Raw genomic sequence first — 55,145 nt, 5'->3', positions numbered from 1 at the left:
GCGGTATTACGAAAGAAGAATGATCTATTCAATTATCAATGTTCAACGATAGCTTGATAGCTTTCCCTTAAGCTATTGAACAATCATGAATGCACTCTTCTTCCACCGCGCTGTACGCACACTTGATTCGCACATTCATGTTTTTATGAAATACGATGAGCACCTGCTGATGCGTTGTAAGAACGGTCGCCCATTCCTTTTCCGCGTTCAGCTTACGGTTCTGGTGCAATCCCGGGAGGTCCCCGCCGAACAATCCGAACACCTCCACCTCGTCAGCTTGATTGTGCCGTTTCGTTATCACATCGATTCGTCATAACGATTTCCCCGCGCATTTTTCAAGCTCTGGCGCTTATGAAGCTTATGGTCTACCTCACAACCCTCTCTTTCCATTCTTGAATGACATTCTATATTATATTCACCCGAATAGGGTTTGGCAACTTTAGTGGCTAGCCTTCTCTTTCGAGCTCCACCAAGAATCGGCCTTCCAGACTACTTGAATCCATGCATCAGGAATGCGGAGCCTATACCTGCAGCATATGCAGTCATAGCAAGGCTTGCTTCCGCTTTCATGCGCTGCATCATACCAGGAATATGCGGGCCAGTTATCAGCTGTTCTAGTTCACTGGCCCTTACATAAACTGGTGTTCCACCCTTGAAAAATCCAACTTTAGCCTTAGGCTAATTCCCGCTTCACGACATCGGCAATCTGGGTTACATAGCGATCCAGCTCGTCTTTATCCGGACCTTCGGCCATAACCCGAATGAGGGATTCCGTACCGGAAGGGCGAACCAGTACCCGGCCGTTATCTCCCAAAATCTGCTCTACCTCGGAAATCGCAGACTCGATTGCCTTATTTCCTTGGTACTTCGTTTTATCGCCAACGCGCACGTTAACAAGCACTTGAGGATACTTGCGCATGCTGTTCTTCAGTTCATGCAGCGGTTTGCCGGAAGCTACGATGGTGTCCACCAGCTGAATGCCTGTCAGAATTCCGTCACCGGTTGTGTTATAGTCCAGGAAAATAACATGACCGGACTGCTCGCCGCCGAGGTTAAATCCGCCGCGACGCATCTCTTCCATCACGTAGCGGTCGCCAACGGCCGTCTTGGCCGTTTTCAGCTTCAAGCTGTCGCAAGCTTTGTAGAAGCCGATGTTGCTCATGACCGTGGACACAATCGTTCCTGCTTTCAGCTTGCCAGCACGATTCATTGCATCTCCGCAGATGCACAGGATGAAGTCGCCATCAACCTCCTCGCCTTTCCCGTCAATGGCGATCAGACGATCCGCATCTCCGTCAAAAGCAAGTCCCAGATCCGCGCCGTGGGCAAGGACGGCTTCAACCAGCTTCTCCGGATGTGTCGATCCGCAGCCATCATTGATGTTTAGACCGTTAGGCTCAGCGCCGATCGTAATAATCTCCGCACCAAGCTCGCGGAACAGCTTCGGAGCGAGCTCGTAAGCTGCGCCGTTCGCGCAGTCCAGCACGATTTTCAGGCCGTCGAAACGGTTGCTGATAGTTGTCTTCAAATACTCCAAGTATTTAAATTTCGATTCATTATCTACGCGAAGCTCGCCCAGTTCGGCTCCGATCGGACGCGGAAGCTCGTCCTTCTCCGCATCCATGAGCTCTTCAATCTTGAGCTCCGTTTCATCGGACAGCTTGAAGCCGTCTCCGCCAAAGAACTTAATTCCGTTATCTTCAACCGGATTGTGCGAGGCCGAGATCATAACGCCGGCATCGGCTTTCAACAATCTTGTAATGTACGCTACCGCAGGGGTGCTAACAACCCCTAGACGAATAACATGCGCACCGATCGACAGTAGTCCTGCCACCAATGCAGATTCCAGCATAGCTCCGGATACGCGCGTATCCATGCCAATCACGACAGTCGGCTTCTCCTTATCCCCCGTTAGTACATAGCCGCCGCAGCGGCCGATGCTGTAAGCCATTTCGGCAGTCAGCTCTTGATTGGCAATCCCTCTTACCCCATCTGTTCCAAAATATTTCCCCATGTGTTCTCTTCCCCTTTATCTACATTTCTTTATGTTTCACTCATTCGGTGTTTCTGTACCCGTATCCCCATCGTCAGCACTTCCATCTGCCGGTGGATGGGCCGGTTCCTCTTCGTTTCCGCTGGCATCCGTTCCCGAATTTACGGGCGGCGCTACGCTTTGATTCCCCTGCTCATTGCCTGTTCCGGTACTCGGCGGATCGGTCTGGTCTTTATCCTTGCCGTCATCCTTCGGCGTGGTTCCCGGGTTGGTTGTAACCGGCGTAGAGTTGTCCTTCAGCTCGATCTTCACAACCAGTCGATTCCTGTCGGCTCGATTAATGAAATCCGGAAGCGTAATTTGAAGCGGAATTTCATGCATACCCGCCTTCAACCCGGCTAGATTGGCCTGAGCCCCGATATCTTCGGGAGTCAGACTATTCAGCAGGTCGGGCGCTCCGGTAAGCGTAAGTGATATCGACTTCTCCTCGGGCTCAAGGATAACAGCTTCCAGGCCCGAAGCTACTCCCTTTAAGGTTATCGGGATTCCGCTAATGACCCGTTCGCCATGCGATACGGCCGTAACCTCAACTTCGACAGAGCTCGGCTCGATTTTCTCAAAACCTTCAGGCGGCGTCAAGTCGGCCGTAAGTACTGTTGTTCCTGATTTGTTAATTTCAGACAAATCCACAATCGCTTCGATATAGGTCTCTGCTCCTGCAAGCGCCTCTTTGCTCCCGAACAACTTGACTTCCTTGACCTTTTGATCCACCTTGGAAAGCACAAGCCCTTCGGCCAATCTTCCCGTATATTTCAGCTCCAGCGGCACCGTCACAAAGGCAGGCTCAATCGGCACTTCGGCCGCTACGCTGCTCGGCTCGATGACCGCATCCTCCATCACAACGCCTTCCTTATCATATGCCGTCAGCTTGACGCGTTTCTCCGTAATGTTCTCCTTGGCTCCGTCCAGCTCAATATTCCCCTTCACCTGACCGAGCTTCTCCATCCTGGATTCCGGCAGCGTCACCGTGACTTGGCGTGGGTCGATCAGCACGGGTGTCCCGGCCCGGTAATCTTTGGCTGGCTCGCCCTTCGTGCCAATACTTACCGTCACCGACTTGGAGACCCGCTTCTCTACGGTCACCGTAACCATGCTGGGATCCATCGATACGACCTCCACTCCGTTCGGCACGGAAGCAGTTAAAGGAAGGGTATGGGTACCGGGCTCCTTCACATTGCTAAGGTCAAGCTTTACTTTGTACTCATCCGTAAACAGGGTGATGTTGGACCGTTTGCCCCTCACTTCCAGCGTCACGCGGTCTTTGTCGATACCCGTTAAAGCATATTCGCCATCATCGAACCCGTAGGTTTGAATTTTGACCCCTTCAATCACACGGGTATCGTAGAAGGTTGTCGGGGGAGGAGGCGAGCCGCTGTCCATATGAACCATCGCCCACAACAAGATGCTGACAGCCAATGCAATCAGCTTGCTGACTGTATTGTTCTTAATCCATTTATCCATTACGGCCCTCCTTCCGTTTCCAGAAGAACGTGCGTTTCTCCTTCGTGGATGCGGCAGGACGCATCTCCTCATACAGCTTGGAGATGAGGGATTCTTCCTTGATATCCCGAACCACTTGCCCATTCAATGCTAACGATACTTGACCGGTCTCCTCCGATACGACCACCGAGATCGCATCCCCCACTTCACTGATTCCTATGGCTGCGCGGTGTCTGGTACCAAGCTCTTTGCTTATAAAAGGATTCTCCGATAAGGGTAAGTAACAGCCCGCCGCGGCAATCTGTCCGTTCTGGATAATAACCGCTCCATCATGAAGCGGCGTGTTCGGTATGAAAATGTTAATGAACAATTCCGAGCTGATCACCGATCGCATCGGAATGCCGGATTCGACATACTCATTGAGACCGGTTGTCCGCTCAAATACGATGAGGGCACCGATTTTTCGCTTCGACAAATAATTAACGGCCTTAATGGTTTCGCTAATTAATTTATGGGTCTCTTCATCGGCGTCCGCCGTTCGTCCGAAGAACTTACCGCGGCCAAGCTGCTCCAGTCCACGTCTAAGCTCTGGCTGGAAAATAATAAAGATGGCCAGCACCCCGAACGTGAAGATCTGATTCATCAGCCATTTGAGCGTGTACAGATCGAACCAGGTGCTGAGCGCCCAAATAACGACCAGTACCAAGATTCCTTTCAACAGCTGCACAGCTCTTGTGCCCCGAACGAGCAGAATCATTTGATATATAATATAGGTAACGATAAGAATATCGATTATATCCTTGATGGTTTCTCCCCAGGTCATATCCGTGAAATACTCCATACAGCAACCCCCGTCAATTCCATTAAGTGCGGGTTCAAAAAATCTGCCCCTCACTGGGAACTTTTTGAACGTCCTCATGCATAACGCTTGAGACTATATATGTAGTATGTACTCTACACTCTCTAGGTTATAACGTTAATCTTTCCGATGCAAGCGAATGCCTCGTCCATAACCTGCTTTCTGCAGATTTTTGTAATAAAAGAAGCGCCGTCTTTTCACTGAAAAGAGGCGCTTGTATTCAGTAAGGTGCAGGCGATTCTTATCGGTAAGCGACATCTGTGAACAGATTGGAGATTTTGTACCATATCCAATCCATTGCCTTATCAATATCTTTAACTTGACCTGCTATATGAGCGGTGGAGGCCTGGAACAACTCCCCGTCAATGACCGTGAGATTGCCATTCACTTGGCCATAGACCTTAGTCTTCCCATTCTCAACGGTTATATCTCCCGCAATGACCTGATCGGCAGGAATGATGACCGTGTCACCTTCAATCACCAGCTTCTCGAATTCATCACTCTTAACAACCAGCTGGTTCTCTTGGTTCCAGAAGCTGATGGTGCTAAAGAGCATGACCACGACAAACATGGCTGCCGCCGTAAGCGCAGGATGATTCCTAACCCAGGTAACCCATGCCTTCTGCTTCTTCGGCTTAGGCAGCATGCCCATAATGCGGTCTGCTAGATCATCTGATGGCTTCGTCGCATGATGAGTTAAGGAAAATAGAAGCATATCGGTATGCTCCAGCTTCTCGAAATTGACTCGGCACTCGGAGCATTCCTGCAAATGCTGCTGCAATTCAAGCTGCTTCGGCTCGGACAAGTCATTATCCAGATAATCATGCATCAAAGAGACGGCTAATTTGCAATCCATTTGTGAGCCAATCCTTTCGTTCAATCTCTTTGCTGGGTCCATTCCCCGACCGGGGACATAAGACTTGCTTATTGTTCATACGTGCAGGAGTCACGGATGTTTCAAATATTTTCGGATAAAAAACAATTTTGTCTGCAGAGTCCGCTGAATCGTGGGAATCAGCCCTTACCGATTCTTGGCCCGCATCATAAGCGACAACGTCAACTAAGGCGCCGTCTTGAGGTCAGCAAGAAAAAACCACCCTCCGGTGGCCCGGCTTTTTCTTACAATTTATGCTCCAGCTTTTTCCTAAGGAACTCACGTCCACGGTGGACTCGCGTTTTGATCGTTGTTACAGGCAAGTCCAATATCTCGCTAATCTCTTGCAGCGATAAATCCTGTATATATCTCAGGATCATGATCGTTTTGTACTTGGCCGGAAGCCCCTCGATCGCCTGGTGGATGATCCGCTGCGTTTCCGACAGAAGCGTTTCACTCTCCGGTGTGCGATTGTCACTCGGGATGAGGGAATAACCGTCCATACCGTCACTGTCGTTCAGTTCCGCATCCAGCGAGAAAGAAGGCTTGCGTTTTCGCAGCCGGTCTATACCAAGATTCGTCCCGATCCGGTAGATCCAGGTCGAGAATTTCTGGTTTTCGTCATAACGATCCAGGTTTTTATAGACACGCAAGAACGTCTCCTGTACGACGTCCTCCGCCTCATGGCGGTTGCTTAGCATTCGGTATGCTAAATGAAAGATCTTATCCTTGTACAGTTCCACAATTTCGGCAAAAGCTCGCTGATCGCCTTTGCGGGCTAGCTTTGCCAGTCTTACATCCAAATTTTCCACCATAACTCCCCCAGAATGGTCTGATGGGTAACGTTTTAAAAGCATCATTCAAATGGTAATTCAACTGTTTCTAAAAATCAACAACTATTAGAAATCCAACCGAAAATTTCGAATGGATCAAAGTCTATCATGCCCCATTCTCCCCAAGATGAATAAGGAGCGATCCATCCGGTATAAAAAAAGGCGAGGCTCGAGTGAGCCTCGCCTTGTTCATCGAGATCTTTGTCTTGCTGTGCTATAACGATCGATCCCAGCCAGGGCCCGCATCAGCCCGTATTCCGAAGCCCTGCGGCAATGCCGTTAATCGTGAGCAGCACTTCGCGAAGCAGCTCCGCGTCATCCTGCCCCTGCTCTCTTAAGCTGCGGAGCTCGTTGAGCAACTGTACCTGCAGGTAGCTAAGCGGATCGACGTAAGGATTGCGGAGTCGAATCGATTCCTGCAGGACCGGTTGATTATCCAGGATGTCCTGCTGTCCGGTAATTTTGAGGACGAGGTCCTTCGTCAGGTTGAACTCTTCCTGGATCATTCCAAAGATGCGCTCGCGTGACGTATCGTCCTTCGTCATTAAGGAGTACTCCTTAGCGATGATAAGATCCGCCTTGGCAAGTGCCATCTGAAGGGTATCAATCAGCGACGTGAAGAACGGATAGTCCGTGTACATCTTCTGGAGCACCTTCAGATTCTCTTCCTTGCCTTGGTAGAAGCTCTGTAAGCCCGTACCAGCCGCATACCATGCCGGGAGGAGGTAACGGCTCTGGGTCCATGCAAACACCCAAGGAATGGCTCTCAGGTCCTCGAAACGGTCGCTGTTCTTGCGCTTCGATGGGCGGGAACCGATATTCAGCTCGCCCACTTCCGGAAGCGGCGTCGATTCTTTGAAAAAGCTAAGGAAATCCGGGTCGCGGAAGATCAGGTCCTGATACTTCTTCTGCGCTGCCTCCGAGATCCGGGAGGCGATTTCCTCCCATTCTTTATCGACAGATTGGGTTTCAGGATATCGTGCATTGATCGATGCCGTAATGAGCGCGGAGGTGGCTTGCTCCAGGCTTCGATAAGCAATCCCTTTCAGGGAATAGCGCGACGAGATGACCTCGCCCTGCTCCGTAATCTTGATGCCGCCGGCAATCGTGGACGCCGGCTGTGCCAGAATACTGCGGTTCAGCGGCATGCCGCCGCGTCCCAAGGATCCGCCCCGCCCATGGAAATACTTCACCTTGATGCCAAATTCGTTGGCAACCGCGGTGATTTCCTTAAGCGCTACTTGAAGCTCCCAGTTGGCCGTAATGGCTCCGCCATCCTTGTTGCTGTCAGAGTAGCCGAGCATGATCTCCTGCAAGTCATTCATTGCGCTTACGGCTTCGCGGTAGATCGGAAGGCTAAAGAGCTTACGCATGATCTCAGGCGCAGCGTGAAGGTCCTCGATCGTCTCGAACAACGGTGCTGCCTGCAAGGTGGCAACTACCGTACCGTCCGTATCCTTCCGGAACAATCCGGCTTCTTTCGCAAACACCATCACTTCCAGAATATCGCTTGCACCCTCCGACATACTGATCAGATAGCTCGAAATGCACTTCACGCCAAATTCCTTCTGAGCACGGAATACGGTACGGTACACTTCCAAGCATTCCTCCGTACTGTCGCTGTACTCCTGATAAGGGGTCGTCAGCGGACGCGGGTCGTTCAGCAGGTCGTTCAGCAGCGCAATCTTCTCATCTTCGCTTAATTGCACGTAATCACTGGTAACGTTCATTTTGTGCAAAATCTCAGCCATCGCATTCTCATGCTCTTTGCTGTGCTGTCTGATATCCAGGGTTGCGGTATGGAAGCCAAACAACTCGACCTGGCGAATCAGCTTCTGGATGTACGTATCGGCGACATAGTCAGCAAAGTGGAAGCGCAGGCTGCGGTCAATGATCTTCAAATCCTCAATGAATTCTTCCGGTGACTCGTAGCGCTCGCTGCCGGTCATTTCGTCTTCGAGAATATGACTGATTTTGGCCAGCATATAAACGAGCTTAATACGATACGGCTCTTTCTCATTGTGCCAAATTTCCATCTTCTTCAGCGTGACGTTTTGGCGGTCCTTCTCAATGGACGCAATCAACTCGTCGGATACGTTGACAATGGTCGAGCTGAAGCTGAGATACTTCATGAAATCACGCAGGATCCGCTGGTATTCACGGATTGCCAATTTACGCTGCATCTCAAGGGTTTTCCAGGTCACGTCCGCCGTCACCGAAGGATTACCGTCCCGGTCTCCACCGATCCACGATCCGAAACGCAGATACGTCGGAACATGCCAATGATGGCCCGGATAATACTTATTCAGGCAACGCTCCAGTTCTTGATAAACCTCTGGCAGAATGTGAAACAGCGTCTCATGGAAATAATACATTCCGTTTCGGACCTCATCCAGAACGGTCGGCTTACGGTCGCGAAGCTCATCGGTTTGCCACAGTGTAATCACTTCATTCAGAAGCTTCTCCCGAAGCTGTTCTCTTTCGCGGAATGTTAATGTTGGGTTGTCCAGCAGCATCACATCCTCGGCGATCCGTTTATGGATATCGAGAATGGCTCTGCGCATCGCTTCAGTAGGGTGAGCTGTCATGACCAGCTCAAGGGATAGATTTTCGAGAATTTCTTGAACTTCTTCAAAAGGAATGTTGCGTTCTTTCAGATCCTGGACCGCACTTTCAATGGATCCCGGCTGAACGCCTTCACCAGCGGAGCGCTCATAATCGCGTTTCCGGCGGATTCGGTGATTCTGCTCGGCGATGTTAACCAATTGGAAGTAAATCGCAAATGCGCGGATCACTTGATGGCGGATGTCCGGTTCCAGCGTGCTGATGATTCTCTTAAAATCTGCGAACAATTCAGGAAGAAATACGGATCGCAACGATTTGCTCGTTTCGCGAATTTTCTCAACTATATCTAAAAGCTCGTTGCCTCCTTGGTGGACAAGAACTTCTCCAAGAATATTGCCAAGGAACCGTACATCTCGCCGCAGCAGATTGTTGGAATTACTCTTTGCGGTTACTGTAAGTTCAGTCATGCTACTCCTCCCATCTCAAAGCCCTTTTTACGCGGTTTATCTCTAGAACATAACGCCTTCCTAACATAATACAATAAATGCGGGCGAAAATCTTCACTTTTCAACCGAAAAAATTAGCCAGATCGACAAAATTCATTCCCTTGAAAAGCGCCAACATCCCATATACGACAAGCCCTGAAGCCATTGGCAAGTCTCCTCTTTAATACATTAACACTTCGCAGAAACATCGTGCGGATATGTAAAAAAACATCACACATGGTGATGTCCTGCTATATTATGGAGCGGGTGATGGGAATCGAACCCACGCTACCAGCTTGGAAGGCTGGTTTGAGGACCTGTCACTGTCTGTCTATAGTATCAAAAAGCCCATGAAATAAGCAACTGTTTTAAATGCGGATTGTCTGTGCATGCCTATGATATCCAAATAAACATAATTAGATTGCCCCATTTTTGCCCCATTATGAAACCAAGTTAAAAGGCAACGAGCTGGATTGGAATGTACAATAATCAGCTCGTTGCCCTTTTTCTCTAAGATACACGATCCCACTCCTTCCGCATTGGATTGGCGAGATTATCCCAACTTATGACCATAACGCCGTTTCTTACATTACTTGCTTCTATATAATATGACGTTGAAGTCCCTCCATATATAATAGTAATTTTGCAAGGCAGCTTATATAAATGAATCTTCTCCTCCAAATATCTCCTGAGAAGCGATCTATCCATAGGCTCATTGGTGGCTAGAGTGTACTCCCATTTCATACCCAATCCCTCCTTAGATGTATATTAATGGTACTACGAACAAACGTTCTTATCAAGACTTGTCTTCCCTTTTGTGCAGATGTATCATGGAACGTATGATCGTATATGGAGGCGTGTTAAATGAGCATAGCCGAGGCAATTACAAACGAGGACCGTCACTATGTTAAGCGATATATTATATTACCTATGATTATTACCGCATTTGAGCGCGATAGCCGGTACATACAGGAGCAACTAAAGACACCAGGGCCTTACGTTGATGTTATCAAAGGAGCTGTCGAAAAAGCTCATAAAGATCTTATGGAGGTAAAAAAACACTTTTGGCTGAAAGGTATCAAAGTATACGACGAGCAGACAACCAGGATCGGGAGAAAAGCAAAGTTTATGTGTCGCGGTTACACATCGCAGATCGAGCTCCGATGGGAATATATCTCTGCTGAAGCATCGGTTATGATGCGTAAGTATATGGGGTTGGACATCTCATCCTTCCAAGATCCGACCCTTCCGGAGCAGCTGAAAGAACGATATTAGTAAAGAAGGATTTTGAATATAGCCGCCGAAATGACGATTTAACAGTTGTGATTGAAGGAGGCTAACGAACGTGTGGCACAGAGAATTGAAAGCGGCCATTAATAAGAAGCAGCCGGTGACGATTCGGCTAAAAGATGGTGAAGTAAGGCAAGGTATTCCTGAGCAATGTACCGACTATGTAAAGCTGAGGATGGATAACGGGGTTGTTTGGATACCTGCAGCTGAGATTGAACATGTGAGCCGGTTAATACAATTTCAACCGAAAAAAGACCCTTCCAGCACATAGCCGGTAGGGTCTTATAACGCCTTGAAACATTTTATTGAGTCCTAAGATACACTTTCCTGCTTTTTTGCTATATTGGAACCGTTTCTATCACGTACCCATTTTTCATTTAACTCTAGGATCTTTTCAAACATTTCAGGGAATTCACTCGCTAAATCTCCTATTTCGGAATCAATTTTCATATGCTTGCAGTGATTCCAAGTAGTTTTATGAGTTCTTATATAGCTGGTTTTGTCTAATCCCAAACCATTTTGAGTCGTCGACGGAATTAAAAGGTCAAAATCTGGGTCAGGTTGAATATTATTTAAGCTAGATATCGGTAGAAGTTCATAATCAATATTCAAATAAGATGGAGCATGCCTCTCATAACCGATAACCAGTACAGGGCGGCTCTTCACCTTTATTCTTCCTGCCTTAGGATCAAAGTACTTCTCTAACGACTTAAATATTTTACCCACATTACATTTTGGATCAGTCAAATTCCGACACCTCACTGCAGTACACTATCTTCATCAATATCCAACATGTCCATGATCATGTTTTCTTTAGCTATAATTACGTTGCCCTGATCATAATCACTCAATCCTAGTCGAGAAATCTTATAACATTCATCATTATGAGATAATTCCCTCAGAGTCCATGCAGGGAGAGACCCTAACTCATGAATTATTTCTCTAATTGTGTATTCTTCCTCGTCACTAGTAACTACGTTTTCATCCAGAAAATGAAAATTATTACGTACCTTTTTATTTACAGGTCCGTGTACCCAACCTTCAAAGTCGTCGGCAAAAAGCCAGATCCCGAAATTCTCATAATGCCTCTTTTGACAAAAATAAAGCAGCTTATGCATTTTCATCTCTGTCAGATCATTTTCTAATTCGGTCATTTTGAATATTGATAGGTACAGTTTTTTTACTGCTGCAGCGATTTCTAATATATCGCGCGGCATAAAAAACACCTCCTCGATGTATCTATCGCAATTATTGCACACTGATACCATGATGTAAACCACATTTTTCCATGGATTAGCTTATGAGAACAAAGATTCCGCTAGCAGTCGGTAGGGTATTGTTCTTATTTCTTTTTTTCCATCCGCATGATGAGAACAGCCGCTTCCTCACGGGTAATCGGCGCGCCTGGGCGCGTCCCATCAAAATACCCTTTCTTTGTAGCTGCTTCCCAACTGGATGCCGCCCACGGGCTGACGATATTAATGTCTCGGGTTTGATTGCTCACTGGCTCCCCCTCCTTTCTGGATACCCCTTGGATCAGTTCAGCCATCCGGAAATATTGACCTGGGCAAGAGGTTGACGCTAGTTCCTTGTGGCCGACAACCTTGGCGGACGGGTACTTTTCCATTAACCAGATATTTAAAGCAATCCCTGATGCAAGCTGCGCATCGGTCATCTTCTGCTGAGTAAAATCACCTTGGTACCCAACATGGAGTGAATCGTGGTTGTGGCCTTCTACCCCTGCCCCATAATGGAAGCCACGGCCTTCATAAATGGTTCCATCAAACCCAATCCACCAGTTATATCCTATCCCATTCCAACCCCGATTTTTATGGAAATCATGGACCTCGTGAATCCCCCACGTTTTATGAGCCATATGGTGCTGCACCAGATAAACCACCTTAGAAGGTGGCGGATCTAGGGCATATTTAAATTTCAAGCCAGGGTAAACGATGTTTACCTTTGTCACTCTGCTGCTCCCCCTTTCCGCTGCTCGGCACGTTGGATCTTCTTGTCCAGCTCCGACTTCACCCATTCAATGATCGCGTTAAGGACCGGCAACGGCAGATGGTCACCCCATCCCGCCCGGATCGAGTTAGCCGTCATACTTTGCACGACATGGTATAGAGTACCGATGGCCAGCGCGCCGAAGATGATACCCGGCAGCTTAAAGACGACGTCAAGAAGATGGCCACCAGCTGGCAGGAGCAAAATAAAGAACGTCCTGGCCACGCCATCGAGGCCGTACCGGCTGCCATACGTATTATCACGCTTAGCGGCGCGGACGCCAGACAGCCAATCCATAATGATGAAAAAGAGCAAGGCGGTCATAATGGCAATTACGGCTTCCCCCTCACCATACATAAAATCAAAAACCGGCACCAAAACGGCTCCGGCTGAGCTGAAAATTGCTTTCCATTTATCCAAGTGATTTCCCCCTAAATTATAAGATGAAAGCCCCTGGACCACTCCAAGGGCATAAAAAATACGCCTTCCGGCGCTGCTGATGAATCTATTCTTCGATTAGGAATTCCAGTCCACTATCAACCAGGATATCACGTACGCCTGGCTGCAGGGATGTTGGTACTTCGCTGAACTTCGTCTTGTTCAGGATTACACGTTGTGCAAAAAACATCGCCATCATCTCACCGTCACCTCCTTTCGAGAGTATCCAGTAAAAGAAGCGGCGAATCACTGGTAAACCTGCTGGGCCATCTCGGCGATGACATCCTCGATAAATTCCGTTCTTTCAGTCAATGCATTGTTTTGCGCTTTAAGCAAGGTGTTTTCCTGCTTCAGCATAGCCACTTGTTCCGTGAGTGGCGGCTGTGGTGTTGGCGGAACTTCTGGATTGTTAGGATCCGGGTAGGTGAATAGTATCTTCTTTGTTTCTGGGTCTACCTGAAAAGAAGAGGCGAGCATAAAGTCTTCCTGATGCTCGCCGTATTCCAATTGAATCACGCCATACGTTGCAGGGTCTCTATCCCGCAATAGTGGGTAGTTTTGGATAGTATCCTCTACTGTGCGAACAGGAAACTCATCAGGGTATTGTTGGGCGGGTATGTGCGATATGACGCGCCCGGTGTCGGCTTCGTAGAAGATCATCACACCAATTTGAATCATAGTCTTATCCTCCTAATTAAGTGCAAGTATTTCATAATGATTACCTATAGGTTTACCTGTACTTCCGTCCGTAGCAAACCCTCCAACTAATCGCACGCAATCAGGTCTATACGGGTTGCCTAATCCAAAAATTCCACTACCGCCATCACCGTACCACCTTAAATCACGATCACTACGGTAAAGCCATGGGTTAGGTCCCGGAGTTGTTTGTGGTACCATCCCTATATAGACAGGAGCCCCTTCGGGTTGGCCTTGGTAGTCCCGCCACACCCGAACAATGCCAGGGACGAAACCTTGAGGTATCGGGATGTTTAAACTGTAGCTGTCGTTTACATCAACCACACCATAACCCTTAATGACGGGTCTCCCTTCGACCAGCGTTCCAATAATTCCACCTACATTAACACCATTGCGTATATTTGAAGCAATAAGATTGGCAAACACAGCCCTGATAACACCTAATCCGTTGTGATAACCCTGAGGGATAGTGTATGATCCGTTTTGTGTCGTTATTGTCTGTGAGACTGCACCACGGTTAAGCATGCTACCGTTAAAAGGACCGCTTGCATTAGAGGCGCTTTTCCCGGCCAATAGATCGGCTGCCGTTGCATTTCCTGTTGCTCGGATAATGGCTGCTATCTTTGGGATGAGCTGCGCCCATGTTTCGGATGTGGATGCCGTTACACCTATGGAGTTGAGCGCGGCAACCACATTCGCTTTCTGCTCAACTCCAAGCTGCTTTGCCGCAAGCGCCTCGTCATTCACAGCTTTCAGTGCCTTTTCAGTAGGGGCCACATTCTCCCGCGTGCCGTTCGTGGCATTGGACAACTGCACGATACCCTTCTGAGTAAGGGACGCATCTGGGACCGTTACATTCCCTAAATCCTCCTGGATCCGCCCAACTGCGGCGTCGATTTTATCCCAGTTATCATTAAGAACCACGTCAACGTTAAACGTGTCATTCCCGTCCGTTTCACCGTTCACCTTATATAGATCCAGATTCGGTGTCTGACTTGGCATCCTGTTAACCTCCTGTTCTTCTAAAAGCAAATTTTGAAAATGGCGTCTGCTTGAGCTGGTCAAACGTCATGACGTTATTGACATCCCGGACCAGCAGAAACCGGAATTCATATTCCAGGGTCAGGTGCGCCGGCTTGATGTCGTTCAGCGCATTCTTCAGATCGTCCAGGTTCGGCGGGATCCCGAGCGTATCAATGAAGGTGATGGTGACCTTGTAATCCGCCGGCGTAACCGATACGTCCACTTCGCCGCCGTCGTAGGCCTGCGCTACGTTCTTGATCAGGCTGCCGGACACATTCCCATGGCCGCGCATCTTCGAGATAACGACGGAGCGCCGCTGCTCGATGGGTTTCCCGGCTTCGGCCGTGATCTGCAGGTCACGCTCATACCGACTGATCGCCCAGGTTGCGGACTCTGGATAAGATTGATCCAGCAGCTCCTCGATCCGAGAGGCGAGTAGATCCACTTCAGGTCCTTCGGTACCGACCAGCTGCTCCATCTCAAGCACGTCGTCATAGTATGCGGGCAGATAACCCTTTAACCGTTCGGATCCACTCATGACACCGTCACCGTCCCGAGCACCGCGACACCGTCCGTACCGATTTCAATGTTCTTCGCTTCGCCATTGACCAGCAGGTCGGAATAGTCGATGACTGGCGGGATCCCAAGAATGATTCCCTGGATCCGCGTGTACCGGATAAGAGGGTCCGTAAAGGCCAAGTCTCGGAAATATTCCGCAGCGCCTCGCTCCAGCTGCTCCTTAACCTCTTCCAAGGTTGCTCCTGTGGCCAGTGTCACCTTAACCGAGATATTGATCGGGATCTCCGTCGCCCCGACAACCGTAGTCACGGATCCGATCGGCGCAGCCCCCTCACCCATACCGTCCTGCGTTGGATCGATATACTGCTGTACGGCCTCCACCACTGGAGCCGCCGGCGCTTTCATCTCGTTGTCCAGCAGCACGACCTTCACCGTGCCAGGGCCAGCCCAAAGCGGAAATGCCCGAGCCCGGCCGACGCCATTGATCTCCCGGGCCCATAACTCATATTGGAACCTGTTGCCGGACGTGATCGGCCGGGATACCTTCTCCTGGTACCGCTCGTATAGGACCTCATCCTCTTCCGTGTCCTCGCCGGCGACCAGAAGCTCCGTCAGCTCACCGCGCCCCAGATCCGTGATGTAATCGATCGGGATGAGTGCGCCGAAGTGACGATTCCCTTCTGAGCCCGCCGTCTCACATTCCATCCGGTAACATCCGAGAGACATGCGTTCCACTGCGATATAGTTCAGCTCACCCAGGCTGAAGCGGCTGCCGATCGGGATGTCCAGCAGCTCGCCGGATCCGGAATAAAACACACCACGGAGCTGCGCCTTGCTGGCCAGCTTTCGTTTTACACCCGACCAGGCGATGGAGCGGTCCAGGTATTCACCGCTGGCCGTATCCGGGAAGCGAAGATTCGCATTCAAGTCCAACTCGACATACATTTGAGCCAATTCGGCGGCGGCCGGCGCCAGGGCATCATAGATGATACTCCCCTCGCGCTTATCGATCCCGTCCGGTACCCGGTCCAGCATTCGCTCCAGGATGTTTTCAAAAGTCTGATCCTCGTACACCGCTACACCTCCTGTTCCTCTTGATATGTGCCGAATTCGATTGTATCGACCGAAAACCGAACCTTGGCAGTATCCATGCCGTACTCGAAGCTAAAGCCACTCACGGAGGAGATCCGGTCATCTTGGGTTAGCGCCTCTTTCACCCAGCGCTCAACCTCTGACTCAAATACCGCCCGCCCTCGGACAGCGCCAGGGTCCATCTCATTCCCGTAATTACTGGAATAAATCAGATGTTCGAAGCGCTGGGTCGAGAGGATTTTGAAAACGGCTTGCTTGACGGCCTCGATCCCGTCCACCGTTTGGCTGCTGATCCGGCCATTCGCTCGATCGAATCGGTACGTCCGGCTCGGAAGCGTGACGGGTTCCAGTTCCTCATCTGTCATTTCGACATCGCTCTGAGGGATCATTCGCTCACCGCCTTATCCAGCACCAAAAATTTTTGTCCGCCTTGGACCCGAAGCAGAATCACCGCGTCTCCCACGGCCAACCCCTTGCGTATGACGATTTTATCCGTTAGGGCCTTCTCCGTATCCGGGGATCCAGAAATCTTGTGAACATGACTCAAATCGATCTCATAGCGAGTCAATGTTTCCGGAACAATCAAAAAAGCCTCTGGGAGAGTTACCCTTTGATCAAGGCTAATTTCCAGGGGGCTTATCGATACGACCGATCCTATTTGCACGGCGACTGGATTACTAGCGCCCACTGCTTCTAGGGCTGCCTTTTTGATGATATCCAGCATACCTACACCATCCTTAAATCAAGTGTCATTTTGTGATCTGCGCCGGAGACTTGATGGGTACACTCATCGACGAGGAAAAATTTATTGATCCCGAAACGCGAGATCTGGATATTGACGTACATCCCCGCACGCATCCGGAAGTCTCCGATCGCCTCGATCTTCATCTTCCGAGTTTCCCGGTCCTTGGCCGTGATCAGGCGTGTCAGCAGGTCATTGATCTGCGCCTTGGTCATATCCTCATCCACGCTCTGATAAAGCTGCAGCTTTCCCCATTTCTTAATCCGGCTGCTGTCCTCGATCTTAAAGGTTTCCCGTTTGCCGAACTTCTCGTTATCTCGGTACAGCACAATGTGGTTATAAGTGTCCTCGTCGATGGATTTCGAATAGGTGAAGTCTGTCATCAAGCTGCCTTCCCCAATGACAAAGCCGTATTTCATATCGTTGACGTTCTGGAGCGTCAGCTGCCCGAAGTCATCGTAAAATACGAAGTTGGTGCTGTACTGAATCAGCGTTTTATCCAGGGCCCAGCAGATCATATCCATGAGCGTCTGATTGTCCTGATAAAAATTCGGGATCTTATATTTGGTGTCCACCAACTTCCCGGTCTTCAGATTGAAATCCTTGGCGATCCGTTGGATGATTTGCGTCGCGGTTACGCTGGTCAGCACATAGGTATGGTTTGCTTGAAGATATCGGAGCTGGTCGTAGGCCAGGATCTTCGCCTCACCGTTTCGACTCATCTCGAATTTGAAGACATACCCCATGAATACCTTGTTCGTGCCGTCCGTCAGCTGGACGATATCCCCGTTTTGATACTTAAATTTCTTATCCTGATAGATGCCGCTGTCGATCAGAGTAAACTCCAAAGAGGAAGCCTTGCCGATCCGGGATGTGGAGTACCGGATATCCTTGACTACATTGGTTACATCCCAGACGTTCCCGTCCTTATTATCAATTACGATTTTCATTGACTCACCCCGGCAACTTAATCACGGTACCGACTTTCAACTTCTTCGCCTGTGCTTCCGTGATGTTGTTCAGTTTCATAAGCTCTTTGTACCGGCTGCCGTCCCCCAGATGCGCCTTTGCGATCGTCCACAAGGAGTCACCGCTTTTGACTTTTACCGTTTTAGGCTTGGCTCGCTCGTCTGGACGGTCCGGCTTTTTGGCAGCAGCCTGCTTTTTCTTCCCGCCAGCTGCCGCTTTCGTTTTCGCGATCGTTACCTTCTTGGCCGAGTAGAAAACGTACTCTTTAAGGGATAGGGTATATTCAAAGTCACCAGGAGCTCCGCCGACCTCTTTGTAACTGAATTCCTCAATAGATGCAGCGATGTTGATCTTCAGGCCCTGACTGATATAAATAAATCGGATCGGCTTTTTCTTGTTCATCCAGTCCTCAATCCGCATGATGTAATCGGCAGGCGAATCGAAACCTGGGGATTGGATCGCCCTGGACAAATCGGCGGGAAAGACACCGCTAAATGTGATCTCCTTAAGCTTTGGCGCGTCGATCGCGTTGATCCAACCGAGACCGGCGACGTTGTGCTCTTCTCCCTCACCCTCGCCCTCGATCTCGATCTCCTCTGGCAGCACTGGGATCTGGAACACAACCTCGCGGTTGTTAAAGCTCAATTCGATACTATATTCAGCCATTGTCATACACCCCTTTGGCGCTGGACGCTACCTGCTCCTCAAGCCGGGTATTGATTTTGGTGATAATCGTATCCAGGTCACCGCTGTTATTGATATTGCCCGTCTTCAGATTGACGGTAGGCGTCAGAGTTACGAAATTCTGAATGTTCTTCATCTCGGCAATATCACGCATGATCTTTAGATCCTCGCTGCTGATGTCCACCTTCCCCTTGATCTTATCGACCTGGCCGACTTTTCCGACCTTATCGATTTTTTTATTCGGCTTATCGGATGCGACGGCAGGCATAGCAGATGCCGGGACCTTATAATCCGCTCCGCCGCCCTTGCCTGCGCCTTTTGCCTTCCGTTCAGCTTCGGCCTGCTCTGCAGCTCGTTTCGCGGCTCGTTCCTCCAGGAAGTTCACAACCTTCGCCTCGCGTTCAGCTGCTTTGGCCGCTGCACCAGCCTTCGCAGCTTCCAGCTTGGCTGCATTGGACTGACGGATAGCCTCTGCTTCAATAGCTGCTGCAGCACCAAGTTGTATATGCTGCAATGCTTCGCCAACGTGCACTCCAGGTAATGAGTTAAGCGCGTTTATTAGACTATTGATACTATCGATGACCCCGTTCGCCATCGAATCAACGATTTTTAGAACAGTCACTTTGGCTTGATTAAAAGCATCAGAAATTCCGTTGCCAACCCACGTAAAAAACACCGGGATCTGATCGAAGAAATTTAAGATTGCATTCCAGGCACGCATGAGGCCGGCGGCAAACTGATCGTTTGTTTTCCAGAGATTATACAACCATACGGCCAGAGCGATGATGCTGGTAATCAGCAGAATGAAAACATTCGCCTTCATAACAGTATTCAAACCAGCCCAAGCCACACGCAAGCCATTAACCGCTGCAGCTTGAATAAACAGTGCCGCCGTTTGGATCCCTGTCGCAACTGCGCCGACAATCATGGCGATCCTATTTACAGCCATAATCAAAGCCAATGCGCCCAGCGCTCCAACCACGCCGTAGACAATCGGTCCTAGAATCGGCCAGTTGGTCCGCATGAACGTAAATACCTGGGTCGCCGTCTCCAAAAACCACAAGAGCGTCCTAACCGCTCCTGAGATCGCCCATGACAACATATCGAATGTATCCTGGAACGCTCCTGATTCGAAGCCGGCGTTAATCTTATCGAATAGAGGAGCAAGCGACTGCAGGCCCTCCTCCCCAGCTGAGGCCATGTTAAACTTGAAAGTTTGAATGGCTCGGTTCCATTTGGCCGCCGGGGAGTCGAGCATCTTCTCAAAGGCCTCTTCGGTCAGATTCTGCTGATCGAGCATCTTATCCATGCCCTTGATAAATCCGTCTACATCGCCCCTCATACCAGCTAAACGTGCCTCGCTGTCTTTCAGCATGCTTCTGCTGATGTTGAAGCGTTCTGAGATTGAGGTATAGTCACCACTCAGGAGCTCCTTTAGGGAGAACGCTGCACCTTCAAGGCCCTCGGTCGGATTCAATTTGGAGAGGCGCATGGCAAGTTTGTTCATCTCGGTTAGCTGCTTTGGGTCCATCGTCGCCGACATGAACGACATACTGCCAAGCAAGCTCGCATTAACGTCTTGCCCATATTTCAAGGCCTGATTGACCGTCTGGTCATAAATGGCCCTACCCAGCGCTTCGTTGCCTGTTCGAGAGGTAAAGGTGTTCACCATTTCCTGTTGCTGCATTGCCCCGCCAATCGTCGCTCCGCCGAGTTCCTGCGCGCCTTGGAGTGTAAGATAGGTTCCCACCAATCCCTTGATCGTATTGGTCAAACGCCCCGACTCCCTTTGACCTCGCCTCACCGAATCATTAAATCGATCTTGCCGGCGAGTTGACTCTTCGATCGCTTCGGCAATCTGGCTCTCAGCAGATGCAATCTCTCTTTTTGCTGCAGCCAGCTGCCGGTCGATGTTATGATTCCGGCTCGTTGCACGGTTCATCTGCTCCATGGTTCGGATAACGATGTTTAGGGCATTCGTGATGTTCCTAAGCGGCCTTGTCATGGCGTCATACATTTGCAGCGTAGAGGATACTGTGGTCATGACCTACCTCCTTTCGAGCAAAATAAAAAAAAAAGACACCAAATCATTTTGGCGTCAGGAGAAATAATCCATATTGTAAGTCACCTTGTATATAGTGCTATTGCTTCCAAATGAAACCCAAAAATCAGCAATTTTATCATTTACCATTTGGTATCTGGTAGCGTTAGGGATATCTTCAACTTTTTTAACGTTGGGTCCTGGGTTAATATTGAAGCTAGCAAAAAGTTCTCTTTCGTTTTCGCTTTTTTCTCTATAACCCCCATTATAAGTGAACCTTACGACTTCGTTATCAATGATCATAAATTCATATTTGTTATTATCATAAAAATAATACGTTGATTTATATGATCTTGTCTCCGATAACTTAAAGTCTGCTTCTTCTTTCGATTCAGGTTCACCCATTATCTGAATTAGCGTCTCGGGAGAAATACGACTAAATTTATTTGCGTCCATAACAACCTCTAGCGCACTATCGTCTCCAGCGCTTGTACTCACCTTAGAAACAGGTGTGATCTCCTTAGCGTTTATTGTGATACCTATAACTAAGAGTGCGATTGAGGAAATAAATAAATACAGTGTCGCAATCCCCTTCTTTTTTGATTCCCTCTTATTTGCCTTCGAAACAATCCACATAACAAGCATAATTATTGCAACAACCGAGGCAACGAGCCAAAGAGCCATGACCAAATAAAACACTCGAATCCCCCTATCGGAAAAATATTACTTTAATCCTACCAAATATAGGGACCCGAGGTCTACCGCTTTCTGCTTTTACTGCCCTTTAGCTTCTTGGCTTCTGCCTTCTCCTTATCGACCCGGATCGAGATCATGGCATAGATGGCGGCCCGTTCCCGGACCGACATCGCCATGAGCTCATGAGGAAGGATGTGCAATTCGTGGAGGGCGTAGTACGCATAGTTCGCGTCGCCGTCGCCCTCGTTGATTAGTTTTTTACTTCTTCCACCAGATCATTAATGTCCTGATCGAAGCCGTTCATCGTCTGCACTCGCTCGCCGAGAGCAGCAAACTCGCCAGGGAGCAACATTTTGCGCAGAAGCACCTCGGCACCCTTAACGCCGTACGACTTCTGCAGATCCGCGTTCTGCAGATCCGGGAAGACGACGCAGCTGGACATCAATCTAGCCATGTACTCGTTCGGATCCAGTTCAGGCGTGTAGATCCCGCCTTTCCCTTTAACCTTCCGCGTAGACGCCTTGCGGATCTCGTTATTCTGCTCTTCGGTGATGCTGCGCAGCTTCCACGGAACGGGCTTGCCCTCCGCATCCTTAAAGCGCTCCGATACCACGAAATCCTCTGTTACCTCCAAAGCTGCATTACCTGCAAAAAACATAGAAAGATCGCTCATTGTTATTCTCCTTTTCTATTCGATAGATTTTTATATTAGGATCCCAGGACTGGCTCCTGGAACGTTTGGCCAAGATCAACGTCCTCAAACGTAAAGCTAACCTCTTCCTCCAGCGCCTCCGATTCGGTATCCAGTGCAGCCATGATCACGCTGTCCAGATTTACGCCTTTGAGCGTTACCGTTTGAGCCCCGATAGAGGATGATGGATCTTCATTGGTGATCGTAACGTCGAAGTATGCATCCTTGCCTGATTTGATGTATTCGTACATAATCTGCCGAAAAAACGATGTCACATAATAAATGGTCATCGTCCCGGTTCCAGTCCATCCCGTTGTCTTGTGCTGGACTCCACGGCGGCCTAATGTACGTACCTCCGACTTATTCTTTTCTACGGACGCCTCCAACGTCTTGATATAGAACATTTCATAGTTCCTGTTATCAAGCGTGAGGTATGCTCGCCCTTCCTGGCCAGAGATGGCGTCCTGTGCTCTCAAAAAGCCTGCCATTCCTTATCCCTCCTTAGCGGACCAATACCCGCATGTAGATTTTCTCGATTGCGTCAACCGGCTGTACACGGAGCTCGACGTACACGCTGTCAGCCGTCTTGCCCTGCTGGACGGTGACATCCGTCTGGGCGTCAAAATTCTGCACGGCTCCGATCCCGGCGAGCGTATCAATGTAGGTGACGATCTCCTTCCGGAACAGAGCCCGGCCGTCCACGTTGTTATCCACTTTGCCGATGTAAAACTGTTCGAAGATCCGTTTCAGATCGTTGGCCAGACTATCCAGGACGCGAAGCACTCGGTTTTTGGAGCGCTCTGGCCCCTTGGTCGCTGTAAAGCTGCGGAATGTATTGATATCCTGCTCGACGACTGCACGACCGTATGAGTGGATAAACAAGAATTCCCCTGCACGTAGTGCGGCCTCGATCTCGCTGTTCGTATAGCGGACATCCACATCCACGGCATCGTCATAAGCGGAATACGTCAGAGATTCATCTGCTGCAGCTCCTGCCGTTGCGCCGGCTACCCAGGCGACAGCCTTTACTTTGTCCAGGACGGTCCCGTCAGAGAGGATGACGCCGTTTTTGACACTGATCACGCCCTCATAGTCGGCTGCCGCGTAATCGGCCATAACCACCTGAACCTTCTTCCCTTCCTGGTCCCGCATCCGCTTAATGGCTGCCGTGTACACCGGCTTCAGCGTGGCGTCCGAAGTCAAAAGACCGATCGTATGGAAATCGTAGCCCTCGATCGTGGTTAGGTAATCGGTATGGTCCCCATTGGTCACGGTGCCGTCCGCCCCACCAGTTAGATTCAGGCCTGCGGTGACGTCTGGTGCGCCGGTTCCGCTGAATTTGACCCAATTGTTCTCCGCCAGCTCCTCGATCTCAGCGACGATTTGGGTGTCCATCACTTCGCCGGCGAGCAGCGTAATAACGTCAAACTTTGCCGGTTCGTCGATATTGTTCTGGACGATAATCCGGATATCGTTCCCGCGAGCCCCGCCGTGCTTCGCAGTCACCGTCAGGCCCGTATTCGTGGCCGTCGCCGGAGTGCCGGCATTCAGCCGATACAGCAGGACTTTGCTAGCCCGTTTCAGCGCTTCACGAAGCGGAAGCAGCTCCGGGGCCGAAATGTCATAACCCAGGACATCCTTCGTATCTGCTCCGGCTTCGACAATAATCACCTGTTTGGAAGGTCCCCAGGACAGCGACAACGGCAAGGATACCACGCCGCGCTCGCCCAAAGTGGTCAGTGACTGCCCGGTCGATTCAAACGTAATATAAACACCGGCGCGCTGCTTGTTTTGCGTTTTCCATGTTCCTCCTGCCATGCCTTACACCTCTCTTTCCTTAAATCTATTGATCACAGCGACCGCTTCGTCCAGCGTATACGTCTTATCTGGCTCCAGCAGCCCCGTCAGGATGTCTTTTTCAGACGTGGTAAACCGTTTGGCTTCAACCAGCTGCTCCTTCGTGTAGCGAGGCGCTGGCTGCGTCTGAGCCTTGTTCTCTTTGCTCATTTCAGGCGTCCCTCCTGTTCTAATTGCCCCATCTTGATTCCCGGCTCCTTGGCCCGCATGACGTGATAGTTATAGTCCACATAGAAATGCAGCACGTCATCGATCACCTCGTAATTCATGCCGGTACCTCTAAACTTCATGCCGTCGATCTCAACCCACTCCAGGACGTCCAGCAGCTGGCTAGCTACGGCCATGAAATCTTCGTTCGTTGAGAAGTAATGCACATCGAACGAATGGCTTTGTTGGTAACGTCGCCCCTGGATCCGACCATGCGCGGCATTCAGAAGCAGCACAATAAAGCAGGGCTCAATTAAGCCCTGCCTGTTCTTCCCGTATACCTTCCAGCCGAAGGTTGTTTTCAACTTACTCATGACGGCATGTGTTAATCGCTCGGAATCCATGCCCTCACCTCACCGTCTTGGCCCACGGCCGTTCATGATTTGATTTAATAGTTCAGCTTGCCTTCGTTCCAGGTAGACCGGCAGCTCCCTCTCGATTTGCTTCATGGAGATGGTCATCATAAACCGCCCTTCAACCCACTCCGTTTTATCCCGGTTCCGATGGCCATATTCAACGAAGGATGCATACTCCGTATTGTTGTAGATCTCAACGACATACGAACTACCTTGGCGGATCACTCTTCCAACCCGCCAGTTTCGTCTCAGCTCCCCCGAGTCTACCGGCGTGCGCTTCTTGGCCTTGCGTTCAGCACGGTAGGCCATTTCCAGAAGGAAATCCTGGATGAATCGATCGATGACTCTCTCGTCCAGGGCCTTCTTGAACGACTTGGCCATCTTCTCAAATTCGTCAAAGTCGAAGCTTCCCAATCTCGGCATCAGGCTCGGTCCTTTCGGGTTAGATTGACTTCCTGGTGAGTCGAGTAAGGCGGAAAGGGTTCGCCGGCCGTAAAGTGATACGACCTGCCTTGCCGGGTAACTTGAAGCTCGTCGCCTTGAAGGATCTCAACCTCTGGAGCGATGAATAGCTTAACATCGTAATCGATCCGGTTTTCTGCTTCTGTCTGGCCGTTTCGAGGAAGCCCGGTCTGAGAAAGCCGGCAAGGAACGTCAGCATAGACAGTAATCAAACCGAATTTGGTTTCGCCCCAACCGGTTTCGTATTCCCCGTACCGCTGAATCGTTACCCGGTCCGTGTAGGTCTTCTCCACGATCTTACGGTATCGCCGTATTCTGCTCATTGCTTACCACCTCAGCTTCCGGTACCGGTTCAGATCCGAGCTGTAGGCCCTGACACCGGCAGCCACCGAGCCGCCCCCAGAGGATCCGCCCGTCGATGTCTTCACCGAGGTGTCCCCAATCTTCAGGTCGATAGCACCCGACAATAGATCATCCAGCTCTTCCAAATGGGACTGATCGGCCTTGAAGGCTGCCATCGCAATGTTGGCCCAAACATATTTAAGAGCGGCCGGAATCTCCTCGATGGAGTCCAGGCCCAGGTAGTTCATGATGTGCAGTCCGGATTCGTCAATGTAGGACCGAACCAGGTTATCCAATGATTCCGGGAGCTTGTAGCGCTGCTTGATAATCTCAGCTACGGCTTCATTCAACATCGCCGGCACCTACTTCTCGTCTTTTTTGCTTTTCTTACCGTCAGCTTCCTCGATTTCAATTCGTTTGAAGCCTTTGGACTCCAAGGCCTTTGCCTTCGTTTCGGAGTCCACCACTTTAACAACATTCAATCTTTTCAGAGTAATATTGCTCATAGGTATTAGCCTCCTGTCGTCACGCGGAATGCCGCGGTTTTGTTATCCGGAATGATCAGATCGTGATACTTCCGATAATCCAATTTCCATGCATCGGCCTTCTGGTTCTCATCCGGGGTAAAGATCCTTACCTTGTCCGTTTTGCTGATACCGATCGGCGCAGAACGTGGCGAAATGATCCAGTTTACGCTCTTCGCGTCAACCGCCGGCACAAATCCCCCAGCCTCCTGGCCAGCCGTCTCACCGTCATTAAAGACATACGCTGCTTTCATCCGGTTGGAGGATACAGGGATCAGCGGAATGCCGTCCAGCATCTTAATTTGAAGATTGATGCCGCCTTGTGCAAACTGGCCTACATCGATCCGCTTCTGGATCTGCGTGTTCCCCGTCAGCACGCCATAAGCCGGAAAAGCAATGGTGATGACCAGCTGGCTCAAATCGACCCCCATATCCGCCAGGTCGAAAATATCTTTGAACAGCTCTGTCACGATGGTGCTTTCTGCAGGTGTATAAGTCCGGGATTTACCAGCTGCCTCCGCTTTGGCCGCAATCAGGCTATAGCGGTATGCATCAATTTCCGGGATGACCTGGAGCCGCTGGAACTCGCTCATGACATTAGCGGCAGAAGCCCCAAAGTTCGTTTCGTTTACATCCATAGAATCCAGCTGGAAAGTACGACCGCGATCCTGTGTCAGCGTGTGGGTTTGGTACTTGTAAGTTACGGAACCCTGAACAAATCCGGTATCACGGTCATAGTCAGCCAAGCCTTGGACAACGACATCCGGGATCTTAATTTCATTACCGCCGTTATAAATGACCTGGCCGGCGTTGCTTTCCATCCATCCGGATGTCGCTTGCTGCGCGATTTGTTTATCCAATTCGGTTTGAAATAGCTTTGCATATTCCAATGTGTTAATAGGCATTTACATTCATCTCCTTGTTATCGTTGTGAAAAGATACTAGAAATTTCAGCGGCAACCGGATCCACTGCACCGCCTCCACCGCTGCCGCCTTCCGCCGGCTTCGCTCCCTTGAAGGTGGCGCCGGGGGTTTCGGGCTTAAACAAAAAAGCCTTCGATTCACGAAGACTTTTCACCTGATCCTCAAGACCGGCCTTAATACTGCCGTCCTCGCCGATCTCAATTTTCGATTTATCCAACTGCAAGATCGCATAGTCGGCATCGTGAACATCCGAGCCAAGCGCCAGCTTAAGCGCCGTTGTCAGCTGCAGATCCTTCAGCTCGGCCTCATACTTCTCCTTGGCCGTCTTGTTGTCGTCCTGGAGCTTCTTGATCTGTGCCTGCAGATCCTCATTGCCCTTTGCTGCTTCCTTCAGATCGGCTAGCTGCTTATCGCGATCCGTCACCTCCTTCTCCGCTTTTTTACGGGCATCGACGACATCGTTATATTGTGACTTCGGAACAAAATGCTTCGGCAGCTCCTTGTTCACATCACCGATCAACCCATCGATCTTCGATTCATCCAGCCCGGCATTCTTCAGCAGTTCCTTCAACCAATCCATTTATCATCATCCTCCATAGATTTTTATAGCTGCTCTCCAGCTACGGGAGTCAGCCGATATACTCCGGCTGCGAGTATGCCTAGTTTTACGCCGTGCGACAGGGCAAATTAAAAGCACCCTCGTGAATTAGAGAGTGCCGCCTATTCTCCAGGTGTATCGATGTATTCCTTTTTCCAATCCTCGTATTTCATGTTGGCCGGAATATAGATACGCTTGCCCGTGTGGTCCTTAGCAATCCGTTTGCCTGGATCCTCTTCGTCATCAAAATAGGCCGTTACAGTAGTCCGGCAGCGGGCGTGAAACGGTGGATAGTTGACGCTAACCTCGCGCTCACTCAATTTGAACACCTTGCCGTCCATAGTCCGGCATGTCTCACTGGTCCGGCTGTCCAGTGTCGCCAGGATCTCATACTGCTGCACGACGCCGCTATTCTTGTATCCGTCAGCGGTCGCCTCGTTGATGATGTGCGCGCTCTCCGTAGATACCAGTCTTTCGGCAGTGGAAATGGCTACATCCATCCTCTTTGCAAGCAGCTTGCTCACCTTTTCGACACTGTCACCACGTATGAAGGATTGACTCAAGGCTGTCCGGAGCTCCCGAAGCAGCTTATCGCGATCGCTCCAGATCCGAGAGCTGTAGTTCTTCCCGTACCATGGCCGGCTGATGACTTCCTCCACGGCTTCCTTGTCAGCCCGAGCAAACGAAGCCAGGATCCCATGTTCTTTGTTGAGCTCATACAGGGTACGGTGATAGGTGTCCTCGTAAATATCGCCCAGGAGCTTTGTCGTGCCCGTCTGCTGGCTTGCGGCCACCAATTCGATCTGTTGCCTGATCTGAAACTGCAGCGCCTCCAGGCGGGTCACACGGGTCCGATAATAGACATTATCAAGCTCTTTGGTCCATTGGCCATCTGCATTGTTCTTGGCCTTCTTCCGGAATTCGCTCAGCGTCATCTTAAACTCAGCCAGCTCGCCAGCCGTCAGGAGCCGTTTTGCTTCGGCCATACTGACCTCGTTGTTCGCAGCGAAGCGCGAGTAAAAGGAATCGAGGTCCTGTTGAATGGATCTCAACGCTAGCTCATATTCCCGAGTAAGCTCTGCCGCATACCGATCCGATTTCTCGAATTGCCTATGAGCGACTTGTTCGGCACGCTTACGCCAATACTCTTGCGACCTCATGGCGTCTCATCTTCCAGACCTTCATACTGGCCTTGATCAAATCGTTTTTGGTCCTCGGCCTCTTCTTCTTTTTTCTGCTTAAGCTCTAGATCGACGTCTTGAACCCATGGATGGTAAGCCAACTGCGTCCGCTTAGAGATAATGCCCTCACTGTTGCGGATATTGTTAATGATGTCAGTCTCATTCACCGGCATGTCGGCATTAAAGGTGATACTGAATGTCTCACTGCTAAAATCCCCCTTGCCAATAGCATGCAGATAAACATCAAAAAACACCTTCATGCGTAAGAAGGTGTCTTGCAGCTCCGCAGCTAACGAAGTACAATCTGTATCCAAGTCCATGTATCTAAAGTTAATGGCCGTACCACTCGCATTACCCAAGTCTGGATCCTTGGTGTCTACTCCGCTGGCAAAGTCGAATAAATCACGACGGTTTTTATCCAGAAATTTCATTACCGCATCGATGTTTATTTCAGCCTGCAGCTTGTCTACTCCTCCGGTGCCTTCAACCTTGATTGCCAAGCTCTCCCGCAATTCACGGACAAACTGATCTAAGTCCGTGCCTCCGTAATCTTTTAATATATAGATGAATTTAGCAACATCACGTAAAACATCAGATGTAACGGATGACTGCCAGTTTATATCATCTATCAAGTCCTTGATGAAGTATTGCAAAGGAAGCTCTTCCTCGTTGTATTTGAGCCACGCAATCGGAACGACTGAGAAATTATATGCCACCCCGTTTAAGCTGAAATGAGACTCCTCTGCCCCCATATCCGTATCCGGTATTAGACTTGTGCCCGGTCCATTGTTGACGAAGCGCTTAACGCCTGTTGTGTCCCAATACTCTACGCGCATTACCGTCTTTTTCGTTTTGCCCTCATAGACGATTTGATCGTAGAACCGGATATAAGCCCCCATTTCGGTACGTTCTGCATCAGCCCATAACGGTATCACCTCGGTAGACGGCAACCTCATAAATTTGATTTTGTCTTCCGTAAAATACGGCGCAAGGTATGCAATTCCAGACTTTACAGCGCCTTTGCCCAGGCTCTTGATCTTGCGTCGGAATTCTTGGTCAAACAACTCATTCAAGGCATCTGCATATGGCTTGCTCTCACTCTCCACCGTAAAAGGCTTGGCTAGCAAATAGTTCGCTTTTTGATCCACCAGCTTTTTAAGTATCGGGTGCTCCATTTTAACGTTAGATCGGTTTTTGAAATCGTTCGTTTTTCTCTGGATGTCTGATCGGTTCCGATAGTATCGTTCAGCCTCGACCATGATCTGATACTGATCCGTTGCCTTAAACTCCTTGATCTCTTCCTCAATGATCTCAACTAGCGACATTGGGGCATTGCCGGCTATGATCTCCTCGATCTCCTGCAACCTGTTTGTGAACACTCTCTCACCTCACTTCAATATCGAAATTCCATTTTTACGTTTTACAACCGTATTCACGAAATATCGATCACCGTCCATCTGATGATCGTTCTCCTTTAGCGGCTTATCTTCGCCACGGGCTGCCGCCTTCTCGTCCCAGACATAGGAACTGAATTCCCGGAACGTCTCAGTGCAGCAATCGTTATATTTGATCAGTCCCTCGCTCAAGGCAGATGCCACGTTGCGGATCCCGTCGATCACATCATTGACAGCCTGAACCACGCGGAATCTTCTCCTCTTTTTCAGAGCAGCAATAAACGATGCTGCGCTAGGGTCAACGATCACACCTTGTAGCTTGAGATCGCCCACAAACTCTATGAGATCGTCGCAGTACTCCTCATCCGTCTTCTGCCGGCTACTGGCGCGGCCGTCATAGTGGTACTCTTTGACTTTGTACCACACGCCTCTGCTTAGGCCCCATAGCCCGAAGGTTGTCGGGTTCTGCGTTCCATAGTCGCAGCTGACGTAATACTGCGTGTAAGGACGATCCTCGGCCGGTACAACATGCTTGTCGCGGTCGAACATATCGTATATGACGCCCTCGGCCATAACCCACAGACCCAGGATGTACCGCTTGAAGAACACGCCGGAGAACATGCGATAAAAACGCTCTTTAACTTTTTGAGACAACGACAAGTTATCCTCCATCGAAAAATGCAGGACATAAATCTTCTTTTCCTTTGCCTTGTCGATATACTCAAGTTTGAACCAGTGGTAAGGCCCGCCTGGGTTACAGTTAAAGAATATCTTCGCACTATTGCCATCGGTCTCAGCTGAGCAACGTCCGATGGCCTGATCAACAAACGACTGCGGGAACAGAGCGACTTCATCGAGATAAGCGCCGGCAGCTGTCAAACCCTGCAGCACGTCCTGGCTCGATTCGTTGTTCGCACCGAATAGATAATAGGTGTTCGTCCCAATTACGACGTGCGGGTTTTCAGACCGGTGATAGTGGTAGTCGATGCCTTTGGCCGTCAAGATCTGAAACATAGGCTCTAAAACGTTACGCTTTAGGGCACCCATCGACTTACCAGCTATGATGAAATTCTGATCTCGGTGTTTATCGAGCGACCAAGTGATAAATGAATCGATCATAGCAATGGTCTTGCCGGATCTGATCGCCCCTTCAGCCACAACCATATCGTAATCCCGATAAGGGCTGTTGTCGGTCCACCACATGAGGAGCTTCTTTTGTTTACGACTGAACGGCTTAAATTTGAAGGAGGTAGTCTTTTTACGTCTCTTCGCCATGATCCACCTCATCGGCAAACACATCTGCAGCCTGTGCGTTCAGCGCTTCGGCATAACCGCCGCCTTGAGCATGTGCATCACTATCTGAATCTCCACGCAAGTCTTTCACTTCCAGCTTCAGCCTAGCGATCCGCAGCTCCTGCTCTTCGGTTGCCAGCTCCGTCTTCAGGAGCTCGTCATATTGTTTGATCAGGCTTTGAAGTGTCCCCATAGCCCGGCTCTGGGCCTGCAGGAAGGTCGCCTGTTTGTCCCAAGCCTGTTGCACTTCCCAGCGTTCCCCGATGACGTTGCCGTCCTTTTCCTCGATCTTTTCTACCGTTTTGTCGTCCCGGTCCCGGACGTACATAATCTGCTGGGCCCGGATGATGGCCGTATACTGGATCATGATGTTTTCCCAGACGATGTCGAGAGGCGCCTTGGTCTGCAGCTGCTCCATGATCTCCAAGGAGTCAGCCGGCAGGTATTTCCGGAAGAAACCATGCGTGACGGCCTTGTCATTGCCTGGAGGGCCGCCTGGGCCGCCGCGATTGCCTACTGCGTTCTTGTTACCCTTCGGCGCGCCGCCTTTATTTGTGTGCACCCTTTCCGGTTTGTGTGCACCCTTTTTTCTCTCCCAGCCATACCGTTGCTTCCAGCTCTTGACCGTATTCAGGGAAACGCCGTATTTCTCGGCGATCTCCTTGTATTTCATGCCATTGACGTAATCCTGTTCTGCTGAAATTCTTGCTTCCGCCATTTACACGATCACCACCCCCGGCGTTGTGTTGGTTTTGAAATAAACGAAAAAGACACCTAGTGATAGGTGCCTCAAAAATAGTTTATATAAATTGTATTGTTGTATTGACAGAAATACATCTTCGTGTTATTATATTTATAGAGGGTGCGGTAAGCACTCCGGAAAGGAGGATAAGGCGATGGGGTTGCTTGAAATCGTACTTCTGCTAACGGCTATCACGAACTTGGCAACGGCTTGGCTTAACTACCAAGCGTCCAAACGGAATGGCCGGAGGCTAAAGTAAAAGCCCCTTACGCTAGCACCGTAAGAGGCCGAGACACCGCAGGAACGGGGAGAAATCCCCGCCCTGCACCCTATCATCTTATGCTTATCTTACCCTCTTCATTCTTTTTTGTAAAATATAATTTACGAAAATAGGAGGCACCGCACAATGGAAACACTAACCCTTGTCATCGCTGTTGCTGCCCTAGTCGTTTCACTGGCCGCACTGTTCCAAGCCTTGAAGAACAGGAGGTAATATTAATGTCAAACAAGCCGTTATCGTTTCGCTTTCCTGATGAATTTGTAAAACTGCTCCGTACCTGGGCTTTTGTGACCGATACGGATCAGCGGGCGCTTCTCCAGGAAGCCTTTCAGGAATATGCAGAACGACGCCCCGAAATCAAAGAAAAAGTGGACGCTGTAATGTCCACTCTCGATTGACCCGTCATATCTGGCGGGTCTCTTTTTAATTTCTGGCGATAGCCGCATTCGCCCAGAATACCGACTGCTCCAAGTTGGTCATGGCCAGCGACTTCTCGCGGCTATTGGGTGCTAGCTCGTCGATCAGATAGGCCAGCTCCTTCGCTTTCTCCCGGATCTCCTGGTAGATCTCCGGCTGCCCTGGCTTCGGGGCGTGGTATTTAAAATTGTTTTCGATTTGCGGATCCACAATGAATCATCCTCTCAGAGTAATGGAAAAAGCCGCCAATGGCGACTGAGTAATCCAACTATTTTTCATAAAAAATCACCCATCTTGAGCTCTGTATCTTGGACTTATAAAGCTTTCGGTATATAAATAGCTGTCTATACAAAAGCACTTCATTTGTATCTAATACCTCAGATTGTTCCTTACTTTTTCGGGAACTGTATTCTAATTTCATCTTTTCATTTGCTTGTGTAATGTAACTGATCTCAGCATCGGCAATATAAAAATTCTGCTGATATCTGTCAAATTTTAATAATGGTACAAGGACTCGCTCCCCTTTTTCTAGGATAGGAACATTAACATCTACTCTCCACCCTTCTTCAGTTGGGGAGTCAGTTAGAATAAGTCTGAATCCAATTCTTAGCTGGATTGCTGTTCCAGGGCCAAGATTTTTAATCTCTCCAAACGTGACATTGTAATCATGCTCTTCCCCTACTGCTTTATTCAAAGCAATATTTCTAAGTAACCGTTTATAATCTTCTGTTTCAATTACTTTACTTGGCGATTCTTTAGTCAGCGGATACGTATCATACCTTGCTTCTTTCTCCTCGAAACTTAAAAAAGCGCGATTATTTTTCTTATTGTCTCTTATAGAGATGTAAACTGTGAGGAATGATGAAAGTAAAAAAGGGGTATTCGGATTTTATGGTTGAAATGGGTGTTTCAATTTCCAGTAATATGAATCATTCCAGTAGATCATCGTCGAACTTACTGCCGCACATAGGACAGAAATTCGGCACTTGAACGCCCTGATTCGTAAACCCGTATCCCTGCCGCTCACAATCTCCAATAAACGTCCAGTGGCAATTCATGCATTCGCACACTGTTAGCGACATATCCCGACTCTCATCATCGGTGTCAACGCCTTGCCGTAAGGCTTCAATCTCGCGTATAAACTTAACCTTGGCTGTCTTCATATTCCTTCACTCTCCTTCGCTTTTTTGTATACTTTGCAACACCCATTTACTTACATCAATGGAATGTGAAATTTTCGTTTCAACTCAATAATCCGAATAGCCTAAAAAAGTAAAAAGCGACGCACCAATTCCAGAAATTATTGCCAGAATTACTTTTTCCTGTATCAATATATTTAGTCCCTCAGATAATTCCATTTGCTCTCCCATCTCCCTTTATATCTGTTCAACTACTAATTTCGACATTAAGGGAGATATTTCCTGCAAAGAAAATACCGCCTCGATCCGAGACGGCAAAAAGGGGAGATGAAAAGATATGAATAAATCCGAACGGCAGGATTTGAACCTACACTACTTACTCCCAAGGCAAGCGTGCTACCCAGCTACACTACATCCGGTTATTGTGAGGCGGTCGCCTAACGGCGCGGGTGGTCCATTACCGACCGCCTCTTTACATCAAGGGGCACAATATCATATTAACACGGAAATTCAGGCTTTTGTTCTCGTTCTGTTCCCGTTTCAGTCTCTAATTTGTCTCACTAGCAAATTGCAAGCTTTTCGTATTCCTCGATCGCCTTCTTACGCCAACGGTAGAACACAGATTTGGAAAGGCTCATTTCTTTGGCGACCTCTTCCCATGCAACCTCATCAATAAGATGTCTCTGAATGATCCTTGCGTATTCCGGCCGGTAGCTTTCAAGAGCCTGTAAAACTGTATCAATCTGGCCAACTTCAGCCTGCAGATCCTGAAGCTCGGTCAGGCGCTCAATAATTTCGTCTATGCCTTCCCGGACATCATAGCCCCTCGCAGCGATCACTTTTTGAATCTTCCGCCGCAGCTCCTGCAGGAGCTGCGTGTCCTCAGGATCCGGGGCGTGTGCTGGGACAGCTCGCTTCTGGGCCTTAATGCCGGCAGGGTACCGGGAGAGGTAAATGTGCGCGACTGTTTCAAGCTCCTGCTCTCGTTTTGAAAGATACAGGTATGACGGCAACCCCCTAAGCTTCCGGTGCAGTTCCTGCAGCTGGTCGTCCTCATTCAGCCGGCTCACTGTAATACCGGCACCCACGCTGTAATTAGACAGTACCTGAATACGGGCTTTCTTTTGCCGGTATTGAGAAAGTTGCTCAATAACGCTTTGTTCATTCGTTACCGTCGTCTTCAGTTTCATGTGGAACCTCCTCTACCCAATGGTCGACACGTTCTAGTACCCATTCCACCAACTCACGATTGATTTCTTCCTCCGTCATTCCCGTGCAGTCAAATTCGTCAGACTCCTCAATCCCATAAAAGCAAAGGCTGAATTTCTTAATCACTTGTTTTTCCCTCCTCATCTGCCTTCGCTTCACATTTGTGCTTCGGGTACCAGCTCAGCGTATATCGCTTCCGACAGACCGTACAAACTTTAAATCTCATTCTGTACGGTCGTTGATTTTTAGTCATGAAACCTCCACCCTCTGATCATCTATGCATCACGCATCATCACACCAGAAGTAACTATAAATTTTCCATACCCTACATCCTCTACATCTTCGCTCTGGCAGATCGGACAAACGGTAACGGAGTGATCTATATCCATATCATCCTCAACAGTGAACATCGCAGAGCATTCGGCACACTCATAGCCATGCATCATCAACAGGGTCATATCCGGCTTGCCTGAGTAATTTACCCGTTGCGGCCAATCGAGTGGATTGCGCAAGCGCTCATGATAGATCATCGTCCGTATGGATCCCGAAGTGCTGCCGAGCTCCAGCGCAATTTCTTTTATTGGTTTACCTGCAAGGAACAACTTGTGAAGTTTCTTTTTATCTACTTTTTCAGGTTTCATTTGATTCACCTACCTACTCGTTTATTCGGCGGCGGGGGATCCGGCAAGATCAAATAGATCTCGCCGATCAGCTCGCCGTTATCGTCATATATCAAATCCCAAGGAATATCTTGAAAAATCGGATCAGGCTTATGCATGGCTTTCCAACTGGATGTAAAAGAGATCTCGTTCTGTATCTACCTGTAGCGCATAACGTTTAGTCGTCACCTGCTTTTGATTGAGCCAGGCAGATAAGCGCTTATTGATCAGCCGTAGGCCGCCGTTGTCGCCGCTCTGGGTTCGGAGCTGAAGCCCTTTATTCGCGACTTGCATCACGAGTCGATTCCCTTCGGGATCGTAACCCACCTGCAGACACTGACCTACCTTGCAACCCATTTCATGAACGGCCCTTTTATTAAGGTGGATCCCATGGCCATTCAGCCCAATCGTAGGAGTAGTTGAAACCCCCTCATCAACGAACCATTCAATATTTCCGCCCATATTGCTACGTCCTCGACCCATTTGCGTATCCTCCTGTTTCAACGTACCTGCCTGGTACTGAATAAATTTAATGCCAATCTGCTTCAAAATTCTTCCTGCTTGTACTTGTGATATCCCGATTGCTTGGGCGATCTGACGTTGAGTTTGATCTTGTAGCCGCAGCCGAAGCAACTTTCTTTCACGAGGATCCAGTAGAGACATGAATTCCTGGATGTAAATATCTGAAAAATCGGTATTGCTGGGTATAATATCAAGCATTGTGATTTCCTCATCGCCCTTATATGTGACTGCCATAGGACGGTCTAGCGAAGACGGTGACCATCCATCCAAAAGCTCCAGAGCACTACGAACATCTGCAAGCTTCCACCCTGTCTTTTCCGCAATCGTTTCTGGGCGATCGTCGCCCCAGCCTTCCCTGCGAATCATGTTTGCTTTGCTTTGTAGGGTCCTGGGAATCTTCACAAGGTAACGCTTATCTCTTAGAAAATTCTGAATTCTCCCTTGTATAGCTGGATACGCAAGGGTGATAAACGAGTTAACAGCCCCATTAAAACGACTTGGGTCATACTTTCGGAATGCCTCGATAAGCCCCATTGTCCCGACAGATACCAGGTCCTCATAATCAAGGCCGGCATTCAACGCAACGCGGTACCTTTTCGCCACTTTATGAACAAGATTCTCGTAATTCTTAACAATATCAGCCTCATAACCGAGATGAGGGTTATAACCAATATTCAAGTGGCTTCCCTCCTCCCCGAATTCTTCTCGTAAACCTCTTCGAGCCATTCGACCAGCATCATCATCTGTTTGATTGCCAACCGGTGCTCCTGGTACTTCCTGCAGAGCTCACCGGAAGAGTCGGCAACCCATCGCCAAAAGTCCGGGTTCTCCATCCCGTGCCGTATAGCTGCCTGATTGGCCTGGCCGATCCAGAGCTCAACGTCCGCAAAGAACGCTTTGTAATCCATAGGCTTACAGCTCCTCGATCCGGATGTAAATGCCAGGGCGATTAGCCCAAAACTTTTCTATGATCTCACTGGCGACGATCGCGTCATCTGTCCAGTATCCAAGTTCCGTCATGATATCGAACGGCAGCTTGTTGAGGTTGTGCGTGTCCGGCTTCGTGGTTTTCCACTCTCCGTCGTAGTGCTTACTTCCGTCTTTGATCGGGAACAGCCATTTCACAATGACCCGCAGCGCACCCTTATACTTCTTCGCCGGCACATGCTGCCCCAAGTGAGCCATCAGCTTTGCACGAGCTGCCTTCAAATCATCCGGCTCGTAGAATACTGGCTTACCGCTGACGACCGTCACCTTCTTCTCCTGATGCGTAGCCGTCGGCGGAATCATCGGCATAAAGAATTCAGTCGACATTTCATCACATCCATTTATTTACTTTTATCGGCGGCGGGTTTTCAAATAAATTTAGGGGAGGGGGAAGGGTGGTTTTATACACCCTTCCCTTATCCTATATATTTATATAGTGGTCGCCGCCGCCGTATAGTGTATACAGCGGCGACCATAAAACAATGATTACCGCCGTATATTTATGCAAAATTCATGAATGGCGGCGACCGTGATCATTATGATTGCCGCCGATGTTTGTTTGCGGCGAGAACCATGTATTTATGGTCGCCGCCGCCACTCGGTAAAATTTCATGCGGCGGCATTAATCATGGTCGCCGCCGTCAATCTTAACAATAACGTTGCCGTTTTCTTTGTCGATCACATACCCGTATTTCTTGACCCAGTCTCTTACAGTCCGCTCGGCCACCTCTTTCCCAGTGGAAGAGTACCATTCAACAATATCTTTGACCGTCGGCGGCTCGCCAAAATTGCAGTTATTCACGACTTCTTCAAATTCCTCGGCTTTACTTCGTCGCTCCTGCTTTGCCTTGTCCTTCCTCTTATTCGTAGCCTTCTGCCAAGCTGGGGCTTCCCCTTCCGGCTCAATGTCCTTCAAGCTGCCGACGTCGTCCACCTTATGGATCGGGTACTGAAACCACATATTGACCGGCTCGAATTTCGGATATTCCCGTAGTGTGCCTTCCACACGCCAGGCTGAACGGATCTGAACGCTTCGGATGGCCTGCTTGATGCGTTCCCAGGCCACATTCATCTGATCAGGAATCGCGCGCTTGGCGTGGTCCTCCATGGCTTTGGCGCTTAGAAGATCATCCTGAGACACATGCTCTTCTAGATAATCCGGATTGAATTTTTCAAAGAGCTTCTGATATATCTCGCATACAGCCTTGTTTTCCTCTTGTTTCCGCAGGGCTTCCGTTACGTCCAATTCCACCAAGTCGATCAATGCGTCCGGATCGCGGGCGAACACGCCGCTGCCGCTGGCCCGGTCCATCGACTTCTTGCCACCCTGGGCCCCTTTGGAGTGATGATGGCAGTAGATAACGCTGGATCCTAATTCCGTTGCGATCTTGTCAAACTGGTTCGTAAAATGTGCCATCTGGTCCGCGCTGTTCTCATCACCGGTCAGGACCTTGTAAATCGGGTCAATGATGACGGCAATATAACCTTTCTTAGCCGCCCGTCGGATCAGCTTCGGAGCCAGTTTATCCATTGGTACCGACTTACCGCGAAGATTCCAGATGTCGATATTGCCAATGTTCGCTGGCTGCAGTCCCAAGGCCGTGTATACATCACGGAAACGGTGCAGGCAGCTCGCCCGGTCAAGCTCAAGGTTGACGTAAAGGACCTTGCCCTGTGTACACTGCCACCCTAGCCATTTCGTTCCTTCGGCTATGGCGATGCTTAGCTCGATCAAAGCGAACGACTTGCCGGCCTTGGATGGCCCGGCCATCAGCATCTTATGCCCTTGTCGAAGCACGCCCTCGATCAGAGCAGGCGCAAGGACCGGCATGTTGTTCCAGAAATCCGTAAGGCTCTCCGGATCCGGCAGATCATCGTTCACTCCCTCGATCCATTCATGCCACTCGGCCCAGCTTGGCTTTCCGATATTGGTGTCCACGATAAATTGCTTTTTGCCGTTTCGTTCAATACCAGGCATACGAGACAGCCGGGATGGGTTTCGGTTCTGATTGTCGATATTCAGGCCGTTCTTCTTACAAACGTTATAAAGGTAATCCACGCGTTTACGGTATTCGTCGTAATTGGCCGCATCGACCTTAACTATGGCGTGGAGACTCTTGCCACCGCTATAGACCATGACGGCAATCGGAAGCTCCAACTCGCGCATGATGGCGTTTTGCTTCTCAATGTCCATCGTGTCCGATTCAACGAGCGCATAGCGGAACTCAGTCACGTTCTCGTTCTTGACGCCCTTCCCGTCGAGAGGGTTAAACCGGATCCAGGCGCCGGCTGCTGGGTCATAGTCGCCCAGGACTGCCCCGATATCTCCGTTGCACTCGTTCAGTCGCTGGATCAGCTCGCCGGCCGTTCGATCCCAGGCTCCCTTCGTGGGCAGATACTTGCCTTCATCGTTCTGCCAGGTGTCTACGACATAGCCAACGTTCTCGGACGCTTCGAACAGCGTTTCAAGATACGTGGTCAGCTGCTGGACTGGATTCCATACTGCCGGTTCGTGGATCTCCTTGCCTTCGATCCAATTCTTATCGACGACCACATAATCGCCGCCAGAAATCTCGTCGTCCCATCCTAGCTCGCGATCTTCGCGATCGGCAGACCGTGGTACCCATCCGTTTTCCTTGGCCATCTGCGTTATTGTTGCGCCGGTGACCGGATTGCCCGATCCTTCGAATGACGTCCATTTTTTGAAGCATTCGCCGGGATGGTATCTTGCCCCATCCCGTTTACTCCAATCGTCCCAATCACTGGCCGTGTAGCCTTCATATTTCAGCGCCATGCCCACGTTGACCCATTCCTGGTAACTGAGGAAGGACGGATCAATGTATTCAAGCAAAGCAATGAGGTCGAGTTTATGTTCCATAGTTTTAATCTTCTTCCTTGAATAGTAGGGGTTCTGGCTGTCCATATATACTTATGTTCAATCCTTCGGAAAACTCATATAGGAAAAAACGCCACACTTTTGTATTCCTGGTAGATACGGCGGTTATCTTATCTCCAGAAACGTCCTTTATCATCATGTCGTCTTGATCAAAATCATGCTCATTCTCAGGGCTATATCCCGTTATCTGAACTAGACGACCATGCAACTCAGAGTTAAACACCCATTCTTTCACTGCTAATTCCATGGATTTATTCACTCCCCGCGATACTCTTTAGGATTTATGCCTTGTGGAACACGCCATCCGTTGCCGGCGATCCGGTCGATCAGGCGTTTTGCGCTATCAAAAGACCAGGTACCGACACGCTCGAATCCATATCGCTCAAGCAGTCGGATCTGCTTCGGCGTGGTCAATCCTTCCGCCCGCCGCTTATCCAGTCGTTCCAGCAACTTCGTTGCCTTGCCGGCATTATCGATTTCATCCGGCATGATGCCAAGCTTCTCCAGCGTCTTGATCTGCTTTTCGCTTGGTGGAGCCATTTCCCAGCCGAACGATGGCACGTAACTGGACAGGTCTTCTGCCTGAATACTCATTTCAAACTGCAGCGGATCCACGAGCTGCCGTTTACGTCGCTTCATTTCTTCAAGCTGTTTGGCCAGGGCTTCCTCGCGCTGAGCAATGACATCCTCAGCCGCTTGTTTCTCGACAGTCTCCAGATCGAGCGGGATCCCCGCCTCTTCGATCTGTTTGGTCATAGCCTTGGCCACCTCTTCATTCTCCGCAATCAAATGCGCCGGATGACAAAGCTCATGACGCTCCGTATGCCAAAGGAAATCGAGCAGCAATAATTCTGTTTTTCCAGGGTGCAGCCGGGTACCGCGCCCGACCATCTGGCTATATAAGCTGCGGACCTTGGTCGGCCTCAGCACGACTACGCAATCCACGCTTGGACAGTCCCATCCCTCCGTAAGAAGCATGGAGTTGCACAGGACGTTATACTTGCCTTTGTCAAAATCCTCTAAAATCTCTGCCCGGTCCTGTGATTCGCCGTTAACTTCAGCCGCTCGGAACCCAACTGCATTCAGAATGTTGGTGAACTTCTGACTGGTCTTCACAAGCGGAAGGAATACAACAATCTTCCGATCTTTGGCTACTCGCCACATTTCGGCGGCTATCGATTCAAGATACGGATCCAATGCCGTGCCAAGGTCACTACTCTTGAAGTCTCCAGCCTGTTGCCCCACTCCAGACAGGTCGAGCGTTAGCGGAATCGTCATGGCTTTGATCGGGCTAAGATAGCCCTCCTTGATCGCTTTTGGCAAAGTGTATTCAAAGGCCAAGCTTTCAAAATAAGAGCCCAGGTTCCGCATATCTCCACGATCTGGTGTAGCAGTTACGCCCAGGACATTCGCTGATTCAAAATACTGCAGGACACGCTGATAGCTTTCTGATATACAGTGATGCGCCTCGTCGATAATGATCGTATCGAAATGGTCTGCGGCAAATTGCCGTAACCGTTTATCCCTCATTAGCGTCTGGATGCTGCCGACCACGACCCGGTACCAACTTCCGATTGATGTTTGCTCTGCCTTTTCCGTAGCGCATTTCAATCCAGTTGATTTCTCCAGCTTGTCGGCCGCTTGGTCCAGCAGCTCGCCCCGGTGGGCCAAGACGAGCACACGCTCGCCCAGGATCACCCGATCTTCAATCACTTTGCTAAAAACAATCGTCTTACCGCAGCCTGTCGGAAGAACAAGCAGTGTTCGCTTTACACCCTTTGCCCACTCTGTCTGAATGGATTCCCTAGCAGCCTGTTGATAAGGTCTAAGCTCCATGGGTTACCTCCTAAAACTGGCCAGTCGACCAGTTTCCGCCTTGCTGTCCGGTGGTCGGGAACGGCGGTTGCTGTTGTGGCTGCTGATATGACTGCTGTGGCGGCTGTTGTTGATATGCCTGCTGCTGATGTTGGTAATTTTGCTGTGGTTGTTGACCTACAACCTCGTCATAAGCGTAGAAGGTTTTGACCTGATTATTGGTTCGTTCCACGCCGTCTCGACCTGTGAATTTGTTAATCTCAAGTTTCAAACGTCCTTTGGCTCCTACGACGGCGTTCCAGTTCATGCGCAGCTTCTCGCCCTTTTTCTTTTGTCCGATCCCCGCGAAGAAGTTGGATAGTAGCCCCTCCGTTTTGGTATGCAGGAACAAGTTATGGAAAACGACAATGTCGCCGTGCTCTGGGGAATGAACCGTCAATTCGAGTTTTGCCTGGTTACAAGCCGGCATCTTCTCACTTCCAGCAAACCGTCCACGTTCAAACTTTGTTACCGTAAAGTCGTAGTCTCCGGCCGGGAGGACGATAAAGTCCCCACCGTCCTTCTCGATCTCATCGTCCCAACCTAATTCACGATCAATATTTTGACTCATGTATGATTCCTCCTGTGTTATGAATTAAGAAAATGGAATATTGCTTCTCGTTACTTGGATCATTTCGAACACCTGCGGCCACGCTGCCACCAGCACACCTTCAATAAATCCTGGATCGTAATTCGGTATCGGCGTGTCTTGCGGGTAGTAGCCTTTCTGACTCACAACGGCCTGAATTTCATATTCCTGCACCCCATGCTGAACCATCAGATCCCGTAGCGATCTCGGTATATTGGGATTCAGTTCCGACTGCAGCCATGTGTTTGCCGGATGAGCAGGTTGCTGAACTGGAGCTGTTGGCACCTGCTCTGGTACCGATGCTGCTGCAGGCGGTTGTTCTGTCGGCTGCGGTGCCGTGGCTGCTTGTGTAGGCTGTGTTTGCATTGTTGGTGTCTGTTGTGGAGCCCCCGCCGAAATCGGCTGGCTGAAGATATGGGCAATTCGGCTATAATCGAGCGGTAATTCATCCGGGAGGCCATGGCGATTCTTTGCGTCCCATGCAGGGTGATGTGTGGTGTACATCGTGCGGGCTCCGCCTTGTGCTTTGTTTTTCTTTCCGTCCTTATCAGTGGCCACCGAATACGTCTTGTAATTAAGGAAAAGGACGATGTCAGCCCATTCTTTGACGAGCGGAGCTGTACGTGAACCGGTCTTAGCCCCAAGCTTGAGCTGATAGCGGTCGTACGCGCCCATTTCGTCCGGCTGCTCAAATTTGATGATCTGAGCATGTGCGGTCAGTACAACGTGGATGCCTGCCTCGACTACATCACTGAGCAGATTAAGAAAACGCCCGATTTCCTCCGCGACATAGATATATCCCTTGCCATATCCAAAGTCTTCAACGCCGTTTTTGTTGTGAGAGGCACATACGCTCTCGACGCAAAGCATTTCGGCCCAATCTACAGTATCGATTATCAGCGTGCCGAATCGAGAAGGACCTTCATGCTTCACCCATTGCGCTTGCTGTTTGAGCATTTCCCAGCTTGACGGCTTTGGCAGCCGCTGAACATTTAACTGCTTGGTTGATCCCTCCGTGTCGATAAAGACCGGATTAGGAAACTGAGCAGCAAGTGATGACTTCCCTATGCCCTCCGGTCCATAAAGCACGACTTTTTGGGCTGTCTGGACCGTGCCACTGATAACTTCAAACATTAAAATTCACCTGCTTTCCATGTTTTCGGCTCTGCCGGCGGTGTCGGTTGCGGCGCTGGAGCCTGCTCCTCTCCGGCAACGTAGCCGTCTTCGATGATGATGGAGCATTCATCCCCGGTACTGACTCGAGTCGCGATGGCTTGCAGTCCTTCCTGTTCCAGCCACTGGCCAAACTCTTGCAAGGTTTCTAAATCCATTTGTTCCAATTTGTCTAGTAGGATAAAGCCGCAGTCTGGTTTCAATTTTCGTACAATCGCTGCGGAAACCCGGAGCTGATCAGCGCCGCTCATGTTATCCCATTTCTGCCCGTTGTAGACGAGCTCGCCATCTTCAACTGCCAGTCCCGGCAACGGCAAATTCGCAGTCTCCAGAAGGTCCGTCTTCTGCTGGCGAATCGCATTGATCTCCGTGGTCAGTTGCTCGTATTGCTGGCGATAATCGCTGGCATCCGTCTCAGCTTTGTCTTTGTCCAGATTTGCCCTGACCTTCCGGTTAATCTCGTCAATCTGCCGGATGTTAGCCTCAAGCTCAGCGGTCGATTCGTCAACCAGATCACGAGAGTCCTTCTGAGCAATCTCCAGGTCAGCTCCGAGCTGGTCGTATTTCGCAATGGCTTCGTCCAGCAAGGACTTCAGCCGCTCTACCTCTCGCTTCTGACTGGCATGGGCAGCCTGAATCTCGGCCACGCGCTGCCGTTTCCGCTGATTCTCGCCGTTGCGGGCGAGGATCTCCTGCTGCTGCCGGATCAGCTCCGATGCCGAAATAGGCTCCTTAGGCGCGTCCGGGTAATAAGGCTGCTCCTTCGCAAATTTAGCCTTTTGGTCTGCAATCTGTCCGATGGTATGGCGCTGGTTGTAAAGTTCCTTTTCCTTAACCTCCAGTTCATGCAGCTTGTTCCCGACACCGATGATGCGAAGCAAGATGTTGGCTTTTTCTTTGCTGGTAGCGTTCATGAATTTCGGCAGATCGATCGCCAGCTCTTCTACGAAACTATCCAGCAGCTGTTGGCCGCCCTTCTGGCCGTTCGGATCGATGACCTTTAGGTCCGAATTCTTGCCTTTCCGCTCGACGATCAGGCCATTGGAAAGGACGATATGCAGGTAAGGCGGTACAGCAGATCCTTCACGCTCAGCTTGAGACGGTCGGTATTTATTGCCGCCAAGCCCCCAGGCGATGGAGTCCAGGATACTCGTTTTGCCTTGACGGTTCTTCCCGCCAACGATAGTCAGTCCGGACTGAGTCGGCTCGATTTTCACGGCCTTGACTCGTTTTACGTTTTCGATTTCCAATTTATTGATTTTAATCATTGTGCCCTCCATCTCTTTCCCTTTTTGTCGGTATGCCGTTTTACGATCGATTCAATATTTTCAGTCATGGCGAAAACAATCCGTTCGTCGCTAGTCTGGATCTTGTGCCAGGTCCTAGCGACGCCCCAAATGTCCAGGACTTCCCCTGTCTCGCCTGACCGTAATTTCACTTCATCACCTTTGAAACAGATCATTGCCTGATCTCGAAGGTATCGACAATTGATTTAATGCATGCCTCGCAAATTTGTTTGTTTTGGAAGTCGTGAAGCTTCTCATCGTCTAACTCTCCGCAAATAAAGCATCCAGGAGTGTATTTCTTTAGGATGATAAAATTTTCATATGTGTAGAATTCAAGTGGATCGCCTTCTCCTATCCCAAGCGGACGCCGGACCGACTTTGGAATAACTACCCTTCCGAGGTCGTCAATACGGCGGACAATTCCGGTTTCTTTGCAGCTAAGCTCTGAGGAGCGAGGCCTAGAAAGAGCCACAATTGCTCCGTTCTGGTAAGCTGCCTGAATCAGTTTAGCAACGGTGCTGCTGGTATCCGACTCCCATCCATTTAGCCATTCAAGCACGTTAACTTCTGGATCGGTGAGCTCCCGACCGATCAGCGAAGCGACACTCAACTTATTAATCATTGCGTTTTCCCTTCTGCCAGCTTATACTGGCGGTAGTATAGATTGATTTGTGCAGTCTGACGGCTCCTACCCCGTTCAGGCTGCATTTTCATTTCCTAGAGCGGCTATTTCACCATCGATCCAATCAAGAGCAGCCGGCAGCACTTCTGGATCGATTTCGATCCGTCCTACCTCAAGCCTCCAGCGGATCAGCTTCAGCTCCAGTCTCCGAAGCGTCTCGTTCACTTTCTGGTTCACCTCCTTTCAAGTCCCATACTAGGTAAACTTTGGCCTCAGTGCATCCAGGCGCTCGCAAATCTCCATCTGCCATTCCGTGTCGTTTGCTTGATATGCGATAAAGGATAGTTGTAAAAGTGCGTCAATTTCTCGAGTGATTTTGGCATTTACTAGCAGGCAATGGTTTATTTCCTTTTGCTCGTTCGTGCTGAGCTTGTTGTAACCACCTAAGCGTTCTGCTTTCTCAGTTAATTCAGCCAATCGGCGATGTACTGAGTGGATGCCGAACATATCACTCCGCCTTTCTCACTATTTGACTTTCAATGTGCTTATCCAAATCAATTTGACGAAAGTAGATGTTACCGCGCTGCCTGAAGTGAGGGACTTCCCCTTCCTGGACCATCCGCCGTAAAGATGACTCCGATACCTTGAGGTATCGCATGCCTTCCTTAAAATCGAAGATGTTCGAGTAAAGGCGGCGCTCGATCTCAGGTTGTAGCTCATTCAGTAGTTCCTGCTTCAAGCCGGATACGATGTCGGCCCTTATGGCTTCAATAAAAGCTGCTGTTTCCATGGCTGCAGATCCTCCTTATACTGCTTTCGAGATGTTTTATCTTACCAGCTCATCTACAGTAACACCGAGGGCGTCAGCTATCTTAACGACCGTTTCAATTTGTGGGCCTTGCTTTTTATCACCAAGACCGTACAATACAGTTAGGGAAACTCCGCTTTCTTTTCCTAGACGATAGATGGACCATTCCTTTTCATCTAAGAGTTTTTGAATATTTTCTTCTAACTTCAACCCCATGTACTTTCACCTCCTGACCACATACTATAACCCTTTACGGAAATAGTAAACTACGGTTATAACCCTTTTAGATAATATAATGATGTTTTTTCTTGAATATCCTCATTTTTTCTTGACATATCTCCCTATTATGTTTTATTATTCCCTCATTGGGTTATATCCGAATTAGGTTATATAACAGGAGGTTATTGTTTTGGGGCTGGCCGAAAAAATATTAAAAGTTATGAACGATAACAACATCACACCTTACAGACTTTCAAAAGATACTGGGATACCTTATACAACTCTTTCGAAAATACTGAACGGAACGACCAAAAGCCCTCAAGTTTCTTCACTCCAAATTATTGCTGACTATTTGCAAAAGCCCTTAGATTTCTTCACTGAAGGTGATCAAACTGACAATGGACAAGGTACTGTACCAGAGTGGGCAACAAACAAAGATAAACGTGACTTTAAGAAGATGCTGGAAGAAGATACAGGATTAATGTTTGATGGCGTTCCGATTGAAGGCGAAGACAGGGAAAGAGTCATGCAGGTCTTAGAAGCATTATTCTGGGATGCCAAAAAAACAAGCAAAGAGAAGTTCACAAATAAGCGTTATAAAAAACAAACAGACAACAACGAATAACGTCTGGAGTGAATTCACAAATGGATAAAGTAATCGCGGGTCTGCTGAAGAAATACAAGACCAACTGCCCGTTTCTTATAGCGAAATACAGAGGGGTGAAAATTACTTACGCTGATCTGGGAGAATCAACGTGGGGGGTCTATTATTCAAAGTTTAGACAGCGCTATATTGTCATCCACAACAAACTATGTGAGGATTGGCAACGCCTAATTTGTGCTCATGAGCTTGGACATGATGTTTTACATTCAGGTATCAACCGCTTCTTTATCGACGATCGAACATTTTACATTTCAGCCAAACACGAGCGACAAGCAAATATCTTTGCCGTCCACCTTCTAACCGCGTTAGAAACAATACAAGACGGCGAATCAATAACGGATTTTTTTAGCCGGAACAATATTCCTCCTGAAATGGTCCTGTATTACAAAGGTGTTATTTAGAAAAATGCACTCATTCTGATCTTTGCGCTTTCCAGCTGCAAGGCTGTTTACTATACATAAAATTAGAACATATGTTTGGAGTGATGCAAGAAATGGGTTGGACGGAACATCTAGGAGGCAACAAGTACAAGCTTGTGGAGCGAGATCCTTCCAAGGTAAAAAGGCCGAAACGCTCCATCTCTGTGGAGGTGCCGGCGGATATCGCCAAGTCGGTAAGAAAAACGGAGAAATGGCTTGCGGTGCAGCTGGCCGATTGGGAAGAGAAAGTTTTATCTGGCCAGGTTGTAGGCAGAGTAAAAACAGAGAATATCAGCTTCAAGGATTTCGTGCCGATCTGGAAGGAAGGTCACGCCAAGCAGAACCTTGGAGGAAAAACACTGCTGAACACCATGGGAGACATCGAGAGACGATTGATCCCAGAATTCGGAGACATGCCGCTGAGCAAAATAACTACGCTGCAACTCGTCACGTGGTTTGCCGGACTCACCAACAAGAAAAACGGAGAGCCATTGGCGACGAATAGCAAGCTCAATATTTATAAGTCGGCCAAGAGCATATTCGATGCTGCGTACAAATGGAAGCTCATAAAAGAGAACCCAATGGAAGGCGTACCGCGTCCAAGCGCAAGTAAGAAAGAAAAGAAGGCCATGCGATCGAAGAAACAGAATTATACGATGCAAGAGGTTGAGACGCTCCTGGCGGCCCTCTACGACCTTCCTAACAACTGGAGGCTCTATTTCACCGGGGTACTGCTTGGAGGCTTTAGACGGGGCGAATATTTGGCCGTAGAGTGGTCTGATTTGGACTTTGACCGAAACGCCATCTGGATTGAAGATCAAATAACGCTTGATGAGGAAGGCAAGAAAGTCGAAAGCGAGGTTAAGACCGAGGAGTCCGAAGCCTGGGTGGCAATGCCTAAGTGGTACATGGAAGAGCTCAAACGGTACGAGCGGCAATGGAGAAAAGAGAAGCTGCTCTGTAAGAATTGGCAGGGTGGAGAAAAGCAGTACATTTTTCATGGCGGGAACGGCGTTATGTACTATCCCAGCACCCCGACATTGACCTGGAGACGCTTCCTAGCTAAGCATGGCCTGCCGCACGTAAAACTACATGGACTCCGCCATACAGCCGGCATGCTGCTTCGAGAGAGCGGAGTAGATCTCAAAACGATCCAGGAGCGATTACGGCATACCAAGATCGGAACGACGGCAGATATCTATACACATGAATCGGCGATCATCAGCCGTGAAGCTGCGGACCGGTTGGAAATGCTTAATCCAGAATTACGGAGATTTGCCCCATGATCTGCCCCATGATGCAAATGGAGTCAGTCGTTTGTCGAATTTTACGCAAGAAAAAAACCCTTGCGGCACAAGGGTTTCAGAACATTTATCATATGGAGCGGGTGATGGGAATCGAACCCACGCTACCAGCTTGGAAGGCTGGAGTTCTACCATTGAACTACACCCGCATATCAACCCACAAAAGTAAAGACTAAGCTTTGAAACATATGCCGATTACTTTTGCGGGAACCGAATTCTTAAGCAAATCGGGATGACACGATTCGAACATGCGACCCCCTGGTCCCAAACCAGGTGCTCTACCAAGCTGAGCTACATCCCGATATGAACTTAAAATGGCACGCCCTGAGAGATTCGAACTCCCGACCTTTTGATTCGTAGTCAAACGCTCTATCCAGCTGAGCTAAGGGCGCAAATGGAGCGGACGACGGGAATCGAACCCGCGACCCTCGCCTTGGCAAGGCGATGCTCTACCGCTGAGCCACGTCCGCAAATATGGTGCGCGTGGAGGGACTTGAACCCCCACGTCAAAGACGCTAGATCCTAAGTCTAGTGCGTCTGCCAATTCCGCCACACGCGCACAAGATAAAACACTGGTGAGCCATGAAGGACTCGAACCTTCGACACCCTGATTAAAAGTCAGGTGCTCTACCAACTGAGCTAATGGCTCGCATTCAAGGCGTCGCCGAGATTTCGGGTTCACCTTCAAAGCTGCTCTTCACCTTAATTGAGGTGAAAATGGCTGGGGATATAGGATTCGAACCTATGCATGACGGAGTCAAAGTCCGTTGCCTTACCGCTTGGCTAATCCCCAATAATTATCATGTTACTAGCATGTCCAATTCCAGATTGAAACATGAATGGTGGAGGCTGAGGGGATCGAACCCCCGACCCTCTGCTTGTAAGGCAGATGCTCTCCCAGCTGAGCTAAGCCTCCATGTTGGTGACCCGTAGGGGATTCGAACCCCTGTTACCTCCGTGAAAGGGAGGTGTCTTAACCCCTTGACCAACGGGCCACATGTTTAAGCTGCTTCTAAGTTGCTAAAAGAAGATCTGGAGCTTCCAACCGGGATCGAACCGGTGACCTCATCCTTACCATGGATGCACTCTACCTACTGAGCTATGGAAGCAGGTGGCTCCCCGAACAGGACTCGAACCTGTGACAACTCGATTAACAGTCGAGTGCTCTACCAACTGAGCTATCAGGGAATATGTATTCGCTTGGCGGCGTCCTACTCTCCCGGGACCCTTCGGTCCAAGTACCATCGGCGCTGGAAGGCTTAACGGTCGTGTTCGGTATGGGAACGCGTGGAACCCTTCCGCCATCGCCACCAAACGTGATTCTTTGCGCTGCGCTTTGCTTCAATGATTGCTCACCAGCAAAATATCAAGCCTTAGAAAAGGCATGCAGCTTCAAAATCGCTTCAAGATCTTTTGAACCTTGAAAACTAGATACGAAACGTCTTTGCGTTGATTAGAATCCGTAGCATTGTCCCTTCAGATCCTCAGATCTTTCCGGGCCCCGCCAAAGTAATCGGAATCAGCTTCGAAGCTCTTCTTCACTTTGGTGGGTTTATGTTCATGCTTCCGTAGCGAGCTTTACTTCGTAAAGCTTTTAGGATAAGCCCTCGACCGATTAGTATTGGTCAGCTCCATGCATTACTGCACTTCCACCTCCAACCTATCTACCTCGTCGTCTTCAAGGGGTCTTACATACTGGGAAATCTCATCTTGAGGGGGGCTTCACGCTTAGATGCTTTCAGCGCTTATCCCGTCCGTACGTAGCTACCCAGCCATGCTCCTGGCGGAACAACTGGTGCACCAGCGGTACGTCCATCCCGGTCCTCTCGTACTAAGGACAGCTCCTCTCAAATTTCCTACGCCCACGACAGATAGGGACCGAACTGTCTCACGACGTTCTGAACCCAGCTCGCGTACCGCTTTAATGGGCGAACAGCCCAACCCTTGGGACCTACTTCAGCCCCAGGATGCGATGAGCCGACATCGAGGTGCCAAACCTCCCCGTCGATGTGGACTCTTGGGGGAGATAAGCCTGTTATCCCCAGGGTAGCTTTTATCCGTTGAGCGATGGCCCTTCCATGCGGTACCACCGGATCACTAAGCCCGACTTTCGTCCCTGCTCGACTTGTAGGTCTCGCAGTCAAGCTCCCTTATGCCTTTGCACTCTTCGAATGATTTCCAACCATTCTGAGGGAACCTTGGGGCGCCTCCGTTACTCTTTAGGAGGCGACCGCCCCAGTCAAACTGCCCGCCTGACACTGTCCCCGTACCGGATCACGGTACCAGGTTAGAACCTAGATACGATCAGGGTGGTATCCCAACGTCGCCTCCACACAAGCTGGCGCTCATGCTTCTTAGGCTCCCACCTATCCTGTACAGATCGTACCCAAATCCAATATCAAGCTGCAGTAAAGCTCCATGGGGTCTTTCCGTCTTGTCGCGGGTAACCTGCATCTTCACAGGTATTAAAATTTCACCGGATCTCTCGTTGAGACAGCGCCCAAGTCGTTACGCCATTCGTGCGGGTCAGAATTTACCTGACAAGGAATTTCGCTACCTTAGGACCGTTATAGTTACGGCCGCCGTTTACTGGGGCTTCGGTTCACAGCTTCGGGACTAATCCCTAACCGCTCCCCTTAACCTTCCAGCACCGGGCAGGCGTCAGCCCGTATACTTCGCCTTGCGGCTTCGCACAGACCTGTGTTTTTGCTAAACAGTCGCTTGGGCCTTTTCACTGCGGCCCCCTCGGGCTATTCACCCTACCGAGGCACCCCTTCTCCCGAAGTTACGGGGTCATTTTGCCGAGTTCCTTAACGAGAGTTCTTCCGCGCGCCTTAGAATTCTCTTCTCGCCTACCTGTGTCGGTTTGCGGTACGGGCACCTTCACCTGACTAGAGGCTTTTCTTGGCAGTGTGAGATCATGACCTTCGCTACTGTAATTTTCACTCCCCATCACAGCCCAGCCTTACGATGTGCGGATTTGCCTACACATCAGCCTCACTGCTTGGACGGACATCCATCAGTCCGCGTCACTACCCTCCTGCGTCACCCCATCGTTCATAACGGTTTACGGTGGTACAGGAATTTCAACCTGTTGTCCTTCGACTACGCCTTTCGGCCTCGCCTTAGGTCCCGACTTACCCTGAGCGGACGAGCCTTCCTCAGGAAACCTTGGGCTTTCGGCGGATCAGATTCTCACTGATCTTTTCGTTACTCATACCGGCATTCTCACTTGTGTACTCTCCAGCGCTCCTTACGGTACACCTTCAACGCATACACAACGCTCCCCTACCCCTGATGCAAGCATCAAGCCATAGCTTCGGTGGTGTGTTTAGCCCCGTTACATTTTCGGCGCAGAGTCACTCGACCAGTGAGCTATTACGCACTCTTTAAATGGTGGCTGCTTCTAAGCCAACATCCTGGTTGTCTGTGCAACTCCACATCCTTTCCCACTTAACACACACTTGGGGACCTTAGCTGATGGTCTGGGCTGTTTCCCTTTTGACAATGGATCTTAGCACTCACTGTCTGACTCCCGGATATAAGTCTATGGCATTCGGAGTTTGACTGAGCTTGGTAACCCTTGCGGGCCCCGCACCCAATCAGTGCTCTACCTCCACGACTCTTCATTCCGAGGCTAGCCCTAAAGCTATTTCGGGGAGAACCAGCTATCTCCGAGTTCGATTGGAATTTCTCCGCTACCCCCACCTCATCCCCGCACTTTTCAACGTACGTGGGTTCGGGCCTCCAGTGCGTGTTACCGCACCTTCACCCTGGACAGGGGTAGATCACACGGTTTCGGGTCTACGTCCACATACTCAGTCGCCCTATTCAGACTCGCTTTCGCTGCGGCTACGGCTTCTCGCCTTAACCTTGCATGGGAACGTAACTCGCCGGTTCATTCTACAAAAGGCACGCCATCACCCCTATAATGGGCTCTGACTTCTTGTAAGCACACGGTTTCAGGTTCTATTTCACTCCCCTTCCGGGGTGCTTTTCACCTTTCCCTCACGGTACTGCTTCACTATCGGTCGCTAGGGAGTATTTAGCCTTAGCAGATGGTCCTGCTGGATTCATACGGGGTTTCACGTGCCCCGCACTACTCGGGATCCGTCTCGGAGGGTTCACATTTTCGATTACAGGGCTTTTACCTTCTATGGCCGGCCTTTCCAGACCTGTTCGTCTAATCTAAACCTTTGTAACTCCATGTGAGACGTCCCACAACCCCAGAGAGCAAGCTCTCTGGTTTAGGCTGTTCCGCGTTCGCTCGCCGCTACTGACGGAATCACTCTTGTTTTCTCTTCCTCCAGGTACTTAGATGTTTCAGTTCCCTGGGTATGCCTCCTCGCATCCTATGTATTCAGATACGGGTAACTGGCTATTACACCAGCTGGGTTTCCCCATTCGGACATCCCCGGATCGAAGCTTGCTTACAGCTCCCCGAGGCAGTATCGTTGTTCGCCACGTCCTTCATCGGCTCCTAGCGCCTAGGCATCCTCCGTGTGCTCTTAGTAGCTTAACCTTATGCTCCGGTTATTGTGCTCATCGCTCTGTTGTCCGCTTGTTTCCTGATTGGATAAAACCACTCAATGGTGAAACAAGCTCCCAAAGGATCGATGATCCCAAAACCTTCGCGTGCTACTTTTATTGAAACTTGTTTTGACACAAGTTCAGCTAAAAGGATATTTCTAAAACGCAAATTCGTTTCGTTATCTAGTTTTCAAGGATCAATGCCAGTCTTTCGACCGGAAGATTATCTTACCACAACCTCCATTACAGTACAACCTGCAATTTATGGAAGCGTTAAGAATAAATATGGTGGAGCCAAGGGGGATCGAACCCCTGACCTCCTGCGTGCAAGGCAGGCGCTCTCCCAGCTGAGCTATAGCCCCATATTAGGAAGTATATAAAGTTGTTATGGTGGGCCCTAGTGGACTCGAACCACCGACCTCACCCTTATCAGGGGTGCGCTCTAACCAGCTGAGCTAAGGGCCCATATCATACGCTTGGCAACGTCCTACTCTCCCGGGACCCTTCGGTCCAAGTACCATCGGCGCTGGAAGGCTTAACGGTCGTGTTCGGTATGGGAACGCGTGGAACCCTTCCGCCATCATCACCAAACGTATGTATGAAAGGATTGACCTCTCAAAACTGACCAACGAGTGAGTTGGTTGACTTTACTTCGTAAAGTCTATTCCGGCAGCTTACGCTGACCGTATTTGTACCGCTTCGCTACGGAAGCGAGGTACTCCATAGAAAGGAGGTGATCCAGCCGCACCTTCCGATACGGCTACCTTGTTACGACTTCACCCCAATCATCTACCCCACCTTCGGCGGCTGGCTCCCGTAAGGGTTACCCCACCGACTTCGGGTGTTGTAAACTCTCGTGGTGTGACGGGCGGTGTGTACAAGACCCGGGAACGTATTCACCGCGGCATGCTGATCCGCGATTACTAGCAATTCCGACTTCATGCAGGCGAGTTGCAGCCTGCAATCCGAACTGAGACTGGCTTTTTAGGATTGGCTCCACCTCGCGGCTTCGCTTCCCGTTGTACCAGCCATTGTAGTACGTGTGTAGCCCAAGTCATAAGGGGCATGATGATTTGACGTCATCCCCACCTTCCTCCGGTTTGTCACCGGCAGTCACCTTAGAGTGCCCACCCGAAGTGCTGGCAACTAAGATCAAGGGTTGCGCTCGTTGCGGGACTTAACCCAACATCTCACGACACGAGCTGACGACAACCATGCACCACCTGTCTCCTCTGTCCCGAAGGCCGCCTCTATCTCTAGAGGATTCAGAGGGATGTCAAGACTTGGTAAGGTTCTTCGCGTTGCTTCGAATTAAACCACATACTCCACTGCTTGTGCGGGTCCCCGTCAATTCCTTTGAGTTTCAGTCTTGCGACCGTACTCCCCAGGCGGAATGCTTAATGTGTTAACTTCGGCACCAAGGGTATCGAAACCCCTAACACCTAGCATTCATCGTTTACGGCGTGGACTACCAGGGTATCTAATCCTGTTCGCTCCCCACGCTTTCGCGCCTCAGCGTCAGTTACAGCCCAGAGAGTCGCCTTCGCCACTGGTGTTCCTCCACATATCTACGCATTTCACCGCTACACGTGGAATTCCACTCTCCTCTTCTGCACTCAAGTTCCCCAGTTTCCAGTGCGTCCCGAAGTTGAGCCTCGGGTTTAAACACCAGACTTAAAGAACCGCCTGCG

At 49.7% G+C, this 55,145-nt stretch carries 63 protein-coding genes, 14 tRNA genes and 4 rRNA genes (1 of these 81 cut by a window edge); 6 read left to right on the top strand and 75 right to left on the bottom strand.

Annotated features, from left to right (window positions below; translation table 11 throughout):
* Positions 1–67: 67 nt before the first annotated feature.
* The 7 genes from MKX76_RS26665 to ppc form a co-directional block, all read right to left on the bottom strand.
* The gene (locus MKX76_RS26665; RefSeq protein WP_138919369.1) at positions 68–301 is read right to left on the bottom strand and encodes a hypothetical protein; all 234 of its coding nucleotides are present in this window, start codon (positions 299–301) and stop codon (positions 68–70) included.
* 372 nt (positions 302–673) lie between these two features.
* A complete protein-coding gene (gene glmM, locus MKX76_RS26660; RefSeq protein ID WP_007133199.1) occupies positions 674–2,014 on the bottom strand; it encodes a phosphoglucosamine mutase in 1,341 nt (446 codons plus the stop codon).
* Between the two features lie 36 nt (positions 2,015–2,050).
* Positions 2,051–3,514: a CdaR family protein gene (locus MKX76_RS26655; RefSeq protein ID WP_007133198.1), complete on the bottom strand. Its 1,464-nt coding sequence runs from the start codon at positions 3,512–3,514 to the stop codon at positions 2,051–2,053.
* Positions 3,507–4,334, bottom strand: coding sequence for a diadenylate cyclase CdaA (gene cdaA, locus MKX76_RS26650; protein WP_007133197.1), 828 nt, complete (start codon positions 4,332–4,334; stop codon positions 3,507–3,509). The genes MKX76_RS26655 and cdaA overlap by 8 nt, the downstream gene beginning before the upstream one ends.
* 259 nt (positions 4,335–4,593) lie before the next feature.
* On the bottom strand, positions 4,594–5,208 hold the full coding sequence (locus tag MKX76_RS26645; protein WP_007133196.1) for a zf-HC2 domain-containing protein: 615 nt from the start codon (positions 5,206–5,208) through the stop codon (positions 4,594–4,596).
* Between the two features lie 263 nt (positions 5,209–5,471).
* Positions 5,472–6,041 carry an RNA polymerase sigma factor SigW gene (gene sigW / locus MKX76_RS26640; protein ID WP_034274467.1) on the bottom strand — a complete coding sequence of 190 codons (570 nt, stop codon included), beginning with the start codon at positions 6,039–6,041 and terminating at the stop codon, positions 5,472–5,474.
* 263 nt (positions 6,042–6,304) lie between these two features.
* On the bottom strand, positions 6,305–9,091 hold the full coding sequence (ppc, locus tag MKX76_RS26635) for a phosphoenolpyruvate carboxylase (protein ID WP_007133194.1): 2,787 nt from the start codon (positions 9,089–9,091) through the stop codon (positions 6,305–6,307).
* An 882-nt stretch (positions 9,092–9,973) separates the two neighbouring features.
* Between ppc and MKX76_RS26630 the strand changes: the two genes are divergently transcribed.
* Entirely contained in the window at positions 9,974–10,384 is a 411-nt protein-coding gene (locus MKX76_RS26630; RefSeq protein WP_341034888.1) for a hypothetical protein, read from the top strand.
* A 70-nt stretch (positions 10,385–10,454) separates the two neighbouring features.
* Complete coding sequence (locus MKX76_RS26625) at positions 10,455–10,670, top strand: hypothetical protein (RefSeq protein WP_341034887.1); 216 nt, start codon at positions 10,455–10,457, stop codon at positions 10,668–10,670.
* A 41-nt stretch (positions 10,671–10,711) separates the two neighbouring features.
* Here MKX76_RS26625 and MKX76_RS26620 read toward each other — a convergent pair whose 3' ends face one another.
* The 30 genes from MKX76_RS26620 to terS form a co-directional block, all read right to left on the bottom strand.
* Positions 10,712–11,146, bottom strand: coding sequence for a hypothetical protein (locus MKX76_RS26620; RefSeq protein WP_341034886.1), 435 nt, complete (start codon positions 11,144–11,146; stop codon positions 10,712–10,714).
* A gap of 11 nt (positions 11,147–11,157) precedes the next feature.
* Entirely contained in the window at positions 11,158–11,616 is a 459-nt protein-coding gene (locus MKX76_RS26615; RefSeq protein ID WP_341034885.1) for a Panacea domain-containing protein, read from the bottom strand.
* Positions 11,617–11,741: 125 nt separating this feature from the next.
* Positions 11,742–12,368 (bottom strand): peptidoglycan recognition protein family protein, encoded by a 627-nt coding sequence (locus MKX76_RS26610; RefSeq protein WP_341034884.1) that lies wholly within the window; start codon positions 12,366–12,368, stop codon positions 11,742–11,744.
* The gene (locus tag MKX76_RS26605; protein WP_007129593.1) at positions 12,365–12,826 is read right to left on the bottom strand and encodes a phage holin family protein; all 462 of its coding nucleotides are present in this window, start codon (positions 12,824–12,826) and stop codon (positions 12,365–12,367) included. The genes MKX76_RS26610 and MKX76_RS26605 overlap by 4 nt, the downstream gene beginning before the upstream one ends.
* A gap of 85 nt (positions 12,827–12,911) precedes the next feature.
* The gene (locus tag MKX76_RS26600) at positions 12,912–13,043 is read right to left on the bottom strand and encodes a hypothetical protein (protein WP_007129592.1); all 132 of its coding nucleotides are present in this window, start codon (positions 13,041–13,043) and stop codon (positions 12,912–12,914) included.
* 47 nt (positions 13,044–13,090) lie between these two features.
* Positions 13,091–13,522, bottom strand: a complete 432-nt coding sequence (locus MKX76_RS26595) for a hypothetical protein (protein ID WP_341034882.1) — start codon at positions 13,520–13,522, stop codon at positions 13,091–13,093.
* Between the two features lie 12 nt (positions 13,523–13,534).
* Positions 13,535–14,542, bottom strand: coding sequence for a phage tail protein (locus tag MKX76_RS26590; protein WP_341034881.1), 1,008 nt, complete (start codon positions 14,540–14,542; stop codon positions 13,535–13,537).
* Positions 14,543–14,546: 4 nt separating this feature from the next.
* Entirely contained in the window at positions 14,547–15,101 is a 555-nt protein-coding gene (locus MKX76_RS26585) for a putative phage tail protein (protein ID WP_341034880.1), read from the bottom strand.
* Positions 15,098–16,156 carry a baseplate J/gp47 family protein gene (locus tag MKX76_RS26580; RefSeq protein ID WP_341034879.1) on the bottom strand — a complete coding sequence of 353 codons (1,059 nt, stop codon included), beginning with the start codon at positions 16,154–16,156 and terminating at the stop codon, positions 15,098–15,100. The genes MKX76_RS26585 and MKX76_RS26580 overlap by 4 nt, the downstream gene beginning before the upstream one ends.
* 2 nt (positions 16,157–16,158) lie before the next feature.
* The gene (locus MKX76_RS26575; protein ID WP_144869671.1) at positions 16,159–16,563 is read right to left on the bottom strand and encodes a contractile injection system sheath initiator; all 405 of its coding nucleotides are present in this window, start codon (positions 16,561–16,563) and stop codon (positions 16,159–16,161) included.
* On the bottom strand, positions 16,560–16,898 hold the full coding sequence (locus tag MKX76_RS26570) for a DUF2577 family protein (protein WP_144869673.1): 339 nt from the start codon (positions 16,896–16,898) through the stop codon (positions 16,560–16,562). The genes MKX76_RS26575 and MKX76_RS26570 overlap by 4 nt, the downstream gene beginning before the upstream one ends.
* Positions 16,899–16,900: 2 nt before the next feature.
* Positions 16,901–17,866, bottom strand: coding sequence for an XkdQ/YqbQ family protein (locus tag MKX76_RS26565; protein ID WP_341034878.1), 966 nt, complete (start codon positions 17,864–17,866; stop codon positions 16,901–16,903).
* Between the two features lie 4 nt (positions 17,867–17,870).
* On the bottom strand, positions 17,871–18,551 hold the full coding sequence (locus tag MKX76_RS26560) for a LysM peptidoglycan-binding domain-containing protein (RefSeq protein ID WP_341034877.1): 681 nt from the start codon (positions 18,549–18,551) through the stop codon (positions 17,871–17,873).
* A complete protein-coding gene (locus MKX76_RS26555) occupies positions 18,544–20,613 on the bottom strand; it encodes a hypothetical protein (RefSeq protein ID WP_341034876.1) in 2,070 nt (689 codons plus the stop codon). Before MKX76_RS26555 ends, MKX76_RS26560 begins: the two co-directional genes overlap by 8 nt.
* Positions 20,614–20,667: 54 nt before the next feature.
* Entirely contained in the window at positions 20,668–21,309 is a 642-nt protein-coding gene (locus MKX76_RS26550; protein WP_213614349.1) for a hypothetical protein, read from the bottom strand.
* Between the two features lie 247 nt (positions 21,310–21,556).
* Complete coding sequence (locus MKX76_RS26545; RefSeq protein ID WP_341034875.1) at positions 21,557–21,979, bottom strand: phage tail assembly chaperone; 423 nt, start codon at positions 21,977–21,979, stop codon at positions 21,557–21,559.
* 35 nt (positions 21,980–22,014) lie between these two features.
* Positions 22,015–22,485, bottom strand: a complete 471-nt coding sequence (locus MKX76_RS26540; protein WP_144869686.1) for a phage tail tube protein — start codon at positions 22,483–22,485, stop codon at positions 22,015–22,017.
* Positions 22,486–22,498: 13 nt separating this feature from the next.
* Positions 22,499–23,815, bottom strand: a complete 1,317-nt coding sequence (locus tag MKX76_RS26535; protein WP_007129579.1) for a phage tail sheath family protein — start codon at positions 23,813–23,815, stop codon at positions 22,499–22,501.
* A 3-nt stretch (positions 23,816–23,818) separates the two neighbouring features.
* Positions 23,819–24,004: a hypothetical protein gene (locus MKX76_RS26530; protein ID WP_144869688.1), complete on the bottom strand. Its 186-nt coding sequence runs from the start codon at positions 24,002–24,004 to the stop codon at positions 23,819–23,821.
* Positions 24,001–24,405: a phage tail terminator family protein gene (locus MKX76_RS26525; protein ID WP_341034874.1), complete on the bottom strand. Its 405-nt coding sequence runs from the start codon at positions 24,403–24,405 to the stop codon at positions 24,001–24,003. The genes MKX76_RS26530 and MKX76_RS26525 overlap by 4 nt, the downstream gene beginning before the upstream one ends.
* A 9-nt stretch (positions 24,406–24,414) precedes the next feature.
* On the bottom strand, positions 24,415–24,840 hold the full coding sequence (locus MKX76_RS26520) for an HK97 gp10 family phage protein (protein ID WP_341034873.1): 426 nt from the start codon (positions 24,838–24,840) through the stop codon (positions 24,415–24,417).
* Positions 24,840–25,202: an ABC transporter ATP-binding protein gene (locus MKX76_RS26515; protein ID WP_341034872.1), complete on the bottom strand. Its 363-nt coding sequence runs from the start codon at positions 25,200–25,202 to the stop codon at positions 24,840–24,842. Before MKX76_RS26515 ends, MKX76_RS26520 begins: the two co-directional genes overlap by 1 nt.
* A gap of 3 nt (positions 25,203–25,205) precedes the next feature.
* Complete coding sequence (locus MKX76_RS26510; RefSeq protein ID WP_213614357.1) at positions 25,206–25,574, bottom strand: hypothetical protein; 369 nt, start codon at positions 25,572–25,574, stop codon at positions 25,206–25,208.
* Positions 25,575–25,583: 9 nt separating this feature from the next.
* Positions 25,584–25,727: a hypothetical protein gene (locus MKX76_RS26505; RefSeq protein ID WP_007129573.1), complete on the bottom strand. Its 144-nt coding sequence runs from the start codon at positions 25,725–25,727 to the stop codon at positions 25,584–25,586.
* 5 nt (positions 25,728–25,732) lie between these two features.
* Positions 25,733–26,650, bottom strand: coding sequence for a hypothetical protein (locus MKX76_RS26500; protein ID WP_007129572.1), 918 nt, complete (start codon positions 26,648–26,650; stop codon positions 25,733–25,735).
* A gap of 17 nt (positions 26,651–26,667) precedes the next feature.
* Entirely contained in the window at positions 26,668–27,249 is a 582-nt protein-coding gene (locus MKX76_RS26495) for a phage scaffolding protein (RefSeq protein ID WP_341034871.1), read from the bottom strand.
* Between the two features lie 140 nt (positions 27,250–27,389).
* On the bottom strand, positions 27,390–28,427 hold the full coding sequence (locus tag MKX76_RS26490) for a minor capsid protein (RefSeq protein WP_341034870.1): 1,038 nt from the start codon (positions 28,425–28,427) through the stop codon (positions 27,390–27,392).
* Positions 28,424–29,827, bottom strand: a complete 1,404-nt coding sequence (locus tag MKX76_RS26485) for a phage portal protein (RefSeq protein ID WP_341034869.1) — start codon at positions 29,825–29,827, stop codon at positions 28,424–28,426. Before MKX76_RS26485 ends, MKX76_RS26490 begins: the two co-directional genes overlap by 4 nt.
* 9 nt (positions 29,828–29,836) lie before the next feature.
* Positions 29,837–31,117, bottom strand: a complete 1,281-nt coding sequence (locus tag MKX76_RS26480; protein WP_186311250.1) for a PBSX family phage terminase large subunit — start codon at positions 31,115–31,117, stop codon at positions 29,837–29,839.
* On the bottom strand, positions 31,101–31,853 hold the full coding sequence (terS, locus tag MKX76_RS26475; RefSeq protein ID WP_341034868.1) for a phage terminase small subunit: 753 nt from the start codon (positions 31,851–31,853) through the stop codon (positions 31,101–31,103). The genes MKX76_RS26480 and terS overlap by 17 nt, the downstream gene beginning before the upstream one ends.
* Positions 31,854–32,375: 522 nt before the next feature.
* Between terS and MKX76_RS26470 the strand changes: the two genes are divergently transcribed.
* Positions 32,376–32,555, top strand: coding sequence for a hypothetical protein (locus MKX76_RS26470; protein WP_251536322.1), 180 nt, complete (start codon positions 32,376–32,378; stop codon positions 32,553–32,555).
* Positions 32,556–32,580: 25 nt separating this feature from the next.
* Here MKX76_RS26470 and MKX76_RS26465 read toward each other — a convergent pair whose 3' ends face one another.
* From MKX76_RS26465 to MKX76_RS26365, 21 genes are all read right to left on the bottom strand, one after another.
* Entirely contained in the window at positions 32,581–32,784 is a 204-nt protein-coding gene (locus MKX76_RS26465; RefSeq protein WP_341034867.1) for an Acb2/Tad1 domain-containing protein, read from the bottom strand.
* Between the two features lie 58 nt (positions 32,785–32,842).
* Positions 32,843–33,268: a hypothetical protein gene (locus MKX76_RS26460; RefSeq protein ID WP_341034866.1), complete on the bottom strand. Its 426-nt coding sequence runs from the start codon at positions 33,266–33,268 to the stop codon at positions 32,843–32,845.
* Between the two features lie 235 nt (positions 33,269–33,503).
* Positions 33,504–33,737: a hypothetical protein gene (locus MKX76_RS26455; RefSeq protein ID WP_010276458.1), complete on the bottom strand. Its 234-nt coding sequence runs from the start codon at positions 33,735–33,737 to the stop codon at positions 33,504–33,506.
* Positions 33,738–34,059: 322 nt separating this feature from the next.
* Positions 34,060–34,132, bottom strand: a tRNA-Pro gene (locus MKX76_RS26450).
* A gap of 141 nt (positions 34,133–34,273) precedes the next feature.
* A complete protein-coding gene (locus MKX76_RS26445) occupies positions 34,274–34,903 on the bottom strand; it encodes an RNA polymerase subunit sigma-24 (RefSeq protein ID WP_341034865.1) in 630 nt (209 codons plus the stop codon).
* On the bottom strand, positions 34,875–35,048 hold the full coding sequence (locus tag MKX76_RS26440; RefSeq protein WP_341034864.1) for a hypothetical protein: 174 nt from the start codon (positions 35,046–35,048) through the stop codon (positions 34,875–34,877). Before MKX76_RS26440 ends, MKX76_RS26445 begins: the two co-directional genes overlap by 29 nt.
* 149 nt (positions 35,049–35,197) lie before the next feature.
* Complete coding sequence (locus tag MKX76_RS26435) at positions 35,198–35,563, bottom strand: hypothetical protein (RefSeq protein WP_341034863.1); 366 nt, start codon at positions 35,561–35,563, stop codon at positions 35,198–35,200.
* Positions 35,564–35,692: 129 nt separating this feature from the next.
* Complete coding sequence (locus tag MKX76_RS26430) at positions 35,693–36,781, bottom strand: sigma-70 family RNA polymerase sigma factor (RefSeq protein ID WP_341034862.1); 1,089 nt, start codon at positions 36,779–36,781, stop codon at positions 35,693–35,695.
* Complete coding sequence (locus MKX76_RS26425) at positions 36,778–37,011, bottom strand: hypothetical protein (RefSeq protein WP_341034861.1); 234 nt, start codon at positions 37,009–37,011, stop codon at positions 36,778–36,780. The genes MKX76_RS26430 and MKX76_RS26425 overlap by 4 nt, the downstream gene beginning before the upstream one ends.
* Positions 37,012–37,015: 4 nt before the next feature.
* Complete coding sequence (locus MKX76_RS26420) at positions 37,016–37,417, bottom strand: RusA family crossover junction endodeoxyribonuclease (protein WP_341034860.1); 402 nt, start codon at positions 37,415–37,417, stop codon at positions 37,016–37,018.
* Positions 37,418–37,712: 295 nt separating this feature from the next.
* Entirely contained in the window at positions 37,713–39,968 is a 2,256-nt protein-coding gene (locus tag MKX76_RS26415) for an AAA family ATPase (protein ID WP_341034859.1), read from the bottom strand.
* A gap of 4 nt (positions 39,969–39,972) precedes the next feature.
* Entirely contained in the window at positions 39,973–40,233 is a 261-nt protein-coding gene (locus MKX76_RS26410; protein WP_341034858.1) for a hypothetical protein, read from the bottom strand.
* A gap of 8 nt (positions 40,234–40,241) precedes the next feature.
* On the bottom strand, positions 40,242–41,822 hold the full coding sequence (locus MKX76_RS26405) for a DEAD/DEAH box helicase (protein WP_341034857.1): 1,581 nt from the start codon (positions 41,820–41,822) through the stop codon (positions 40,242–40,244).
* Between the two features lie 10 nt (positions 41,823–41,832).
* Positions 41,833–42,411, bottom strand: a complete 579-nt coding sequence (locus MKX76_RS26400) for a hypothetical protein (RefSeq protein WP_341034856.1) — start codon at positions 42,409–42,411, stop codon at positions 41,833–41,835.
* Between the two features lie 24 nt (positions 42,412–42,435).
* Positions 42,436–43,563, bottom strand: coding sequence for an ATP-binding protein (locus MKX76_RS26395; protein WP_341034855.1), 1,128 nt, complete (start codon positions 43,561–43,563; stop codon positions 42,436–42,438).
* Positions 43,563–44,870, bottom strand: a complete 1,308-nt coding sequence (locus tag MKX76_RS26390; protein WP_341034854.1) for an AAA family ATPase — start codon at positions 44,868–44,870, stop codon at positions 43,563–43,565. Before MKX76_RS26390 ends, MKX76_RS26395 begins: the two co-directional genes overlap by 1 nt.
* Positions 44,871–45,060: 190 nt before the next feature.
* Positions 45,061–45,510 carry an AbrB/MazE/SpoVT family DNA-binding domain-containing protein gene (locus MKX76_RS26385; protein ID WP_341034853.1) on the bottom strand — a complete coding sequence of 150 codons (450 nt, stop codon included), beginning with the start codon at positions 45,508–45,510 and terminating at the stop codon, positions 45,061–45,063.
* A gap of 75 nt (positions 45,511–45,585) precedes the next feature.
* Positions 45,586–45,735: a hypothetical protein gene (locus MKX76_RS26380; protein ID WP_304149646.1), complete on the bottom strand. Its 150-nt coding sequence runs from the start codon at positions 45,733–45,735 to the stop codon at positions 45,586–45,588.
* A gap of 30 nt (positions 45,736–45,765) precedes the next feature.
* On the bottom strand, positions 45,766–46,017 hold the full coding sequence (locus MKX76_RS26375; RefSeq protein WP_341034852.1) for a DUF7667 family protein: 252 nt from the start codon (positions 46,015–46,017) through the stop codon (positions 45,766–45,768).
* A 1-nt stretch (position 46,018) separates the two neighbouring features.
* A complete protein-coding gene (locus MKX76_RS26370) occupies positions 46,019–46,300 on the bottom strand; it encodes a helix-turn-helix domain-containing protein (protein ID WP_341034851.1) in 282 nt (93 codons plus the stop codon).
* Positions 46,301–46,336: 36 nt separating this feature from the next.
* A complete protein-coding gene (locus tag MKX76_RS26365) occupies positions 46,337–46,534 on the bottom strand; it encodes a helix-turn-helix domain-containing protein (protein WP_341034850.1) in 198 nt (65 codons plus the stop codon).
* Between the two features lie 193 nt (positions 46,535–46,727).
* Here MKX76_RS26365 and MKX76_RS26360 point away from each other — a divergent pair, with 193 nt between their 5' ends.
* From MKX76_RS26360 to MKX76_RS26350, 3 genes are all read left to right on the top strand, one after another.
* Entirely contained in the window at positions 46,728–47,162 is a 435-nt protein-coding gene (locus MKX76_RS26360) for a helix-turn-helix domain-containing protein (RefSeq protein WP_341034849.1), read from the top strand.
* A 20-nt stretch (positions 47,163–47,182) separates the two neighbouring features.
* On the top strand, positions 47,183–47,602 hold the full coding sequence (locus MKX76_RS26355; RefSeq protein WP_341034848.1) for an ImmA/IrrE family metallo-endopeptidase: 420 nt from the start codon (positions 47,183–47,185) through the stop codon (positions 47,600–47,602).
* Positions 47,603–47,694: 92 nt separating this feature from the next.
* Positions 47,695–48,906, top strand: coding sequence for a tyrosine-type recombinase/integrase (locus MKX76_RS26350; protein ID WP_341034847.1), 1,212 nt, complete (start codon positions 47,695–47,697; stop codon positions 48,904–48,906).
* Between the two features lie 93 nt (positions 48,907–48,999).
* Here MKX76_RS26350 and MKX76_RS26345 read toward each other — a convergent pair.
* From MKX76_RS26345 to MKX76_RS26265, 17 genes are all read right to left on the bottom strand, one after another.
* Positions 49,000–49,073 (bottom strand) — tRNA-Gly (locus MKX76_RS26345).
* Positions 49,074–49,151: 78 nt separating this feature from the next.
* A tRNA-Pro gene (locus tag MKX76_RS26340) sits at positions 49,152–49,225 on the bottom strand.
* A gap of 14 nt (positions 49,226–49,239) precedes the next feature.
* A tRNA-Arg gene (locus MKX76_RS26335) sits at positions 49,240–49,316 on the bottom strand.
* Positions 49,317–49,319: 3 nt separating this feature from the next.
* Positions 49,320–49,394 (bottom strand) — tRNA-Gly (locus tag MKX76_RS26330).
* Between the two features lie 5 nt (positions 49,395–49,399).
* A tRNA-Leu gene (locus MKX76_RS26325) sits at positions 49,400–49,483 on the bottom strand.
* Positions 49,484–49,497: 14 nt separating this feature from the next.
* Positions 49,498–49,573, bottom strand: a tRNA-Lys gene (locus MKX76_RS26320).
* 69 nt (positions 49,574–49,642) lie between these two features.
* Positions 49,643–49,717: transfer RNA gene (locus tag MKX76_RS26315), tRNA-Gln, on the bottom strand.
* A 47-nt stretch (positions 49,718–49,764) separates the two neighbouring features.
* Positions 49,765–49,840: transfer RNA gene (locus MKX76_RS26310), tRNA-Val, on the bottom strand.
* A gap of 4 nt (positions 49,841–49,844) precedes the next feature.
* Positions 49,845–49,919: transfer RNA gene (locus tag MKX76_RS26305), tRNA-Glu, on the bottom strand.
* A 38-nt stretch (positions 49,920–49,957) separates the two neighbouring features.
* Positions 49,958–50,033: transfer RNA gene (locus tag MKX76_RS26300), tRNA-Thr, on the bottom strand.
* A 3-nt stretch (positions 50,034–50,036) separates the two neighbouring features.
* Positions 50,037–50,112 (bottom strand) — tRNA-Asn (locus tag MKX76_RS26295).
* 10 nt (positions 50,113–50,122) lie between these two features.
* Positions 50,123–50,239, bottom strand: a 5S ribosomal RNA gene (rrf, locus tag MKX76_RS26290).
* Positions 50,240–50,519: 280 nt separating this feature from the next.
* Positions 50,520–53,446, bottom strand: a 23S ribosomal RNA gene (locus MKX76_RS26285).
* Positions 53,447–53,740: 294 nt separating this feature from the next.
* Positions 53,741–53,816: transfer RNA gene (locus tag MKX76_RS26280), tRNA-Ala, on the bottom strand.
* A 26-nt stretch (positions 53,817–53,842) separates the two neighbouring features.
* Positions 53,843–53,919 (bottom strand) — tRNA-Ile (locus tag MKX76_RS26275).
* A 9-nt stretch (positions 53,920–53,928) separates the two neighbouring features.
* Positions 53,929–54,045 (bottom strand): 5S ribosomal RNA (gene rrf, locus MKX76_RS26270).
* Between the two features lie 135 nt (positions 54,046–54,180).
* Positions 54,181–55,145: ribosomal RNA gene (locus tag MKX76_RS26265) — 16S ribosomal RNA — on the bottom strand; it runs 589 nt beyond the window's last position.
* Together the 16S, 23S and 5S rRNA genes with 13 tRNA genes alongside form the textbook arrangement of a ribosomal RNA operon.

Origin of the sequence: Paenibacillus sp. FSL R5-0810, assembly GCF_038002285.1 — a bacterium.
Classification (GTDB): domain Bacteria; phylum Bacillota; class Bacilli; order Paenibacillales; family Paenibacillaceae; genus Paenibacillus_AQ; species Paenibacillus_AQ lactis.
This window is presented reverse-complemented; position numbering and strand designations above follow the sequence as displayed.

What these genes read in the sequence shown, in the direction of transcription:
- glmM (WP_007133199.1), bottom strand. Translation starts at nt 2,014, where the DNA reads ATGGGGAAATATTTTGGAACAGATGGGGTAAGAGGGATTGCCAATCAA.
- MKX76_RS26655 (WP_007133198.1), bottom strand. Translation starts at nt 3,514, where the DNA reads ATGGATAAATGGATTAAGAACAATACAGTCAGCAAGCTGATTGCATTG.
- cdaA (WP_007133197.1), bottom strand. Translation starts at nt 4,334, where the DNA reads ATGGAGTATTTCACGGATATGACCTGGGGAGAAACCATCAAGGATATA.
- MKX76_RS26645 (WP_007133196.1), bottom strand. Translation starts at nt 5,208, where the DNA reads ATGGATTGCAAATTAGCCGTCTCTTTGATGCATGATTATCTGGATAAT.
- sigW (WP_034274467.1), bottom strand. Translation starts at nt 6,041, where the DNA reads ATGGTGGAAAATTTGGATGTAAGACTGGCAAAGCTAGCCCGCAAAGGC.
- ppc (WP_007133194.1), bottom strand. Translation starts at nt 9,091, where the DNA reads ATGACTGAACTTACAGTAACCGCAAAGAGTAATTCCAACAATCTGCTG.
- MKX76_RS26630 (WP_341034888.1), top strand. Translation starts at nt 9,974, where the DNA reads ATGAGCATAGCCGAGGCAATTACAAACGAGGACCGTCACTATGTTAAG.
- MKX76_RS26615 (WP_341034885.1), bottom strand. Translation starts at nt 11,616, where the DNA reads ATGCCGCGCGATATATTAGAAATCGCTGCAGCAGTAAAAAAACTGTAC.
- MKX76_RS26600 (WP_007129592.1), bottom strand. Translation starts at nt 13,043, where the DNA reads ATGATGGCGATGTTTTTTGCACAACGTGTAATCCTGAACAAGACGAAG.
- MKX76_RS26595 (WP_341034882.1), bottom strand. Translation starts at nt 13,522, where the DNA reads ATGATTCAAATTGGTGTGATGATCTTCTACGAAGCCGACACCGGGCGC.
- MKX76_RS26590 (WP_341034881.1), bottom strand. Translation starts at nt 14,542, where the DNA reads ATGCCAAGTCAGACACCGAATCTGGATCTATATAAGGTGAACGGTGAA.
- MKX76_RS26585 (WP_341034880.1), bottom strand. Translation starts at nt 15,101, where the DNA reads ATGAGTGGATCCGAACGGTTAAAGGGTTATCTGCCCGCATACTATGAC.
- MKX76_RS26575 (WP_144869671.1), bottom strand. Translation starts at nt 16,563, where the DNA reads ATGATCCCTCAGAGCGATGTCGAAATGACAGATGAGGAACTGGAACCC.
- MKX76_RS26570 (WP_144869673.1), bottom strand. Translation starts at nt 16,898, where the DNA reads ATGCTGGATATCATCAAAAAGGCAGCCCTAGAAGCAGTGGGCGCTAGT.
- MKX76_RS26565 (WP_341034878.1), bottom strand. Translation starts at nt 17,866, where the DNA reads ATGAAAATCGTAATTGATAATAAGGACGGGAACGTCTGGGATGTAACC.
- MKX76_RS26560 (WP_341034877.1), bottom strand. Translation starts at nt 18,551, where the DNA reads ATGGCTGAATATAGTATCGAATTGAGCTTTAACAACCGCGAGGTTGTG.
- MKX76_RS26555 (WP_341034876.1), bottom strand. Translation starts at nt 20,613, where the DNA reads ATGACCACAGTATCCTCTACGCTGCAAATGTATGACGCCATGACAAGG.
- MKX76_RS26545 (WP_341034875.1), bottom strand. Translation starts at nt 21,979, where the DNA reads ATGAGCGATCTTTCTATGTTTTTTGCAGGTAATGCAGCTTTGGAGGTA.
- MKX76_RS26540 (WP_144869686.1), bottom strand. Translation starts at nt 22,485, where the DNA reads ATGGCAGGCTTTTTGAGAGCACAGGACGCCATCTCTGGCCAGGAAGGG.
- MKX76_RS26535 (WP_007129579.1), bottom strand. Translation starts at nt 23,815, where the DNA reads ATGGCAGGAGGAACATGGAAAACGCAAAACAAGCAGCGCGCCGGTGTT.
- MKX76_RS26530 (WP_144869688.1), bottom strand. Translation starts at nt 24,004, where the DNA reads ATGAGCAAAGAGAACAAGGCTCAGACGCAGCCAGCGCCTCGCTACACG.
- MKX76_RS26525 (WP_341034874.1), bottom strand. Translation starts at nt 24,405, where the DNA reads ATGGATTCCGAGCGATTAACACATGCCGTCATGAGTAAGTTGAAAACA.
- MKX76_RS26520 (WP_341034873.1), bottom strand. Translation starts at nt 24,840, where the DNA reads ATGCCGAGATTGGGAAGCTTCGACTTTGACGAATTTGAGAAGATGGCC.
- MKX76_RS26515 (WP_341034872.1), bottom strand. Translation starts at nt 25,202, where the DNA reads ATGAGCAGAATACGGCGATACCGTAAGATCGTGGAGAAGACCTACACG.
- MKX76_RS26510 (WP_213614357.1), bottom strand. Translation starts at nt 25,574, where the DNA reads ATGTTGAATGAAGCCGTAGCTGAGATTATCAAGCAGCGCTACAAGCTC.
- MKX76_RS26505 (WP_007129573.1), bottom strand. Translation starts at nt 25,727, where the DNA reads ATGAGCAATATTACTCTGAAAAGATTGAATGTTGTTAAAGTGGTGGAC.
- MKX76_RS26500 (WP_007129572.1), bottom strand. Translation starts at nt 26,650, where the DNA reads ATGCCTATTAACACATTGGAATATGCAAAGCTATTTCAAACCGAATTG.
- MKX76_RS26495 (WP_341034871.1), bottom strand. Translation starts at nt 27,249, where the DNA reads ATGGATTGGTTGAAGGAACTGCTGAAGAATGCCGGGCTGGATGAATCG.
- MKX76_RS26490 (WP_341034870.1), bottom strand. Translation starts at nt 28,427, where the DNA reads ATGAGGTCGCAAGAGTATTGGCGTAAGCGTGCCGAACAAGTCGCTCAT.
- MKX76_RS26480 (WP_186311250.1), bottom strand. Translation starts at nt 31,117, where the DNA reads ATGGCGAAGAGACGTAAAAAGACTACCTCCTTCAAATTTAAGCCGTTC.
- terS (WP_341034868.1), bottom strand. Translation starts at nt 31,853, where the DNA reads ATGGCGGAAGCAAGAATTTCAGCAGAACAGGATTACGTCAATGGCATG.
- MKX76_RS26470 (WP_251536322.1), top strand. Translation starts at nt 32,376, where the DNA reads ATGTCAAACAAGCCGTTATCGTTTCGCTTTCCTGATGAATTTGTAAAA.
- MKX76_RS26455 (WP_010276458.1), bottom strand. Translation starts at nt 33,737, where the DNA reads ATGAAGACAGCCAAGGTTAAGTTTATACGCGAGATTGAAGCCTTACGG.
- MKX76_RS26445 (WP_341034865.1), bottom strand. Translation starts at nt 34,903, where the DNA reads ATGAAACTGAAGACGACGGTAACGAATGAACAAAGCGTTATTGAGCAA.
- MKX76_RS26435 (WP_341034863.1), bottom strand. Translation starts at nt 35,563, where the DNA reads ATGAAACCTGAAAAAGTAGATAAAAAGAAACTTCACAAGTTGTTCCTT.
- MKX76_RS26425 (WP_341034861.1), bottom strand. Translation starts at nt 37,011, where the DNA reads ATGGATTACAAAGCGTTCTTTGCGGACGTTGAGCTCTGGATCGGCCAG.
- MKX76_RS26420 (WP_341034860.1), bottom strand. Translation starts at nt 37,417, where the DNA reads ATGTCGACTGAATTCTTTATGCCGATGATTCCGCCGACGGCTACGCAT.
- MKX76_RS26415 (WP_341034859.1), bottom strand. Translation starts at nt 39,968, where the DNA reads ATGGAACATAAACTCGACCTCATTGCTTTGCTTGAATACATTGATCCG.
- MKX76_RS26410 (WP_341034858.1), bottom strand. Translation starts at nt 40,233, where the DNA reads ATGGAATTAGCAGTGAAAGAATGGGTGTTTAACTCTGAGTTGCATGGT.
- MKX76_RS26405 (WP_341034857.1), bottom strand. Translation starts at nt 41,822, where the DNA reads ATGGAGCTTAGACCTTATCAACAGGCTGCTAGGGAATCCATTCAGACA.
- MKX76_RS26400 (WP_341034856.1), bottom strand. Translation starts at nt 42,411, where the DNA reads ATGAGTCAAAATATTGATCGTGAATTAGGTTGGGACGATGAGATCGAG.
- MKX76_RS26395 (WP_341034855.1), bottom strand. Translation starts at nt 43,563, where the DNA reads ATGTTTGAAGTTATCAGTGGCACGGTCCAGACAGCCCAAAAAGTCGTG.
- MKX76_RS26390 (WP_341034854.1), bottom strand. Translation starts at nt 44,870, where the DNA reads ATGATTAAAATCAATAAATTGGAAATCGAAAACGTAAAACGAGTCAAG.
- MKX76_RS26385 (WP_341034853.1), bottom strand. Translation starts at nt 45,510, where the DNA reads ATGATTAATAAGTTGAGTGTCGCTTCGCTGATCGGTCGGGAGCTCACC.
- MKX76_RS26375 (WP_341034852.1), bottom strand. Translation starts at nt 46,017, where the DNA reads ATGTTCGGCATCCACTCAGTACATCGCCGATTGGCTGAATTAACTGAG.
- MKX76_RS26370 (WP_341034851.1), bottom strand. Translation starts at nt 46,300, where the DNA reads ATGGAAACAGCAGCTTTTATTGAAGCCATAAGGGCCGACATCGTATCC.
- MKX76_RS26365 (WP_341034850.1), bottom strand. Translation starts at nt 46,534, where the DNA reads ATGGGGTTGAAGTTAGAAGAAAATATTCAAAAACTCTTAGATGAAAAG.
- MKX76_RS26355 (WP_341034848.1), top strand. Translation starts at nt 47,183, where the DNA reads ATGGATAAAGTAATCGCGGGTCTGCTGAAGAAATACAAGACCAACTGC.
- MKX76_RS26350 (WP_341034847.1), top strand. Translation starts at nt 47,695, where the DNA reads ATGGGTTGGACGGAACATCTAGGAGGCAACAAGTACAAGCTTGTGGAG.